Origin of the sequence: Limnothrix sp. FACHB-1083, assembly GCF_014696485.1 — a bacterium.
GTDB lineage: Bacteria > Cyanobacteriota > Cyanobacteriia > CACIAM-69d > CACIAM-69d > CACIAM-69d.
In genome coordinates, this window is the sequence record NZ_JACJQD010000001.1 from 461,371 (window position 1) to 519,041 (window position 57,671).

Annotated in this window: 42 protein-coding genes (2 of these 42 only partly in view); 20 read left to right on the top strand and 22 right to left on the bottom strand. The window is 55.4% G+C overall.

Translation table 11 applies throughout. The annotated features are described in order from the left end of the window. Window positions 1–472: the 3' portion of a hypothetical protein gene (locus H6F46_RS01750; RefSeq protein WP_199291322.1), read on the top strand. 1,499 nt of this gene lie to the left of the window's left edge; only the last 472 of its 1,971 coding nucleotides appear in the window; its start codon lies off the left edge, out of view; the stop codon is at window positions 470–472. Window positions 473–489: 17 nt separating this feature from the next. Here H6F46_RS01750 and H6F46_RS01755 read toward each other — a convergent pair whose 3' ends face one another. From H6F46_RS01755 to H6F46_RS01800, 10 genes are all read right to left on the bottom strand, one after another. Then, on the bottom strand, window positions 490–1,200 hold the full coding sequence (locus H6F46_RS01755; protein ID WP_099534796.1) for a response regulator transcription factor: 711 nt from the start codon (window positions 1,198–1,200) through the stop codon (window positions 490–492). A gap of 12 nt (window positions 1,201–1,212) precedes the next feature. Then, window positions 1,213–2,814: a HAMP domain-containing sensor histidine kinase gene (locus H6F46_RS01760; RefSeq protein WP_190355898.1), complete on the bottom strand. Its 1,602-nt coding sequence runs from the start codon at window positions 2,812–2,814 to the stop codon at window positions 1,213–1,215. A 306-nt stretch (window positions 2,815–3,120) separates the two neighbouring features. Then, entirely contained in the window at window positions 3,121–4,326 is a 1,206-nt protein-coding gene (locus tag H6F46_RS01765; RefSeq protein WP_099534788.1) for an argininosuccinate synthase, read from the bottom strand. A 377-nt stretch (window positions 4,327–4,703) separates the two neighbouring features. Further along, complete coding sequence (locus tag H6F46_RS01770; RefSeq protein ID WP_099534787.1) at window positions 4,704–5,012, bottom strand: DUF3181 family protein; 309 nt, start codon at window positions 5,010–5,012, stop codon at window positions 4,704–4,706. Between the two features lie 36 nt (window positions 5,013–5,048). Next, on the bottom strand, window positions 5,049–7,187 hold the full coding sequence (locus H6F46_RS01775; protein WP_190355899.1) for a molybdopterin oxidoreductase family protein: 2,139 nt from the start codon (window positions 7,185–7,187) through the stop codon (window positions 5,049–5,051). A 234-nt stretch (window positions 7,188–7,421) separates the two neighbouring features. After that, on the bottom strand, window positions 7,422–8,264 hold the full coding sequence (locus tag H6F46_RS01780) for an ABC transporter ATP-binding protein (protein ID WP_099534785.1): 843 nt from the start codon (window positions 8,262–8,264) through the stop codon (window positions 7,422–7,424). An 84-nt stretch (window positions 8,265–8,348) separates the two neighbouring features. Next, the gene (locus H6F46_RS01785; RefSeq protein WP_190355900.1) at window positions 8,349–10,364 is read right to left on the bottom strand and encodes a nitrate ABC transporter ATP-binding protein; all 2,016 of its coding nucleotides are present in this window, start codon (window positions 10,362–10,364) and stop codon (window positions 8,349–8,351) included. A gap of 54 nt (window positions 10,365–10,418) precedes the next feature. Further along, a complete protein-coding gene (gene ntrB / locus H6F46_RS01790; RefSeq protein ID WP_099534783.1) occupies window positions 10,419–11,258 on the bottom strand; it encodes a nitrate ABC transporter permease in 840 nt (279 codons plus the stop codon). A 348-nt stretch (window positions 11,259–11,606) separates the two neighbouring features. Further along, a complete protein-coding gene (locus H6F46_RS01795) occupies window positions 11,607–12,947 on the bottom strand; it encodes a CmpA/NrtA family ABC transporter substrate-binding protein (protein ID WP_190355901.1) in 1,341 nt (446 codons plus the stop codon). 84 nt (window positions 12,948–13,031) lie between these two features. Further along, complete coding sequence (locus tag H6F46_RS01800; protein WP_190355902.1) at window positions 13,032–14,588, bottom strand: ferredoxin--nitrite reductase; 1,557 nt, start codon at window positions 14,586–14,588, stop codon at window positions 13,032–13,034. Window positions 14,589–14,775: 187 nt separating this feature from the next. Between H6F46_RS01800 and H6F46_RS01805 the strand changes: the two genes are divergently transcribed. Next, entirely contained in the window at window positions 14,776–14,922 is a 147-nt protein-coding gene (locus H6F46_RS01805; RefSeq protein WP_158234521.1) for a hypothetical protein, read from the top strand. Between the two features lie 43 nt (window positions 14,923–14,965). Here the strand turns inward: H6F46_RS01805 and H6F46_RS01810 are convergent, their stop codons facing one another. From H6F46_RS01810 to H6F46_RS01820, 3 genes are all read right to left on the bottom strand, one after another. After that, window positions 14,966–16,594 carry an iron uptake porin gene (locus tag H6F46_RS01810; RefSeq protein WP_190355903.1) on the bottom strand — a complete coding sequence of 543 codons (1,629 nt, stop codon included), beginning with the start codon at window positions 16,592–16,594 and terminating at the stop codon, window positions 14,966–14,968. Between the two features lie 168 nt (window positions 16,595–16,762). Next, a complete protein-coding gene (locus H6F46_RS01815; RefSeq protein ID WP_190355904.1) occupies window positions 16,763–18,391 on the bottom strand; it encodes an iron uptake porin in 1,629 nt (542 codons plus the stop codon). Window positions 18,392–18,604: 213 nt separating this feature from the next. Further along, window positions 18,605–20,218: an iron uptake porin gene (locus H6F46_RS01820; RefSeq protein WP_190355905.1), complete on the bottom strand. Its 1,614-nt coding sequence runs from the start codon at window positions 20,216–20,218 to the stop codon at window positions 18,605–18,607. A 678-nt stretch (window positions 20,219–20,896) separates the two neighbouring features. On the opposite strand from H6F46_RS01820, the gene H6F46_RS01825 reads away from it, so the two are divergent. From H6F46_RS01825 to H6F46_RS01845, 5 genes are all read left to right on the top strand, one after another. Then, complete coding sequence (locus tag H6F46_RS01825; RefSeq protein ID WP_099534778.1) at window positions 20,897–22,723, top strand: ABC transporter ATP-binding protein; 1,827 nt, start codon at window positions 20,897–20,899, stop codon at window positions 22,721–22,723. Window positions 22,724–22,870: 147 nt separating this feature from the next. Next, the gene (locus H6F46_RS01830) at window positions 22,871–23,266 is read left to right on the top strand and encodes a hypothetical protein (RefSeq protein ID WP_190355906.1); all 396 of its coding nucleotides are present in this window, start codon (window positions 22,871–22,873) and stop codon (window positions 23,264–23,266) included. A 19-nt stretch (window positions 23,267–23,285) separates the two neighbouring features. Further along, on the top strand, window positions 23,286–23,744 hold the full coding sequence (locus H6F46_RS01835; protein ID WP_190355907.1) for a DUF29 domain-containing protein: 459 nt from the start codon (window positions 23,286–23,288) through the stop codon (window positions 23,742–23,744). Further along, a complete protein-coding gene (locus H6F46_RS01840; RefSeq protein ID WP_190355908.1) occupies window positions 23,741–25,798 on the top strand; it encodes a tetratricopeptide repeat protein in 2,058 nt (685 codons plus the stop codon). The genes H6F46_RS01835 and H6F46_RS01840 overlap by 4 nt, the downstream gene beginning before the upstream one ends. A gap of 161 nt (window positions 25,799–25,959) precedes the next feature. After that, on the top strand, window positions 25,960–26,298 hold the full coding sequence (locus H6F46_RS01845) for a XisI protein (RefSeq protein ID WP_190355909.1): 339 nt from the start codon (window positions 25,960–25,962) through the stop codon (window positions 26,296–26,298). A gap of 356 nt (window positions 26,299–26,654) precedes the next feature. On the opposite strand, the gene H6F46_RS01850 is transcribed toward H6F46_RS01845, so the two are convergent. Next, entirely contained in the window at window positions 26,655–27,413 is a 759-nt protein-coding gene (locus H6F46_RS01850) for a Uma2 family endonuclease (RefSeq protein WP_190355910.1), read from the bottom strand. A gap of 358 nt (window positions 27,414–27,771) precedes the next feature. Between H6F46_RS01850 and H6F46_RS01855 the strand changes: the two genes are divergently transcribed. From H6F46_RS01855 to H6F46_RS01900, 10 genes are all read left to right on the top strand, one after another. Next, the gene (locus H6F46_RS01855) at window positions 27,772–29,376 is read left to right on the top strand and encodes an NAD(P)H-quinone oxidoreductase subunit 4 (RefSeq protein WP_190355911.1); all 1,605 of its coding nucleotides are present in this window, start codon (window positions 27,772–27,774) and stop codon (window positions 29,374–29,376) included. A 297-nt stretch (window positions 29,377–29,673) separates the two neighbouring features. Further along, entirely contained in the window at window positions 29,674–30,177 is a 504-nt protein-coding gene (gene tsaE, locus H6F46_RS01860) for a tRNA (adenosine(37)-N6)-threonylcarbamoyltransferase complex ATPase subunit type 1 TsaE (RefSeq protein WP_190355912.1), read from the top strand. A gap of 122 nt (window positions 30,178–30,299) precedes the next feature. Next, complete coding sequence (locus H6F46_RS01865; RefSeq protein WP_190355913.1) at window positions 30,300–31,691, top strand: GGDEF domain-containing protein; 1,392 nt, start codon at window positions 30,300–30,302, stop codon at window positions 31,689–31,691. Window positions 31,692–31,975: 284 nt separating this feature from the next. Next, complete coding sequence (locus H6F46_RS01870; RefSeq protein WP_190404967.1) at window positions 31,976–33,091, top strand: hypothetical protein; 1,116 nt, start codon at window positions 31,976–31,978, stop codon at window positions 33,089–33,091. A 237-nt stretch (window positions 33,092–33,328) separates the two neighbouring features. After that, window positions 33,329–34,741 (top strand): O-antigen ligase, encoded by a 1,413-nt coding sequence (locus tag H6F46_RS01875; RefSeq protein ID WP_099533766.1) that lies wholly within the window; start codon window positions 33,329–33,331, stop codon window positions 34,739–34,741. Window positions 34,742–35,228: 487 nt separating this feature from the next. Further along, window positions 35,229–36,110, top strand: a complete 882-nt coding sequence (locus H6F46_RS01880; protein WP_190355915.1) for a DUF6492 family protein — start codon at window positions 35,229–35,231, stop codon at window positions 36,108–36,110. Window positions 36,111–36,408: 298 nt separating this feature from the next. Next, the gene (locus H6F46_RS01885) at window positions 36,409–37,536 is read left to right on the top strand and encodes a Gfo/Idh/MocA family protein (RefSeq protein ID WP_190355916.1); all 1,128 of its coding nucleotides are present in this window, start codon (window positions 36,409–36,411) and stop codon (window positions 37,534–37,536) included. A gap of 120 nt (window positions 37,537–37,656) precedes the next feature. Further along, the gene (locus H6F46_RS01890) at window positions 37,657–38,568 is read left to right on the top strand and encodes a glycosyltransferase family 2 protein (protein ID WP_099533774.1); all 912 of its coding nucleotides are present in this window, start codon (window positions 37,657–37,659) and stop codon (window positions 38,566–38,568) included. 201 nt (window positions 38,569–38,769) lie between these two features. Next, window positions 38,770–39,369: a MerR family DNA-binding protein gene (locus H6F46_RS01895; RefSeq protein ID WP_190355917.1), complete on the top strand. Its 600-nt coding sequence runs from the start codon at window positions 38,770–38,772 to the stop codon at window positions 39,367–39,369. 69 nt (window positions 39,370–39,438) lie between these two features. Continuing rightward, window positions 39,439–40,113: a hypothetical protein gene (locus H6F46_RS01900; RefSeq protein ID WP_190355918.1), complete on the top strand. Its 675-nt coding sequence runs from the start codon at window positions 39,439–39,441 to the stop codon at window positions 40,111–40,113. On the opposite strand, the gene H6F46_RS01905 is transcribed toward H6F46_RS01900, so the two are convergent. From H6F46_RS01905 to H6F46_RS01930, 6 genes are all read right to left on the bottom strand, one after another. Then, the gene (locus H6F46_RS01905; protein ID WP_190355919.1) at window positions 40,052–41,521 is read right to left on the bottom strand and encodes a DUF697 domain-containing protein; all 1,470 of its coding nucleotides are present in this window, start codon (window positions 41,519–41,521) and stop codon (window positions 40,052–40,054) included. The two genes, H6F46_RS01900 and H6F46_RS01905, sit on opposite strands and share 62 nt — an antisense overlap. A 235-nt stretch (window positions 41,522–41,756) precedes the next feature. Further along, a complete protein-coding gene (locus H6F46_RS01910) occupies window positions 41,757–42,743 on the bottom strand; it encodes a phosphatidate cytidylyltransferase (protein ID WP_190355920.1) in 987 nt (328 codons plus the stop codon). 198 nt (window positions 42,744–42,941) lie between these two features. Then, entirely contained in the window at window positions 42,942–43,889 is a 948-nt protein-coding gene (locus H6F46_RS01915; RefSeq protein WP_190355921.1) for an NAD(+) kinase, read from the bottom strand. Between the two features lie 320 nt (window positions 43,890–44,209). After that, entirely contained in the window at window positions 44,210–45,688 is a 1,479-nt protein-coding gene (locus H6F46_RS01920; RefSeq protein ID WP_190355922.1) for an alpha-amylase, read from the bottom strand. Between the two features lie 193 nt (window positions 45,689–45,881). Continuing rightward, entirely contained in the window at window positions 45,882–48,368 is a 2,487-nt protein-coding gene (locus H6F46_RS01925; RefSeq protein WP_190355923.1) for an ATP-binding protein, read from the bottom strand. A gap of 1,087 nt (window positions 48,369–49,455) precedes the next feature. Further along, window positions 49,456–50,178, bottom strand: a complete 723-nt coding sequence (locus tag H6F46_RS01930) for a response regulator transcription factor (protein ID WP_190355924.1) — start codon at window positions 50,176–50,178, stop codon at window positions 49,456–49,458. Window positions 50,179–51,024: 846 nt separating this feature from the next. Here H6F46_RS01930 and H6F46_RS01935 point away from each other — a divergent pair. Then, window positions 51,025–51,645, top strand: coding sequence for a CPP1-like family protein (locus H6F46_RS01935; protein WP_099533156.1), 621 nt, complete (start codon window positions 51,025–51,027; stop codon window positions 51,643–51,645). 233 nt (window positions 51,646–51,878) lie between these two features. Here H6F46_RS01935 and H6F46_RS01940 read toward each other — a convergent pair whose 3' ends face one another. Both H6F46_RS01940 and H6F46_RS01945 read right to left on the bottom strand, forming a co-directional pair. Beyond that, window positions 51,879–53,453, bottom strand: a complete 1,575-nt coding sequence (locus tag H6F46_RS01940; RefSeq protein WP_190355925.1) for a trypsin-like peptidase domain-containing protein — start codon at window positions 53,451–53,453, stop codon at window positions 51,879–51,881. A gap of 204 nt (window positions 53,454–53,657) precedes the next feature. Next, on the bottom strand, window positions 53,658–55,466 hold the full coding sequence (locus H6F46_RS01945; RefSeq protein WP_190355926.1) for a tetratricopeptide repeat protein: 1,809 nt from the start codon (window positions 55,464–55,466) through the stop codon (window positions 53,658–53,660). A gap of 375 nt (window positions 55,467–55,841) precedes the next feature. Between H6F46_RS01945 and rpiA the strand changes: the two genes are divergently transcribed. Together rpiA and H6F46_RS01955 are read left to right on the top strand one after the other, a co-directional pair. Next, on the top strand, window positions 55,842–56,552 hold the full coding sequence (gene rpiA / locus H6F46_RS01950) for a ribose-5-phosphate isomerase RpiA (protein WP_190355927.1): 711 nt from the start codon (window positions 55,842–55,844) through the stop codon (window positions 56,550–56,552). Window positions 56,553–57,000: 448 nt separating this feature from the next. After that, a protein-coding gene (locus H6F46_RS01955) for a cyanophycinase (protein ID WP_099533151.1) crosses the window boundary here: on the top strand, window positions 57,001–57,671 show its 5' portion. It continues 187 nt past the right edge of the window; only the first 671 of its 858 coding nucleotides appear in the window; it begins with the start codon at window positions 57,001–57,003; the stop codon falls past the right edge of the window.

Below are 57,671 nucleotides of genomic sequence, written 5' to 3' on the forward strand. Positions count from 1 at the left end.
CGAAACTTGGATTGCCATTTACCCGATCGGGCTGACGCTGCCCCAGGTAAACAACAGCGAAACCACCAAGCTACAAAAGCGCTATCCCACGGATCAACTGTGGGTGGCTCGCCCCGATCGCCCTGCCGGAACCCTCACGGGCTGGGCCATGGAAGTTGGGGAACCGGGAACTAATCAGAATTTCGCTACGTTTCGGGCGGCGGTGTTGGGGCGATCGCACTGGGTTGTGAACCAAAACACGGTCACTTTCACCGGTTCCCAAGGCAATCAACTGGCCGTGACCCAACGGGGGCCCGATCGCCCCGTTGTGAGACGCAACGGAGAAAAGCTCGATTGGGGCCAGTTTGCGGCCTATCGATCGCGCAACCCAGCCCGCCCCGATCGACCGCTGATCACCCAAGATTGGGAAGGGGGAACCCTCCGCGTGATCGTTGGCGAGCAAACCTGGACAGGCTCCGCTCCCGATCGCTAGATCAAGCAATCGCTCAATCAGGGCGACTCGCGCAAAACATAACCAACCCCCCGCAAGGTGTGGATCAGGCGAGGGCGCTGGGCCATTTCTAATTTGATCCGTAAGGCTCGGATATAGACTTCCACGATGTTAGATTCGCCGCCAAAGTTATTGCCCCAAACGGATTCCAACAGTCGATCGCGCGAAATCACCTGACGCGGATGGCGCAACAAAAACTCGAGTAAATCAAACTCCTTGGCCGTTAAGTCCACCCGATCGCCCCCGCGTTGCACCTCCCTGGTTAGCGGATTCAGGGTCAAATCTGCCAGGGTGATTTGATCGGGTTCGTGGGGCGAAACTCGCCGCAAATGGGCCCGCACCCGCGCCAACAGCTCCGCAATGCTGAAGGGCTTCACCACATAATCATCCGCACCCGCATTCAAGCCCGTGACCCGATCGAGAATTTCATCCCGGGCCGTCAGCAGAATAATGGGGGCCTGTAAGCCCGTTTCTCGCAACCGCAAACAAAGATCCAAGCCCGACAGCCCTGGCAACATCCAATCCAAAATCAACAGATCCGGCGACGGGTGCGATCGGGCGGCGTTTAGCCCCTCCAGTCCTGTGGTTGCCACGGTTACCCCGTAGCCCTCCAGTTCCAATTCTCCTGCCACAAATCGCGCCAAATTGGCATCATCTTCCACCACCAGAATTCGGGCTGTGGGGGGATTGAGCTTCAAGGGTGAAACCATAATGGTCATCAATCACGGATTGATCAATTGATCAACGGATGAATCGGATGCAGAGGACATGTGCCAGCGAGGAAGTCTGATCGTGAAGGTGCTGCCCAGGCCCGGTTGCGATTGCAGATCGATGCGGCCGCCCATCCCTTCCACGGCTCCCTTGGCGATCGCCAGGCCCAAACCCGTGCCATCGCGCGATCGGGTCATTTCATCTTCACCCCGATAGAAGCGCTCAAAAACCCGGGCTTGTTGATCCGGAGGAATGCCCATCCCGCGATCGCGCACTTCAATGGCGGCCCAGCCCGCCTGATGGCTCAGTTGCAGGGTCACGGGCTGCTCGGGGGCGGAATATTTCACGGCATTGTCCAGCAAATTCCGAATGGCGCGGGTCAGGCGATCGCGGTCAGCCAAAACCACCACGTCCTCCGCCACCAAATGCAAATGGATGGGCCGATCGCAGGCCAGCCGTTGCCAGTCCGTCACCTCTGACAGCAGGGTATTAAGGACGATCGGCGCTTGCCGCAAGTGGAGTTGCCGATTGTCAATGCGGGCCAGATCTAACAAATCCTGCAACATGCGCACGGTGCGATCGGTCTCCGCTTCCGCCGTGGTCAAGGCTTGCAACTGATAGTCGTTCAGGTTGGTGCTGCGCCGCAGGAGGCTTTGCAAATAACCCAGCACCACCGTGAGCGGGGTGCGCAGTTCATGGGAAACATTGCCCACAAATTGTCGTTGTTGTTCCCAAGAACGCGACAGCCGCGCCAACATCTCATTAAAGGCTTGGGCTAGGCCCCGGACTTCATCGGGGGCCCCTTGCAACTCCAGGCGGGCCCCGGCCAAGTCATCGGCAGAAACGGCGCTGGCCACTTGGCTCATGGTGGCCAAGGGCAGGAGGGCTAAGCGAATTCGCCGCCCGATCGCCCCCAGTGCAACCACCATGGCTAAACCATTCACCAACCACAGCAGCCGCAAACTGCCATGGAGCTTGTGCCAATCATGGCTCACATTCTGGGCAAAGTAGACCCGCCCGATCGCCCGGCCCCGTACCGTCAAGGGCTGCTCGCATAAAACCCAAACTCGGCCATCGCGGTGAACAATGGTCAACCGCTGGGCGGCGGCAGGTAAAGACTGCACCAAATTGCGGACGATCTGATAGTTCTGATCATCTTTGGGTTGGGCCAGCAAGCGCCCTTGATCATCGGTGACCCAAGCTAACAGCCCCGCCATGGCCACCTTGTCGATGGTGGTGGGTAATCCTTTGGCCAGCCCCTCGTGCTGATCGTAGAGGGCCAACTCCTCGGGAAAGCGCTGGGAAATATAACTGAGGGTTTGCTTGTGGGCAGTGGCGAGGGTCTGTTCCATTTGCCAGGTGGACCAAAGGGCCGCCGTGCTCAGGCTCAAGACCGCGATCGCCCCTAATTCAAGGGTGAGTCGCCCCTGCAACGATGACCACCGCCAGCCCGATCGGCCCAATGGCCCCGATCGATCGCCCGGGGCGGGTTGCGGGGCGATCGCGTCAGTCCCTCGCTCGGGCAGAGTTGGGGTTGCGGTTTGGGGCGATCGCTGGGAGGGCTTAGACCTCCAATGGGCAATCCTTCCCCGAAGCACTTGAGTGAACAGCATGGGAACCTTGGCCTCAGGGTCGCTTTCCCAGTCTAAACCCGTTCCAACAGGCCGATCGGGACTTGCTGAAACGGGTTAGGGCCTGTCATGGGTTTCATCGTAGGGGCGGGGTCTCCACGCCCAGCCCCTGTGATCCCGGTTCCAGGGCTGGGCGGGGTTGTGGCGATCGCTCGGGTTAGGGTTGGGAGACCCAACCCCTACGGCAATGGAAATGACGACAGGCCATCAAGCCCCTTGCCCCCTACGATCTTCAGGGCGGAATCAGAGTTTCAGACCATAGGGTCTCAGGCAATTCGCCGACCAGTCCTAGCCTTGGCGCAGTTTTTCTGACCAAACCCGCGTCGGCAGACCCCAAACATAGATGAAGCCCTCGGCGGCCTTGTGGTCAAATTCATCATCAGACCCGTAGGTAGCCAGTTCCGGCGTGTAAAGACTCTGCTCGGACTTGCGACCGACGATCGCCGCATTGCCCTTGAACAGCTTGATCCGCACCGTGCCGGTTACCCGCTTTTGGGTTTCGTTGATGAATCCGTCCAGCGCCGCCTTCAAGGGGCTGTACCAGAGGCCGTTGTAGATCAATTGGCTGTAGGTTTCTTCAATGCCGCGCTTGTAGTGGCTCACATCAGCGGTCAGGGTCAGGCTCTCCAGATCCCGGTGGGCGGCGATCAGCACCGACAGGGCCGGCACTTCGTAGATTTCGCGGGACTTAATTCCCACCAAGCGGTTTTCCACCATGTCGATCCGGCCGATGCCGTGGTTGCCGACGCGGGTGTTGAGTTCCTCAATCAGGGCGATCGAGTCCAAGGTGCGGCCGTCCAGGGTGACCGGCGTGCCCGCTTCAAAGCCAATTTCCACGTAGTCCGGCTCATCCGGCGTGTCGGCGATCGCCTTGGTCATCAGGTAAATTTCTTCCGGCGGCTCCGTCCAGGGATCCTCGAGGGGGCCCGCTTCAATGCTGCGGCCCAGCAGGTTGCGATCGATGCTGAAGGGCGACTTTTTCTTCACGGGCGCGGGAATCCCGAACTTTTCTCCGTAGGCGATCGTTTCTTCGCGGCTGAAGCCCCACTCGCGAGCGGGAGCCAACACCTTAATGGTGGGGTCGAGGGCCGCGATCGCCACATCAAACCGCACTTGGTCGTTGCCCTTGCCTGTGCAACCGTGGGCTACCGCGTCTGCGCCATATTCCGCCGCCGCCTCCACGAGCGCCTTGGCAATCAGCGGGCGCGCCAGGGCCGTTGAAAGGGGATAGCGGTTTTCGTAAAGGGCATTGGCCCGCAGGGCCGGGAACGCATAATCCTGCACGAACTCGGCCCGCAGATCCGCCACCAGCGAAGTACTGGCTCCGGAGTCGAGGGCTTTTTGCTTGATGGGGCCCAGTTCGTCGCCTTGCCCTAAGTCGGCGGCCAGGGTAATGACTTCTTCAACGCCCCATTCCTGCATCAGGTAGGGAATGCAAACGGAGGTATCCACACCGCCGGAGTAGGCGAGGACAACTTTCTTGGCGCGACCCATGTATTTTGCTCAAGCTGCGAGAAAACAACCCCATATTGTAGGCACGGCCCGGGCGATCGCAACGGTCAGTTAGCGTACCAACTTTGAGGACTTCTTGACTTTGGAGTGACTTGGGAATGATTTTGGAGGGATTTTGCAGGGTTGGCATCGATGGCTGGGCGATGGGGCCGTAACCAAAAATGGCTCATTGGTTTTTTAATGAGTCCCCCCAATTAGCGCCCTGATTCGCCCTCCTAGTAGCGCGACAGGCTTAATACATTGGGTCAAAATTGCGGAGCCAGTCGTGGTAACAAGGGGCTTAAGCCCCTTGCTGCTTAACGATCAGGTGACGGTAACAGCTATGTAATTTAACCCAGCGAATTAAGGTAGCCATGCTACTAGAGCTTGGCTTGGTAGTCATCGATCGCCTGATAAAGCCGCTCCACCTCCCGATCGGGAATGAAATCCAACAGGGGAATCGATCGCTTGCCGGCCCCAATTTCGATCGCCATTTCCCCTAACAAAGCGGTCAGCTTGGCACGGCTGAAGGTGCGATCGAGCAAGAGGGGATAGATTTTTTCAGCGAGGGCACTGTGCAAATGGGCATGGGCCAAATCGAGATGCCATTTGGCAATGTCCAGATAGGCCACATCGCCAATCTCTGCGGCCAAGGTTTCGATCGCTTCATTACTGACAGATTTCGACATTTCAGCACCTGCGGTTGAGTTGGATCACTTGCAGACTTAATTATCCAGATTGCTGGGCGGTGAGGCCAGCTTTTGCAACTGAACAGCACATGCCTTCAGTTCCGGTTCAAAGGAGTCGGGACAAGCTTCCGGGTGGGTGAGGGCGTTGGCTTCGGCCCCGTCACCCCACAGGGATCCCCAATGCATGGGCACAAACACGGTTCCCGGCGCGATCGCCCGGGTCACCTTGGCCGGAAACCGCCCATCGCCCCGGCGCGACTTCACCGCCACCCAGTCGCCCTCCTGGATGCCCAGGGGTTCCGCATCCTTGGGGTGAATTTCGATGAAGGGATTCGGGTGCAGCTTTTTGATTTTTTCAATCCGACCGGTGCGGGTTTGGGTGTGCCAATGGCCATAGAGCCGGCCTACGGTCAACACGAGGGGATAGGCCGCATCGGGTGGTTCCGCCAGCCCGCGCGAGTGAACCGCCAGAAATTGAGCCCGCCGATCGGGAGTATGGAATTGTCCATCGGTATACAACCGCTTGGTGGGGGCTGGCTGCAAAGGGTCGATCGCCCCATCCGCCGGAAAAGGCCATTGTTGGGGGCCAGCGGTTCTGAGCCGATCATGACTCAAACCGGTCATGTCGCAAGGGCGGCCTCGGGTCAATTGCACAAATTCGCCATAGACCTCCGCTGAGGATTGGAACCAAAACTGCTCCCGGAAGCCGAGCCGCCGGCCCACCTCCGCAAAGATGGCCCAATCTTCCTTGGCTTCTCCCGGAGGGGGCTGAAACGCCTGAGAAAGGGTCACCATCCGCTCAGAATTGGTCATCGTGCCGGTTTTTTCGCTCCATTGGGTGGCGGGCAGCAGCAAATGAGCAAAGGCACTGGTTTCCGTGGGGTAATAGGCTTCTTGATAGATCGTGAAGGGCGATCGACTCAGGGCGGCTTTGGTGCGGTTCAGGTCGGGAAAACTAACGGCGGGATTGGTGGCCGCAATCCACAATAGGCCCACCGCTCCCGCCTCCAGCCCTTCCACAATTTCCCAGGCGGCCCGGCCCGGTGTTGGGGAAATGCGACCCGGGGGCAGGTTCCAAAAAGCCTCTACTTCGGCCCGGTGCTGGGGATTGGTCACGGAGCGATAGCCCGGCAGCAACCGCGACAAACCGCCGGCCTCGCGGCCGCCCATGGCGTTGGGCTGGCCGGTCAGGGAAAAGGGCCCCGCGCCCGGTTTGCCCATTTGCCCCGTCAGCAGGTGCAGGTTAATGATGCTGCGGACTTTAGCTGTGCCTTCGGAGGATTGGTTAATGCCCATGGACCAAAGGGACAAGACCCGATCGCTCTGGGCCCAAATTCGCGCCGCCGCCTCGATCGACTCCACCGAAATGCCGCATTGCTCGGCCACGCGATCGGGCGGGTAATGTTGCAGCAAATCTTCGTAGGCTGCGAAGCCGCCCGTGTGGGCTTCGATATAGGCGCGATCGATCTGATCCCACTTCAGCAGCAGGTGGGCCATGCCGTTCAGTAAGTCGATGTCAGTGCCGGGGCGAATGGGCAAATGGAGATCGGCCACCTGGCCCGTTTCGGTGCAGCGGGGATCCACCACCACCAATCGCACCCGATCGGGGTTGGCCTTGTGGTGTTTGCGGAACCGGTTAAAGACGATCGGGTGACATTCGGCCGTGTTAGTCCCGATCGCGAACAGGCAATCCGTCAGCTCCAAATCGTCATAGCTACAGGGGGGCCCATCGGCCCCGAAACTGCGTAAGTAGCCCGAGACGGCCGAAGACATGCAAAGCCGCGAATTGGCATCAAAATTGTTGGTTCCCAGGCAACCCTTGATCAGTTTTTGGGCCGTGTAGTAATCCTCCGTGACAAACTGCCCGGAGCCATACATACAAAGGCCGTCGGGCCCTTGGTTGGCCAAAACGGTTTGGATGCGATGCACGATCGCCTCAAAGGCCTCGTCCCAACTAATCCGCTGAAAGTCCTGATCCAAAGCGGATCGCCACATGGGATACAGCAGCCGATCGCGGTCGATCGACTCCAAAATCGTTGCCCCTTTTACGCAAACCATGCCTTGGCTGGAAGGATGGGCCCGATCGCCCCGCACCTTCAGCCCCGCCGGCCCTTGCACCACTTCCAAACCACACCCCACGCCGCAGTAGGGACAAACGGTTCTGACAGATTCCATGGATTAATTAAAACAACCTCTAAGTTGCGAATACGTTTACGTTGTGAAAATAAGTCAAGCCGCAGCTAGGCAACGATCCCAGCGGGCCATGAGTCAAAAAAATGCCCCTAGCGGGGCGTTGAACTGAATGTTGAACTGAGCATTGAGCTGAGGAGAGAGGCCCATAAGGCCAATTAAGCGCCGATCGCGTAGGAGCCGATCGCGTAAGAACCGATCAGGGGCCAACCCTCAGCCCTATTCCGCCGCGTCATCGTGGGCATAGCGGTTATAGAGGAAGTCGAGTGCATAGTTGCGCAGCTCGTAGTATTTGGGATCTTCCAAAAGTCGGGCCCGATCGCGCGGTCGGGGGAACGGAATATCCATCACCTCCCCAATCTTGGCGGCGGGGCCGTTGGTCATCATCACCAATCGATCGGACAGGTAGAGCGCCTCATCAATGTCGTGGGTGATCATCAACACCGTGACCTGATTTTCCCGCCAAATTTGCAGCAACTCGTCTTGCAACTCTTCACGGGTGATGGGATCCAACGCCCCAAAGGGTTCATCCAAAATCAACACCTTGGGGCAAATGGCCAGGGCCCGGGCGATCGACACCCGCTGTTTCATCCCCCCGGAAATTTCCGCCGGCCGCTTGTGAATCGCCTCAGTCAACCCCACCATCTCCAAATATTTCAGGGCCAATTGCCGCTGTGCTTCCTTGGGTTGGGTGGTGTAAACGGCTTTCACCGCCAACAACACATTTTCCAAAACGGTTTTCCAGGGCAGCAGGGCATAGTTTTGGAACACCACCATCCGATCGGGGCCGGGCCGAGTGATTCGCTGCTGCTCTAGGCGCACTTCACCGGCCGTCGGTTCCGCAAAGCCCGAAACCATGTTCAACAGGGTGGACTTGCCGCAACCCGAGTGACCAATCACCGAAACAAATTCACCTTCGGCTACCCGCAAGTTGACCCCATCCAGCACGGGGTATGGCCCCTTGGGCGTTTGATAGACCTTGGAAACTTGGTCAATCACCAAAAAATCGGGTTCCGCTGCGACAACCATGGGCGGGACGGTTTGAGAAGAGAGGGTTTGCATAGGATTGCCAGGGCTGAGGAAGGGGTCGATCGAGTCAGAGGATGAAGAGTTGGGGCGATCGGCATCGGGCCACAGGCGGGCCCCTTAACTAGGGGAAACGGAGCAGCTAAAGATTTCATCGACCCGAATTTCGGCCACACGGATATTGCGTTTAATCGCCAGGTTGTCGAGGTAGTCGATCGGGCGATCGGGGTCAAAGGTTTGGCCGTCAAACAGGACGATCGGCTTGCGGTCTAATTCCACCTCCGGCAGTCCCAAATTGCGAGCCGCAGTCAGATAGGTGGCCGTCGGGTTCACCCGTTCCATCACCTCCACCCAATTGCGGGGGAAGGGCGTAATTTCCCAACGGGCCATCTGGGCCAGGGTCCAAAGGGACTGTACCGCGTCAGGACAGGCCGATCGGCTCACAAAGAACTGATGGAAGGTGTAAAGCGCTTGGGCCTCAGAGCCATCACCCCGATCGAGCGGCGACAGGAACCCGGGCGAAATCATCTCCACCGGCAGCCCCACATAGTCGGGGCGGGCCAAAATTTCCAACACCTCAGCCCGGTTGCGATGATCATCGCAATATTCACAGGCCTCCAGCAGGGCCGTCAGCAGGGCCGCATGGGTATTGGGATAGGCCTGGGCCCAATCTTCCCGCACCCCCAGCACTTTTTCCACATGACCCGGGAACAGGTCAAGATCCGTGGCCATGATTTGACCAATGCCCTCTTGCACGGCTCGGGAGTTCCAAGGCTCTCCAACGCAATAGCCATCAATGTTGCCCGCCTTCAGGTTCGAGACCATCTGCGGCGGCGGCACGGTGGCCAAGCTGATATCCCAATCGGGGTCAATGCCGCCGGAGGCGAACCAATGCCGCAGCAACAGGTTGTGCATGGAAGCCGGATGCACCATGGCAAAGGTGTGAACCTTGTCCGGATCCCGTTCAATCAGACTCTTGAAGGTGGTCAGGTCATTCACACCCTGTTCGATCAGGCGTTTGCCCCAGGTGATGGCGTTGCCGTTGCGGGACAGCACCATGGAGGCTTGGATCGGCACGGGTTCGCTTTCGCTGCTGCCCAGGGTCATGGCCAAGGGCATTCCGGTCACCATTTGGGCCGCGTCGAGCTGGCCGCTGGCGACCCCATGGGCGATTGATTTCCAATTGGGTTTGCGCTGAAGGGTGACCTGCTCTAGGCCGTGCTTGGCAAAGAATCCCTTTTCCCGGGCGATCGCCAGGGGCGCACAGTCGGTGAGGGGAATGAAACCCAGCTCCAAATTGACCTTTTCCAGGCCATTGCCGGCCGCCACCGCAGGGGCCGCAACTTTCCGTTTCTTGGAACGTTTTTGTTGATTGAGGAAGTAAACGATTTCGTTGCGCAGGCTGTAGTAGCTGGGATGGTTCACCACGTCCATGCGGCTGCGGGGACGGGGAATATCCACCTCCAGAATTTGCCCCACATGGGCGGCGGGGCCAGTGGTTAGCATCACCACCCGATCGCTCAGGAGCAAGGCCTCGTCCACATCGTGGGTCACCATCACACAGGTGACATGGCTCTCTTCGCAAATCCGCATCAGTTGCTCTTGGAGGCCGCCTCGGGTCAGGGCATCCAAGGCCCCGAAGGGTTCATCGAGCAACAACACTTGGGGACGGGTGGCCAGGGCCCGGGCGATCGCCACCCGCTGTTTCATGCCGCCGGACAGTTCGCCGGGAAGCTTATCGGCCGCGTGGGCCAACCCCACGAGCTGAATGTTTTCTTCCACGATCGCCCGCCGCTCTTCCTTGGGCAGGTTCTTGAGCACCGTGTTGACGGCCAGGGCGATGTTGTCGCGGACGGTTTTCCAGGGCAACAGGGAGTAGTTTTGGAACACCACCATCCGATCGGGCCCCGGGGCTTCGATTTGGCGACCGTTCAAGATGGCCCCGCCACTGGTGGGCCGATCGAGGCCCGCAATGATGTTCAGCAGGGTGGACTTGCCGCAGCCAGAGTGACCAATCAGGGAAATAAATTCCCCTTGCTTGATCTCAAAGTTGATGTTTTGGAGCGCAATGTAGCGATCGCCCCCCGGCAGCGGAAAGATTTTGTCAACGTGATCGATTTCCAGAAAAGGAGTCATGGTGTTGTGCGATCGAGGAGTGAGTTATCCAAAGCTATGCCCAAACTTCGCCCGTTAGCGGCGTTCCGGCGGCACGGCAATGCTGCCCAAAAAAGCCACGAATCGATCGAGCAACAGCCCCACCAAGCCCACAAAAATCAACGCCAGGATAATTTCACTGGTCAGGGAACTGTTATAGGCATCCCAGATGAAGAACCCAATGCCAACACCGCCCACCAGCATTTCCGCCGCCACAATGGCCAACCAGGACAGCCCAACGCCAATCCGCAGACCCGTGAAAACATAGGGAACCGTGGCCGGAAACAGCACGTTCAGGAAATATTCCACTCGCCCCAAACGCAGCACCCGGGCTACGTTTTTGTAGTCTTGGGGCACTTGCTGCACACCGGTTACCGTGTTCAGCAAAACCGGCCAAACTGCTGTAATGAAAATTACAAACAGCGCCGCCGATTGGTTGTTTTTCAAGGCTTCCAAGGAAATGGGCAGCCAAGCCAATGGCGGGATGGTTCGTAGTAGTTGAAAGACCGGATCCAGTGCGTCATAGATCAGCGGGTTACTGCCGATCACAATGCCCACTAAAACCCCAATAATTGCCGCCGCTGAAAAGCCGATCGCCACCCGCTGCAAGCTGGCCATTAAATGCCAAAAAATGCCCACGTCGGTGCTGTTGGGATCCGTGCGATCGAACGCACCCACAATCAATTCCTGGGTGTCGCCAAACACTTCCAGGGGCCCCGGCAAAGGTGCTCCGGGAATTGAGCAAATTGCCTGCCAAGCCACCAAGCAAATGAGCGTTCCCACAATGGCCGCAATCACTTTGCGGGCATTTTTCTTAGATAACGGCACAAAGCGAATAATCGAATCAACGAGCGAACTAGAACTACTTGCAGCCATGGTGGTCAAACCTGAGTGTGATGAAATCCTCAATCGATCGTTGAGCATTCGATGGGCATTCGATGGGCATTCAAGTTGTCAGCCTGAGTCGATCGTTGCGCTTGCTCACAGATGGCTGAAACCCTCCAACAACGGCTCATTCTCGATGAGATTATCAAGCCTGATCAAATGATTTGATTCAGGCGACTGACCCAGGAATTTTGATCGGGCAATCTCGATCGGGCAGTCGCAGTCTAATCTCGATCGAGAGAAACCGTTGCTGGTGGCTTCAGCCCTCCCTTCAATATGGCAATCATTCCTGAATGAAAGGTTTTGATTGCCTGACAACATTCGATTCAGAACCCAGCCCTAGGCTTTCAGGGCCTTGATCTTCAGACCATCGAGATAGGCCTTGGGATTTTCCGGATCAAACTTCACCCCATCAAAGAAGGTTTCCACCCCGCGCGACGTATCCTTGGGAATTTCCGCCTCGGGCACACCCAGCGCCTTAGCTGCCTCGCGCCAAATGTCTTCCCGGTTGACCTGATCCACCAAAGCTTTCGTGTCGGTGTTTTCCGGCAAGTAACCCCAGCGAATGTCTTCCGTGACAAACCACAGATCATGGCTCTTGAAGGGATAGGAGGCGAAGTCTGCCCAGAACTTCATGGCCAGCGGGAATTTTTCTTCCTTACGCCCATCACCAAAGTCGATCGTGCCTTGGGAGCGACCCAAGATATCTTCCGCCTTGATCTTCAGCCACTCGCGCTTGCTGATGATGTCGCACATTTCGGCAATGTTTTCGGGCTTGTCGCACCACATTTGTGCTTCCAGCACTGCCATGGTCAGGGCTTTGGCGGCGTTCGGGTTCTTTTCCACCCAATCGGCACGCATCGCAAAGGCCTTTTCCGGGTGATCTTTCCACAGTTCACCGGTCACTAAGGCCGAGAAACCCAGCTTTTGGGATACCGTTTGGGCATTCCAAGGCTCACCCACGCAGAAGGCTTCCATGGTTCCGGTCTTGATGTTGGCCACCATTTGCGGCGGCGGAACCACAATCACCGACACATCCTTGTTGGGATCAATGCCACCGGCTGCCAACCAGTAGCGCATCCATAAATCGTGTGTTCCTCCGGGGAAGGTGACGGCCACTTTCACATCTTTGCCACCGGACTTTGCTTTAGCCAGAGCTGCTTTGAAAGGTTGGTTGTCAAGACCGATTTTTTGACCAAGATAGTCTTTGCTGAGGGAAATAGCCTGACCGTTGGTATTTAAACGGGCCAAGATGTTCATCGGCACGGGTTTTTTCGTGACCTTGCCGGTGGTCATCAGGTAAGGAATTGGGGAAAGAATATGCGCACCATCAATCCCGTTCCCGGCTGATCCCAATTCCAGGTTGTCGCGAGTGGCGGCCCAAGAGGCTTGCTTGACCACTTCCACATCGGGCATTCCGTATTTGGCGAAGAGGCCCTTTTCCTTGGCGATGATCAATGGGGCCGCGTCGGTGAGGGCAATGAAACCGAGCTTGGCTTTGGTTACTTCCGGCGGGGCGATCGAGGCGGCCGGCGAAGGGCTGCCCCCGGCGGAGTCGCCACCGGCCGGGCTGCTGGCGGCCTGGTTGCCACCTCCGGCAGCACAACCATGGATCGCAACGGTGGCTCCGGCAGCAGTGGCGGCGGTGAACAAAAACTTGCGGCGAGAAAAGCTGCTCATGGTTGCTGAGTTTGAAGGTAAAGAAGGGGAGTCAACGATCGGGAAGGATCGAGTGGTGTGTTGGGAGCTAAGGGCCGGGTTGGGTTACGCCTCGGCCAGGGCGGGAGATTTGCGCTCGGCTTGGAAATGCTCCACCAGCAAGTCCACCAGCACATCGTTCAGGTCTTCGCAGGGAATGCCTTTCATGACCCGATCGCCCAAGTGGGCCTCCTTGCCCACCTTGCCGCCGAGGAAAATGTCCACGGCCTCAACGGTTTTGCCGTCCTTGCGGGCCTTGCTGCCCATCAAGCCGATGTCAGCCACTTGGGGCTGGCCACAGGAGTTGGGGCAGCCGGTCCAGTGAATTCGCACTGGCCGAGGCAGCTTGACCCGATCGGTGACGGCTTGGGCCACGGCCAGGGCACGCTGTTTGGTTTCAATCAGCGCAAAGTTGCAAAACTGCGACCCCGTGCAGGAGACCAGTTCCCGCACGAGGGGGGCCGGGGCGATCGAGAAGGTTTTCAAAAGCGGCTCTTGGGTAAAAACCGCTAACCGGGAATCGGGAATGTTGGGAATGATCACGTTTTGCTCAACGGTGAAGCGCAGTTCGCCGCTGCCGTAGATATCCGCCAACCGCGCCAGATCAAACATTTGGCGCGCATTCAGCCGGCCCACAGGAATGTGTAACCCGGCGTAGTTGAGGCCAACTTGCTTTTGGGCGTGGATGCCGATGTGGTCGCGTTTGTCCCAGCAATACTCATCCTGCTCGGCGGCAGCAATCAAGGGAAATCCCAGTTGCTTTTCCACGGCGGCGCGGAATTTTTCAATTCCCCACTCGTCAATCAGCCACATCAACCGAGATTTTTGGCGGTTGGCGCGGGGGCCGTGATCCCGATAGACCACCAGGATTGCTTCACAGAGGGACACCACATCGCGCGGATCCACCCAGGCATTGAGGGGAATGGCGGGGGCCACGCGGCTGGCGGAAAAGAACCCGCCCACCACAACGTTGAACCCGAGTTTGTCGTCTTTGTAGGCGGGGATGAAGGCGATGTCGTTAATTTCGGCGTGAACCGAGTTGTCGCGGCTGCCGTCGATCGCAATGTTGAATTTGCGGGGCAGGTTGGTGAAGCTGGGGTTGCCATCACCGTTGTTGGTGATCATGTCCTGCACTTTGCGCACCAGCCCCCGGGTATCGATCAACTCGTCGGCATCAATGCCGGCCACGGGGGAACCGGTGATGTTGCGCACGTTGTCCATGCCCGATTGGATGCTGGTGAGGCCGGCGCGATCGAGCTGCTGGAAAATTTCAGGAATGTCATCCAACCGAATCCCGCGTAGTTGCAGGTTTTGGCGAGTGGTGATGTCGGCGCTGCCATCGTCGCCGTAGCGCTCAACGATGCTGGCAAGGACGCGCAGTTGGCCACTGGTGCAAATGCCGTGGGGCAACCGCATCCGCAACATGAACTTTCCGGGAGTGACCGGGCGAAAGAACACCCCTAGCCACTTCAAACGGTGATTCAAGTCGTCTTCGGGGAGGTTTTCCCAGCCCAAGCGGGCAAAGGTGGCGAGTTCGTGTTTAACTTGCAGTCCGTCTTTTTCGGCTTTGAATTTCTCAAACTTGGTGAGTTTGGAACTTGCCGGGGCGATCGCTTGAGCCATAGTTACCAGCGAGGGGGTCAATGCCGGTGGGTAAAAACTTCTGACCGCTGGCCGAGGCCAGGGAGTATTCGGTCAGAAGTTGTAGTTGCTAGAGCTGAGAATGGGCAAATGCTAGCGATCGCGCCTCAGGGCTTTTGTAATCCAAGTTACAAAAAACTTTACAGAATCCGTTTTAAGCATGAATTTCATGCAATTTCTGCATTTAAGCACCCGTGAGCCGCTCGATTCCGCCCCGATCGCCCCGATCGCCCAGTCAGCCACCCCAAAAACAGCCGATCGCCTCGGCCCAAAACTGAACCAGGCGATCGGCTCCCAACACCGGCAAAACCCTTAGAAAAAACCTCAGAACGCAGAGCTTAGAACGCAGAGCTTAGAACTTAGAACGCAAAGGTAGTGCGCACCACGCCCACCACCTGCATACCGTTGTCCTCATCATGTTCCGGGTTCACAATCACGATCACGCCCGGCGTGATAGCGATGTTATCCGTCAACCGGTGGCGGTAAATGGCTTCCACATGCAACGACGTGTCCCGATCCTCGCGGCTGGCCAAGTCGTTTTGGGTGGCCTTCGGCGGCATCCCGAAGATAATCCCGCCCACATTGCCCTCCTTGAACAAGTCCGGGAAAGCCATCGTGACAGCCCAAGTCCAGATATCCGCATTGGCCCCCCGATCGCCCCCTGATTTGGCCTCGGCATCCGTATAAGCTACCCAACCGGACAGGGTGAAACGGGGACTGAACTGCACCGCACCGATCAACCCGTAGGAATTGGCCGCAGTATCCACCCGATCGAACGGCCGTTGGGCAAAGGCGCTGCCGATGTTGTCCGTAATGTTCACATCCGCTTCATCGAAGTAGGTGTGGGTGAAGGTGAAGCCAATGCTGGTGCTGGGGGTGGGTTGATAGAGCAATTGCCCCAAAATGCCATAGCTGCCATTGAACAGCCCCGCCTCATCATCCGGGCTGCTGGCCCGAGGCGCACGGTAGGCCACATCGGCCGACCAATGTTGATTAAAACGATGCTGAATTCCCACACCGGGGCCGCGCAACCCGCGATAGATCGAGCTATAGCGCCCAAATCGGGACAGGGCCCCGGAACTGTCACTCCGCAGGTATACGTTCAGGGGATCCGTGATCCCATCCGTGCCGTGGCCATTGGCAATTAACCAGGCCCGCGTTTGATCGCCCAAGGGAAAGCGGTAGTACAAATCCCCCAACCGGAGCTGGCCGCCGCTGTTGCCGTCAAACCCCAGGCGGGTCATGCTGGTTCCCGTCAAATCGCCGTCGATCGGGATGATGTTGTTGCTTTGCAGCCGCACCCGCAACTCGTCCTTACCCGTGAAGCTGGTGTTGAAATTCAGCCGTACCCAATAGGCAAAGGTGGCGTTGTAGTCCAAATCGCCGCCGCCCGCTTTTTCGTCGCCCCACACATCGGCCAGGGCAAACATCGCCTCCGACTGGAGCTTGGTGGCCGGCGAAAAGCGATTGGCTTCCAGTTCTGCCGTGCGGGCTTCCAGGGCATCCACCCGCCCCCGCAGACCGGCCAACTCCGCCGCGAATTCCTCTTGCAGTTTTTGCAATTTCCGCAGGTCTTCCTTGGCAGCGAGCGGATCGGTGGCGGACTTGATTAGCTCATTAACCCGATCGAGGCAGGCATTCAACCCGGCGGCGAACTCATAGCGACTGAGGGGCCGGTTGCCCTTAAATGTGCCATCGGGATAACCAGCAATGCAGCCATAGCGCTCCACTAAGGATTGCAGCGCCTGAAATGCCCAATCGGTGGGCTGCACATCCGAGAGTTGCGAAACGGCGGTGACCTGGGCCAGGTCATCCGTGCCTAAGGAATCCGTGCCCAGCAGGTCGGCTTCAGTGGCCACCGTGGGGTGATCGTCCAAGGTCAGCAGGGGAATTTCCGAGGCGATCGCCCCCGTGGGTATTCCCAAAATCAAGGTCAAAAGAGGCAACAGAGCGGAGCTAGAGAGTAGTGGCAGAAAACGATGGGTCATGGGTTAGTCCTCAATAATTGCCAAGCGGTTGCGGGGAGATTGACTGAGCCGCAGTGAGCCGCAGTGAGCTGTTGCCCAGAAAAAGCTGGCTCCCCGCCAATGATTCACCTCTGCTACTTTCAAAAAACCGGATCAGGTATTTACGCTGAATGGCCAAACCGGATTTAGTTAGAAAGAGAACACGGTGCGCACCACACCCACCACTTGGGTCTCGTTATCGTTGTTGTGCTCCGGGTTAAAAATCGCAATCACACCGGGCGTAATGGCAATGTTGTCCGTGAGCTGGTGGTAATAGAGCGCCTCCACATGGAACGAGGTATCGCGATCCTCGCGGCTGTCCACATCGTTTTGGGTGGCCTTCGGCGGCATCCCGAAAATAATCCCGCCCAGGTTGCCTTCCTTAAACAGATCCGGAAAAGCCATCGTGACGGCCCAATTCCAAATGTCGGCATTGGCTCCCCGATCGTTGCCCGATTTGGCTTTGGCATCGGTGTAGCCCACCCAGCCGGACAGGTTGAAACGCGGACTAAATTGCACCGAGCCGATCAACCCATAGGAGTTGGCCAACGTATCAACCCGATTAAAGGGCCGTTGGGCAAAGGCACTGCCCACGCCGTCCGTGATGTTCACGTCGGCTTCGTCAAAGTAGGTGTGGGCGAAGGTGAACCCAATGCCAGCGCTTTTGCTGGGCTGATATAGGATTTGGCCCAAAATGCCGTAGCTGCCGTTGAACAGGCCCGCTTCATCATCCGGGTTGCTGCCCTGGGGCGCACGGTAGGCCAGATCCACCGACCACCGATCGCTAAAGTCATGTTCGATCGCAACCCCGGGGCCGCGCACACTGCGGTAGATCGAACTAAAGCGACCAAACCGCGATAGGGAACCGGCACTGTCACTGCGCAGAAACGAATTCAACGGATCGGCAATGCCGTCAGTTCCCTGACCGCTGGCAATCAGCCACATGTGGGTTTTGTGCCCGATCGGGAAGCGATAGTGCAAATCGTCCAATCGAAACCGATTGTTGCTGTTGCCATCAAAAGACAGGCGGGTCATGCTGGTTCCCGTCACGGCCCCATCGATCGGGATGATGTTGTTGCTTTGTAGCCGCACCCGCAACTCGTCTTTACCGGTAAAGCTGGTGTTGAAGTTCAGCCGCGCCCGGTAAGAAAACGTCGTGTTGTAATCCAAGTCACCGTCGCCGGCCCGCCCATTGCCAAATACGTCATCCAAGGCAAAAATCACTTCGCCTTTCAGCTTGGTGGTGGTCGAAAACTGGTTCGTTTCCAGTTCCGAAGCGCGGGCTTCCAATGAATCCACCCGACCGCGCAGGGCTGCCAGTTCCGCTGCAAATTCCTCTTGCAGTTTTTGCAATTTCCGCAGATCCTCCTTGGTCGCAAGCGGATCGGTGGCGGACTTGATTAGCTCATTGATCCGATCGAGGCAGGCATTCAACCCGGCAGCAAATTCATAGCGACTGAGGGGCCGGTTGCCCTTGAACGTGCCATCGGGATAACCAGCAATGCAGCCATAGCGCTCCACCAAGGATTGCAGGGCCTGAAATGCCCAATCGGTGGGTTGCACATCCGAGAGTTGCGAAACGGCGGTGACTTGGGCCAGGTCATCCGTGCCTAAGGGATCCGTGCCCAGCAGGTCGGCTTCGGTGGCCACCGTCGGGAGATCGTCCAAGGTCAGCAGGGGAATTTCCGAGGCGATCGCCCCCGTGGGTATTCCCAAAATCAGGGCTAAAAAAGGCAAAAGAACGGAGCTAGAGAGTAGTGGCAGACAACGATGGGTCATGGGTCAGTCCTTAAATAATTCCCAAGCTGGCAGGAGCATCATAGGCCGGTCTTTTAGGAAAAACCGTAGGCTTTGACCTACAAAAAAATCCCCAACTTGACGCTGGGGATCAGAGGTTTGGTATTTGGTGTGAGAAATAATCGGTGGGGCGATCGCCCCAAAAACGCAAATCAACTGCTCTGGAATTGAGCTGGGGTCAACTGCCCGATCGCCCTAGAAGGAGAATGTCGTGCGCACCACGCCCACCACCTGGGTATCGTTATCGTTGTCATGCTCCGGGTTAAAAATCGCAATCACACCGGGCGTAATGGCAATGTTGTCCGTGAGTTGGTGACGATAGAGCGCCTCCACGTGGAACGAGGTATCGCGATCCTCGCGGCTGTCCACATCGTTTTGGGTGGTCTTCGGCGGCATCCCGAAAATAATCCCGCCCAGGTTGCCTTCCTTGAACAGATCCGGAAAAGCCATCGTGACGGCCCAATTCCAAATGTCGGCATTGGCTCCCCGATCGTTGCCCGATTTGGCTTTGGCATCGGTGTAGCCCACCCAGCCGGACAGGTTGAAACGCGGACTAAACTGCACCGAACCGATCAACCCATAGGAGTTAGCCAACGTATCAACCCGATTAAAGGGCCGTTGGGCAAAGGCACTGCCCACACCGTCCGTGATATTCACGTCGGCTTCGTCAAAGTAGGTATGGGCAAAGGTGAAGCCAATGCCAGCGTTTTTGCTGGGCTGATACATGATTTGGCCCAAAATGCCGTAGCTGCCGTTGAACAGGCCCGCTTCATCATCCGGGTTGCTGCCCTGGGGCGCACGGTAGGCCAGATCCGCCGACCATTGGTCACTGAACTTATGCTCGATCGCAACCCCGGGGCCGCGCACACTGCGGTAGATCGAACTAAAGCGACCAAACCGCGACAGGGAACCGGAGCTGTCACTGCGCAGGAACGCATTCAACGGATCGGCAATGCCGTCAGTTCCTTGGCCGTTGGCAATCAGCCACATGCGGGTATTGTTGCTCAGTGGGAAGCGATAGTACATATCGTCCAACCGAAACTGATTGCTGCTGTTGCCATCAAAAGCCAAGCGGGTCATGCTGGTTCCCGTCACGGCCCCATCAATCGGGATCAGATTGTTGCTTTGCAACCGCACCCGCAGCTCGTCTTTACCGGTAAAGCTGGCGTTGAAGTTCAGCCGTGCTCGGTAAGAAAACGTCGTGTTGTAATCTAAGTCACCGTCGCCGGCCTTTTCATCCCCAAACACATCGGCCAAGGCAAAAATCACTTCGCCTCGCAGCTTGGTAGTGGTCGAAAACTGGTTGGCTTCCAGTTCCGAAGCGCGGGCTTCCAATGAATCAACCCGACCGCGCAGGGCTGCCAACTCCGCTGCAAATTCCTCTTGCAGTTTTTGCAATTTCCGCAGGTCTTCCTTGGTCGCGAGCGGATCGGTGGCCGCTTTAATCAAGTCATTGATGCGATCAAGGCAGGCATTCAACCCCGCTGCGAACTCATAGCGACTGAGGGGCCGGTTGCCCTTGAACGTGCCATCGGGATAACCGGCAATGCAGCCATAGCGCTCCACCAAGGATTGCAGCGCCTGAAACGCCCAATCGGTGGGCTGCACGTCCGAGAGTTGTGAAACGGAGGTGACCTGGGCCATATCATCACCCCCCAGCAACTCGGCCTGGGTGGCCAAGCTAGGTTGCTCGCTCAGGGTGGCGAGGGGATCTTCCGAAGCGATCGCCCGGTGGGGCATCACCAAACTCAAAGCCAGAGCCGACAACAGGCCAGAACTGACCAACAGGGGGCGGAAAAAATTACTCATCACGAAACTCCTCAAAACTCCTCACACACTTGCACTTGGGCAATCAAGCTCAGGCCGGCCGCCCAAGCAGTGGACTCTAGGGCGGTGGTTTGCCAAAGGCTCGAGTGGCTGCCCATCGGAATTACTAATAGAAACCACAATTCAGAATCAATCTCAATTTTATTGAGAATTGATTCAACAAAGTCTTGGCTTTTCGTGCGTAGCAGCCATGCCAGAAGCACGACTAACAAAGTTTGAAACAGCGGAAGCTCAGCTTAGCGGAATGGCGATCATGACCACAGTTGCAAATTAATTGCATTAAAAGAGAACTTACAGGTTTTTGTATAAATTGTCAATAAGCCTTTTTTGATATCAATAAAGCAAGGGACAGTCAAGCAAAAATACGAGGCAATCAAACAGGGGGCAAACCAAGACCGCACTGCATCAAGGTTGTGAAGGCAAATCTGCAAAGCAAATCTTCAAAGCAAATGAGTTGCGGGCGCTTGAGTCGGCTCAGACTGATTTCCAAGGCAGCGAGATCAGGTGACTGCGGAGTCGGGTGTTAATGCGAGATAATGGGGGAGACTCTGTACTGAAATTGCCGTCAAGCCACCCCGATCGATTGTCTGCCCGCCTTTGCAAACAGGCCCGGCCGCCAATCCGTCAGGGCGGCTTGATTTGTGTCTCTACCGGTTGGCTATGACTGCGAATCTTGCTGCTGCGCAAACCCCGTCCGATCGCCGCTCTGAAACTGACTGGCGGCTTTTTTTGCGACTGGTGCCCTACGCCCGTCGCAGCGGCAAGCTGCTGATTGTGTCGCTGATTTTGTTGCTGCCCTTGTCCTTGGGCAATGCGTTGCAGCCAATTTTGGTGGGTCAAGCCATCTCGCTGATTCGGGGCGAGGCCAGCGCTTGGGATTTTCTGGAAGCGATGCCCCTGCGATCGGGTCTGAACACCGTGGGGCTGTTGGTGTTGGTGACGGTGGCGGTGCGGCTGGCGCTCCAAGGGCTTCAGGGCTACTTGGTGCAGGAAGTGGGCCAACGGATCACGGCGGATATTCGCAATGATTTATTCGATCATGTGACCGCGCTGGCCATGCGCTTTTTCGATCGCACGCCAGTGGGTCGGTTGATTACCCGCCTAACCAGCGATGTGGATGCCTTAGGTGAGGTTTTTTCCACGGGCGCGATCGGGATTGTGAGCGATCTGTTGTCGATCGTGGTGTTGGTAGCCACCATGTTGACCCTGCAATGGCAATTGGCCTTATTGCTGTTGCTGATGTTGATCCCGATCGCGGGGGCCATTGTTTATTTTCAAGGGGAATTTCGGAAAGCCAACTATCGAGCCCGCGAGCGGTTATCGGATTTGAATTCGATGCTGCAAGAGAATCTGGTGGGCGTGAATGTGGTGCAATTGTTCCGTCGAGAACGCTACAACGCCAAACAGTTTCGGAAAACCAACCAAGACTATATTCACGAAGTCGATCGCACCATCTTTTTTGACTCGGCCGTTTCAGCCACCTTGGAGTGGATTTCCCTGGTCGCGATCGCCGGGGTGCTTTGGTATGGCGGCGCATTGGTGGCAGGCAAAACGATCGAGTTTGGAACCTTGGCGGCTTTCATTCTCTTTGCCCAACGGATGTTTGATCCCTTGCGAGAATTTGCCGAAAAATTCACCGCCATTCAAGCGGGATTCACCGCCATTGAACGAATTAACGGAATCTTCTCGGAGCCGATCGAAATCCAAGACCCGCCCAAGGTTGATCGCGCCCAATTTGCCAGCCTGAAAACCCGTGGTGAAATTCGCTTTGAGCATGTTTCCTTTGGCTACAAATCCGATGAAATTGTGCTCCACGACCTAGACTTCACCATCCATCCCGGCGAAAAAGTGGCCTTCGTGGGGCCCACGGGCGCGGGCAAATCTTCAATCATCCGGCTACTCAGCCGTTTGTATGAAGTCACCGAAGGGCGAATTTTGCTGGATGGCGTGGACATTCGCGACATGGCCCAGGCTGATTTGCGTCGAGAATTAGGAATTATTTTGCAAGATGGATTTCTCTTTTCCGGCGATGTAAAAAGCAACATTACCCTCGGGGAAAATTACAGCCTGACCGAGGTGCAAGCCGCCGCCGAACGAGTCAGCATTGATGAATTTATCCGGCAATTACCCCAAGGATATGATTCGGAATTGCGTGAGCGCGGCACCAATTTATCGGGCGGTCAAAAGCAGCTTTTGGCCTTTGCGCGGGTGGCCATTCGAGAACCCAAAGTACTGATTTTGGATGAAGCTACGTCCAGTTTGGATGTGGCAACGGAAGCGGTTATTCAAGCAGCGGTCGATCGAATGATGCGCGATCGCACGGCGATTATTATTGCCCACCGGCTCTCGACCATTCGCAATGTCGATCGCATCTTTGCTCTCAAACGGGGTCGTTTGGCGGAATCTGGAACCCACGATCAATTGATGGCTTTGGATGGTCTTTATGCCAGCCTTTATCGATTGCAAATGCTGGGGGCAGATGTTTAGCAATGGCTTGATTTTGCTGGGCGATCGGTGATTTTGTGCGATCGCCCGGCCCCAAACCCCCAACAACCCCTGCGTAATCCCTGCCACCGAGCTAATCGACGTTGTAAAACAGAGACAGATTAGACCAATCCCACGGGAGTTTAAGTGATGGAACCGTTGGCAATGGGCGCAGCGGCGATCGGGGTGTTGATGTTGAAAAAATCGGCAGAAACCACCAGCGAACTGTTAACCAAGGAAGTTCTAGAGCCGATCTTGCCCCAAATCCGCACGGCGGTGGGTGCTTTGGCAGCTCCGGTGCGCGATCGGGTGGCGGCCCTGGGCGATCGGGTGGCGGCGCGGCTCCCGGCGGCTAATCTGGAAAATCCGTTTGAGGATCTGACGTTGTTGGAGGCGATCGTGGTAGAAGAAACGGCCGATCCGGCGGTGCAAGACCTGGTGAATCAGGTGGCTCCGATCATGCCCGCGATCACGATCGAAAACTGGAAAGGCATCAACGTCAAAGGCGGTCAGAATACGATCTCGGGCAACACCTTGAACTTTTGAATCGGTGAGGGCGATGGAGATGGGCGATCGAGCCATTACCTACGACAGCGACTTCTATGGTTGGGTGCAGCAACAAACGGCGCTGATTCGCCAGGGCCAATGGAGCGAGCTGGACGCGCACAACTTATTGGAGGAGTTAGAAAGCTTGGGGCGATCAGAAAAGCGGGCGTTGATTAGCCAAGTGGCGCGGCTCTGTGCCCATCTGCTGAAGTGGCGCTATCAACCGGCCAAGCGCAGTCGATCGTGGGTGTTGAGCATTCGCAGCGCCCGCCAGGAAATTGCGGCGATTTTGCGCGATAACCCCAGTTTGCGAGCCAAGCTGACGGAGGTGTTTGCGGATGGGTACGATCGCGGCCGGTTGATGGCCCTCGAAGAAACGGGCCTGGCCGATCGCGACATTCCCGAAGTTGCGCCCTTTGACTGGCAAACGGCGATCGACCAGGCGATCGACCTGAACTCCCCCACCGATGCCCCATGAGTGAACCATCACCCCCATCTGTGAATCGATACGGCATCAATGTTGAGGGCGGCCAGAACGTAATTTCTGGCAATACGTTCAACCTGTCGTTGCCACCATTGGAGCCGACGATCGACGGGCCGCCCAATAATTTGAAGGTTTACGGTTTGCCGCGCGATCGCTTTGTGGGGCGGGATGCGGAGTTGGCGCGGCTGCATGGGTTGTTGCAGACCCAAACCCAAGTGGCGATCGCGGGGGTGAGCGGTCTGGGCGGTGTGGGCAAGAGCGAGCTGGCCTTGCAATATGCGCGGGAGCATCTGGGCGACTATCCCGGCGGGGTGGTGTGGCTGCGGGCGGCGGCGGCCTGTGGGGAGTTGGTGGCCTTTGCTCAGGCTCGTTGGTTTGCCCAGGTGGACTTTACACAGTTGGACAGGCCAGAAAAGCAGGCGGCCTTTTGCCAAGCCCATTGGCCCAAAACCGCTGAGGATCCGCCGGGTCGGGTGTTGTTGATTTTGGATGATGTGACGGATTTTGCGGCCCAGGTGAAGGGGTTTCCGGTGGTGGGCGATCGGTTTCGGGTGCTGTTCACCAGTCGGGAGCGGTGGCTAGATCAACGATCGCGCCTGGATTTGGGGGTGCTGGAACCGGCGGCGGCTTTGACGTTGTTGAGCAACTTAGCCGGGGCAAGTCGGATCGCGGCGGAACAGGCGACGGCGGAGAAACTGTGCGAGTGGCTAGGCTATTTGCCCTTGGGATTGGAATTGGTGGGCAGTTATTTGGCGGCTGATCCAGAGTTGTCGTTGGCCAAAATGCAGCAGCGGTTGGAGCAGAAACGGTTGGCGGCCAAGGCGCTGACCCAAGTGCCGGCCACCACGACGGCCGAACGGGGAGTGGCGGCGGCCTTTGAGTTGAGTTGGCAAGCCCTGAGCCAGGAAGCGCAACGGCTAGCGGTGTTGTTGGGCTGTTTTGGGGCGGCTCCGGTGCTGTGGGCTTGGGTGCAGGGCTGTTTGCCCAATGACGATGAGGAAGAGTTGGAGGCAGCGCGGGCGGAATTGGTGCGGCTGAGTTTGTTGGAGCGGCTGGGCAATGGGCAATATGGACTGCATCCGCTGATTCGGGAGTTTTTCGCCCACAAATCCACTGATCAACCCGATGCGCTTGTTCTCAAAACAGCAGTGGTTGAGGAATTGCTGAAGGCAACGAAGTCAATCAGCCAGACGATGACGATTGACCAAGTGCAGGCCCTAGAGAACGTCATTCCCCATGCCCGCGCCGTTGCCGAGTGGACTGACCGCGCTGAGTTAGCCCGCCCACTAGCTCGGTTAAACAGTGATTTGTTCTTTTTCTACTATGCCCAAGGGCTATTTGGCTTGGCAGAGACTTGGGCCATGCGATCTCTGGCAATCTGCGAGCAAGTGCTGGGAGCCGACCATCCCCACACCGCCGCCAGCCTCAACAACTTGGCATACCTCTACGAATCCCAGGAACGGTATGAGGCCGCGGCCCCTCTCTATCAGCGATCGCTGGCAATCTGTGAGCGAGTGCTGGGAGCCGACCATCCCGACACCGCCCGTAACCTCAACAACTTGGCAGCACTCTATCGATCCCAGGGCCAGTACAAGACAGCGGAACCCCTCTATCAGCGATCACTGGCAATCTGTGAGCGAGTGCTGGGAGTCGACCATCCCGACACCGCCTCCAGCTTCAACAACTTGGCACACCTCTACTTGTCCCAGGGACGGTACGAGGCAGCAGCCCCCCTCTACCAGCGATCGCTGAAAATCTGGGAGCAAGTGCTGGGAGCTGATCATCCCCTGACAGCCACCAGCCTCAACAACTTGGCAAGCCTCTACTATTCTCAGGAGCGCTACGCCGAAGCAGAACCTTTCTTCCGGCGTTGCTTGGAAATTTTTCTAGAAAAACTTGGTCAAGACCATCCCAAAACCCAAACCGTTCAGGAAAATTTCCGCATCTTCGTGCAAACCGTCATCGAAGCCGATCGCGCCGCCGACCTCTCCAACCACCCCCTCACCCAATCCCTCCTGCAACAACTCACCACCCCACCCAATCCGTAGGGGCGCATCGCCATGCGCCCTCCGATACGCGAGATCTCCGCAAACCAATTCGGTTCAAACGATCAACCCGGTTGGAGGGCGTACAGCGGTACGCCCCTACCCGACCTCGCCGCCGCCCGCCCGATCGCCCCCATAAATCCAGACACCCCAGAGATCGTTTTATGGACACCTCAGCGTACCTAAACATTCTCGAAGCCACCGTACAGGACTACCACGACTGGGCAAACCGAGCCGCCAGCGACACTGATGAAAACTGCCTGATTATCGATCGCGATCGGGGCTACTGCCTGTGGCTATACATCGGTTGGAAAAACCGCAAACGCATCGAAAAAACCATGATTTTTGCTCGCCTCAAAAACGGCAAAATCTGGATCGAAACCGACGAAACCACCGACGGCATTGCCACCGACCTGATGCGAGCTGGCATTCCCAACACCGATATCGTCCTTGGTTTCCTTGCCCCCGAAGAGCGCCCCCTCTCCGAATTCGCGGTGGCATGAAGCAAGCAACATCGCACCGCCGAACTCTCCGACCACCCCCTCACCCAATCCCTCCTGCAACAACTCACCACCCCACCCAACCCGTAGGGGCGCATCGCCATGCGCCCTCCGATACGCGAGATCTCCGCAAACCAATTCGGTTCCAGCGATCAATCCTAGCGGAGGGCTTACAGCGGTACACCCCTACCCATGCGGGAAAATCGATTCTTGTGGGGCCACATCGCCATGCGCCCTCTGATATGCGAGATCTCCGCAAACCAATTCAGTTCAAGAGATCGCCCCTAGTAGAGGACGTACAGCGGCCATTGGCTGCAACTTTCTGCACCCTTCCGTGTCGGCCGCTCCTTCGCTGGAAACTACCCTTCAGCCTGCCATTGCTGAAGTAACCAAGCGCTGACCTGGCCGTGGTCGGCCTCGCGCGATCGCCGCAGAGCTTCTTCAAGAATGTCCAAACTCAGGCCCGGCAACACGATCGATTCTTGGATCCGCCGACTGCCGCGCTCAATAATTTCAAACCCGAGGATCAGCGCCTCCGCCACATTCACCACCCAATATTCCCGCACGCCCAAATCTTCATAGAGCAAGCGTTTGCGCCCACAGTCATCGGGCAAGGTGCTATCAGAAATTTCGATCGCCAAGTCCGGTGGCGGCAACTGATCCAAGTCCACAATCTTGGTTTCCCAGTCCAGCGATCCCACCCGATCGCCCACATAAACCGATAGATCCGGTTGAGCTTCCCGTAGCCCAGCTTTCCGATAGGTGCAGTTGTCGTGGCCATCGATTGGCAAATTCCGCAAAGCCGCGTACAGGCCAAGGGCCGCAATGATAATGAAATGGTCACGGGAGTGGGGGTTTCCGACGGGAGACATTTCGAGCCTCATCATTCCGTCGTGATAATAACCTTTTGTTTTCTCACTGGCTTGGGCGATCGCTTGCTGATATATCTCCCAATCTGCCTTTTGCCAGTCATCGGGTGAGTCTTCGGCAATCACATCGCCCCCTTCAACCAGTTCGGATGCCGGTGTGGCGGCCAATGACTGAGGCTGATCAGATGCAGCAGCCCCAGCGGCAGTCCTAGCAATTGTTGTGGAGCGGTTGGGCCGGATGGCAACCATGGCGGGCAAGTGGGGGCGATCGACTGCTTGGATTTTAGCAATCTCTCCGTTCGGCCAGGATCAGACAGGATTGGTTCTCCGAGTCCGCCGCCATTCAGCCTGAGCGATTGATCCAGTTCGGTGAAAAAATTCCCCACCCTTGCCCCGCCCATTCGATCGTTGGATCTGCGATCGGCGGAGCGATCCCCTTGGGCGATCGATTGCAGACATGAACTTAACTTTTTGAAACAAATCGTAATCATTAGAAAAAACGATTGGTCACTGTATGTAAAGTTTATTAAACTAAAACCAGGTGAGTAATTATCCCTACCTACTCCTCATCGAGTTCATACCCGACCTTTGCAGCCGGGTGGAGTCAATGGACGCAACATTTCCCTGGTTAAGTTTGATTACGCTGCTGCCTTTGGTGGCGGCACTGCCAATTCCCTTCCTGCCCGATCGCGACGGAAAAACGATCCGTTGGTATGCGCTGGCAGTGGGCATTGTGGAGTTGGCCCTGATTTCCTACACCTGCTTCGGGCAGTTTGATTTCACCAACACTGAGTTTCAACTGGCGGAAACCTACGCTTGGTTGCCGCAAATTGGCTTGAACTGGTCTTTGGCGATCGATGGCATCTCCATGCCGCTGGTGGCCCTGACCGGTTTGGTCACCACCCTGGCGATCGGTGCTTCCTGGAATGTCACCAAGAAACCCCGCCTGTTCTACACCCTGCTGCTGGCCATGTACAGCGCTCAGCTTGGGGTGTTTGTTTCCAAAGACCTACTCCTGTTCTTCTTGATGTGGGAACTGGAGTTAGTACCGGTCTACCTGCTGATTTCGATTTGGGGTGGTGCGAAGCGTCGTTACGCTGCCACTAAGTTCATTCTCTACACGGCTCTTGCTTCCCTGTTCATCCTGGTGGCGGCGTTGGCCATGGCCTTCTCGGGCGGCCCGGTCACCTTTGATATGGATGCTTTGGGGCTGAAGAACTACTCCCTGACGGCGGAACTCCTGCTTTATGCGGCTTTCTCGATCGCTTTCTTGGTGAAGCTGCCTGCCTTCCCGGGTCACACCTGGTTGCCCGATGCCCACGGTGAAGCGCCCACGCCCGTTTCCATGCTGCTGGCTGGTGTGCTGCTGAAGATGGCGGGCTATGGCTTGATTCGGATGAACATGGAGATGCTGCCGAACGCGCACATCTACTTTGCGCCGGTTTTGGCGATCCTGGGTGTGGTGAACATCATCTACGGTGCGCTGAACGCCTTTGCCCAGCGGAATTTGAAGCGACGGATTGCCTACTCGTCAATGTCCCACATGGGCTTTGTGTTGCTGGGGATTGCTTCTTTCACCGATGTGGGTCTGAGCGGCGCGGTGCTGCAAATGGTGTCCCACGGGTTGATTGCGGCGGCGATGTTCTTCCTGACGGGCGTTACCTACGAGCGCACTCACACCCTCTCGATCGACGACATGGGTGGCATTGGGCAAAAGATGCCCCGCACCTTTGCGTTGTTTGTGGCGACGACCATGGCTTCTTTGGCCCTGCCCGGCATGAGCGGCTTTGTGGGTGAGCTGACGGTGTTCCTTGGCTTAACCACCAGTGAGGTCTATAGCGCTCCGTTCCGGGCCACGGTGGTGGTGTTGGCGGCGGTGGGCGTGATTCTCTCGGCGGTTTACTTGCTGTCGATGCTGCGGGAAATTTTCTACGGCAAGGAGAATACGGCTCTGACTGAAGTGAATTGGTCGGATCTGAAGCTGCGGGAACTGGCGATCGCCCTGGTGTTGTTGGCCCCGATCGTGGGTGTGGGTATCTATCCCAAGCTAGCGACCCAAACCTATGAAATGAAGTCTACGGAAGTGGCTAGCCGAGTGCGGAGCAGCTTCGCGATCGTGGCAAAGGCCCAGGATTCCCGATTCTACTCAGCGGTGCTGAATGCTCCGAAGCTGGCGGATACGGAGTTGGCGGCATCGGTACGCACCAACTAAGGATCGCTAGCTAAGGGTCTCTAGCGAAGGCTATCAATGTTGCCCCTGAAGGGGTGACGAACCCCTGACAAATCTCGATGAGATGATTCCATAATCCCGATTTTTCCCTGGTGGAGAATCGGGATTTTGTTTTGATCACCAATCAGCAGCCGTGCGATTCTGAGTTGATGGAATTCCACGGTGATAATTTTACGGATACTTACAAATACCGTTGACTTACCCCTTGATTAATCCCTTGACTAATCCTTGGGGTTTCCTGGTAACGGTTTTCTTTGGCAACCCGGCGACTTTGGTGCAATGACTCTGGAATTCTTTTTGGCAGATGCGACTGCGACCCAAGCCCTGGGCCGGGCGATCGGGCAGATCTTGCGGCCCGGTGCGGTGATCCTGCTGGATGGAGAGTTGGGAGCCGGTAAAACAACGCTGGTGCAAGGTTTGGCGGCGGGGCTGGGCATTGCGGAGCCGGTGGTGAGTCCCACCTTTGTGCTGGTGAATGAGTATTTGGAGGGTGCGATTCCGCTGTATCACTTTGACCTCTATCGGTTGAGTCCAGAAGAGGTGGAGCCGCTGGCCCTGGAGCAATATTGGGAAGGGGGCGAGGTGGCTGCGGGAATTGTGGCGATCGAGTGGTCGGAGCGGTTGCCGGAACAGCCGATCGATTACCTCCAAGTGGCCTTGCGATCGGGCATGACGGGCCGTCAGGTGTTGATTGAGGTGGTGGGTGAAGTGCCGGGCTGGAACCCTCGACATCTTGAAGATCTTTGCGCAAATTTGGGCGGACTCACGCTGAATCAGGAATGATGGAGGGTGGGCGCTGGTCTGTGGCGAGGTGAACTGTGAGTGAATGCGATTTCCTCATCTCCGATGCTCCTGTGGCGTTCCCGTCCTGGATAACTTGATCAACTCAGTGGGTAAGCCAACCGGTGACGCGTTTCTCTAGTCCGCCGATCAACTGGAATCGATCGCTGCCAACCAAAGTCGGTGCGGCAGTGTTTTTAAGTGTTTTGGGGGGCTGGTTTCTGTGGGCGAGTTGGGAGCCGTTTCCCTTGGCCAAGGTGGCGAGCTGGGCCTTGGCTGTCAGTCTTTTAACGGGGATGACTGCGGCTTGGATTTGTAGTCGGGCCTTGGACTCCATCCGCCTTGCTTGGGTGCTGTTGAGCTGTTTGGATCAGGAGTCTTCCTTTACGGGGGGTTTGGCGGCGAAGGTCAGCGCCCTGACGCAATTGGACGATCAGGATGATTGTGCGCAGTTTGTGCGGCTCACCAGTCGCTTGCTGGTGCGGTATGGCGATCGATTGCAGTTTTTGGAGCGACAACGATTAGCCCTGGAAAGTTGGCTCCATGAACATCGCGATCGACTGATTTTGATGGAAGCGGAACAGGAAAAATTGCAAGTGGCCCTCGCCCAGGCCCAAGACCGAATTCGACAGTTGGAAGGCGTTGATCTGGAAACGGGTTTGGCGAATCATCATCGCTTTTATGAAGCGTTGCAGCACACTTGGCAACAGGCGCTGCGATCGGAACAGGTGCTATCGATTGTGGCCTGCGAGGTGGATCATTTGGCGGATTGGGTAAATCTCCAAGGCGAGGCCTTTGGTCAACAAACGATCCACAATCTGGCAACCGTCCTAAAACAACAGGTGCAGCGCAGTTCCGATGTGGTTGGCCGCGATCGGGGCGATCGATTCTTGATTCTGCTGCCCAACACCGACTCGATCGGCGCTTTGGCCGTCGCGGAATCGATTCGCCATCAGTTCAATCGCTGCACGACTCAGCAGGCCATGACTCCCACGGCTCACCATTGGCCAAGCCACTACGATGAGGCCCCGGCTTCTCCTTGGGCTGCCGGTTCATCTTTGCATCTGGATATGGATTTTCCCCCAACGCGCGATCGGCCCCGAAGCAACTCCAACACCGCCAATGACCGGGTTCATGCTGGGCAAGAGGCATCCAGACCGATCAATACCAACATTAATGTTGGCAATGTCGGCAATGTTGGCAATGTTGGCATCGATGCCAGCGCAGATTTAGCCGATGCGTTCTTGGTCACTGGTTCTGAGGCTGCAATGGCTGCTGAAGTGGCCCCTGAAGTCTCTTCCGAAGTCCCTGCCGGAACGCCAATGGATCGCTCCCCGTCCGCCCAGGAGCCGATCCCAATCGCTGGCGGAGAAGTGACCCTATCCTTAGGCATTGGCACGTTAGTGCCTGACCTCCAGCAACTGCCCGATGCGGCCGTGCGATCGGCTTTGCGGGCCCTTGAACGGGCCCGTCGGCATGGGGGGAATTGCGTTGAGATGGACGGGCTGGAATATTAACCCGGTTGTTGGTTGTGTTGGCTGATTGTATTGGCTGGTTTTGTTGCCTGGTTGTATTAGCTGGTTTCGTTCGTTGATTCTGTCTGCTGATTTTTTGCGGGGTTGGTTGGTCTCGGTCTGGCTCTGTTGATCCCTTGGTATAGATTGGGGTAATCGATGGATTGGAGTAATCAGCAGTTAAGTTATGGCTACGATCGCATAGTTCAGATGGTGTGTTAGCAGTGAATCGCAATTGGTGGATCGCAGGCACGGTCGCGTTTAGCTTAGGTCTTGGCATTGGGGTTGTGACCGATCGCCAATGGCAAAAGGCCCTCGGTCTCGGAGCCATTGCCCTGTCCGGTGCAGCGGCGATCACCGCCTTAACGCCCGATCGCTCCCGATCGCAGTCCGAACCCTGGGATCCTCGACTCAGGGAAAGCATCTCCCCCGAATATGCCAACTGGTTACCCAGCGATCGCCGCCCACCAACCATCAACCCGCCCCTCAGCAGCGACCTCGCCAGCGCCTTGCGTGTGGAGGTCGATCGCCTCGAACGAGAACTAGAACAATCCCTCACCCGTAAGCAGCAACTCGAAGCCGTGATTGGTGTTCTGCGCAAGGAAAAAGAAGCAATTCAGTCCCAAATTGATGAAGGCAGCGGCCGAACGCAGAAGGTCTATCGCGTTTTGGCTGATTTGGAAACCCAGCGCCAGCAACTCGAAGACAAAATTGTTCAGCATCAAACTCAATTAGCCAATCTTGACAGTCGCAAGGCAAGCATGGAGCGCGACCTTGCTCAGGTCGATCGACTGCGCGCCGAAACAATTGCCCTAGAACAAGAGGCCCAAGAACGCCAAGCCAACCTCAGCAACCTCCGCCAGCGAGAACAAACCCTCCTTAACAACTGCACCAGCCTTGAGGCCCAAGCGGCCGAACTCAGCGAGCGCACGGCCACCCTCACGCGATCGCTCGCTGACACCATGCGAGAACAGCAGAGCGTAGAAATGACCCTGCAACAGCAGCAAGCGGCCCTCGAACAAATTCGCACCCAAGCCGATGCCCATCACCGGCGGCGCTACGAACTTCGCCAACAGATCGAAACCCTGCAACAGCAATACGACGGACTGCCCTCCACCGTCGCTAAACTACAGGCAGAGCACGATCGACTCGTGGCCCTCTGTCGCGATCGGCAAGTGGAATTAAACCAAATTCACGAAAATATGGCCCAAGCTCGTGCTCAGCAGCAAGCAATCCAAGCCGAGTTACAGCGCGATCGCCAAGCACTCCTACGGGTCAACCACAAAAAACAACAGGAAACCAACTCCTTGCGGCTGTGGCTCAGTTTTCTTCTCAAAGACCTGTCTGCTAACGAGCCACCAGCACCCAAGCACCGCCGCGCCCCCCGCAAACCCAACGCCTAGTGGCAAGTCAGGTAAACTCGCTTAAAAATTGGACTATAACTGCTGAACTCACGGCTCAAACCGGCGAACCCATGAACCAAACTTGAGCTTGGCATTGAATTAATGTTGTTAATATTGATCTGGCATTGATCTTAAATTGTTCTATTTTTGAGTTCATTTTGAATTTATTTTGATTGTTTACGAATATTGTTCCAGATTCGCTGCCAACCCCCTTGACTAGTATTTGATCAAAAAGAAATGAGCATTTTTTTGATTACAAAGGAAGCAACAGCAAAACTCAAAGAGGTTTATAACCGCAATCCTCTCTTTCTCTTAGAACACATTTTTGTTGTTTTCTTTCTCATTCGCTACTCCCTTGGCATTCTGGAGGTTATTTTAACCAATGGAGCCAGCGAAGGTGATGGGCAAGATATCTTATCTTTTAATTATAAACCGAGCGTGGCGCTCTATTTTTTGAACTACATCGTCACCAATATTTTATTGATTATGCGATGGAAAAAAGTCATTGTGATGCTAATGGCAGCTCCCACAGTGGTTTTTCTCATTGCCATGTTTCCCATTTCGTTTCTCTGGTCGATCGAGCCGTCTAAGACCCTTAACGCCTCGATCGCCATGATTGGCACCTTTCAATTTGGTCTTTATCTCGCCACTCGCTATTCCCTTAGGGATCAAGTGCGCATCTTGGGAGTTATGTTTGGCATTTCCCAAGTGCTCTGTTTCGTCTTTGGTGTTGCCCTCCGCAAATATGGCGTGATGGGCGCAGTTCATGCCGGCAAATGGCGTGGCATCTATTCCCACAAAAATCAACTGGGTAAAATGATGGCCCTCGCTTCCGGGGTCTTTGTGCTGCTTGGTATTTCCGAAACCTATCGACGATATCGCTATTTAGCTTGGTCTGGCCTCCTCACTGCCTTTGTTCTTATTCAACTCTCTGGCTCCAAAAGTCCCTTTATTAATATTGGATTGCTGATTGGCATGAGCGCATTTGGCCAGATTTTTCGCCTACCACACAAATGGATGGTTCGCTGCCTAATTTGGTCAGCCGTCATTGGAATTAATTTATTTTTTTATTGGGATGACATCGTAATCAATATCCTGGGCGCGTTAGGTAAGGATGCTAGCCTAACAGGTAGAACAGATGTTTGGGAATTTGTGATCGATCGAATCAAAGATCGACCAATCCTGGGTTATGGCTTTGGCACATTCTGGAATGGCTTGGATGGGAAATCAGCCTATGTTGTTCGCGCAGTTCGGTGGCCCGTTCCTGATGCGCATAATGGATTTTTGGAAATATGTATTGATTTAGGTCTTGTGGGCTTAGCAGTTTACGTTTGGGTTGTTTTTCAAACAATTGTCAAAACCATAGCGCTCATGCGTGCCACCAAAAATAACGAATATATTTGGGTTCTGATGTTCTTTACCTACAGCACTGTTGCTAATCTTTCGGAAAGCTCCTTGCTGTTTCGTAACTCTTTGCCAAGTGTCATTTTTGCCGCTGTCTCCTTCACAGTGGCAGCAAACTATTATCAACAATTTAAAGTCAACCCTCCAAATTTTTCCACTCAGATTCCGGAACAACCCTTGCCCGAGACCGCTGAGTTCTTGTCGGATGAGTCAAGAGTTGGAATTGAGTATAAGTCCAATTCTTGACTACGAGAAAAATTGAAAGTACTTTAAGAAAATTCAAAATACTTACTTGTAAGCAAATTCTTTAAGAAAAACTCATTTTCTGCAAATTACAAATTCTTCTTGATCAAAAATAAAAATTCCTCGAAAATTCTCAAAAAATTCTACAAAGCTAAATACAAATCAATTTCGGCAATGCAGTATAATAATAGCGAAAATCTTTGGACTACAGTGGGTGCTTGAAACATAGCCTGAGCAGTTGCTTGAACATTACTTCAGGCTTACAAAGCTTCAAGCTTAAAAATAGAACAATTCATCTCATGATTGAGAAACTTTTTCTTGATTCACTTTTTCCTGATTCCAATAAAATCAATAAGAATAATTGTTCAGTGCCTTGCTTTCAACTGTCCTGTTTTTATTTTCAACTGTCCTGTTTTTAAAAGAACCCTTTGAGTCAGTATTTCGCTTGAAGATGCTCAAAAATCGATAACCTAGCTCTACCAGTCATCCCATGCAAATCGATAATTCTCAAAATCTGTCTTCCTTTGCAATCATTACGCCAAGCTATGATCAAGATTTCCAACGCTGTCAACTTCTCTGCAAAAGTATATCGCGATTTGTTCAACCACCTTTCAAGCATTACATTGTTGTAGAAAAGCGCGATCTAAAACTGTTTTCACAACTCAAAAATCAACATACAGAAATTATTGTTGTTCAAGATTTGCTCCCTTTTTGGCTTTTTAGGTTACCCAAAATCCGAAAAACCTGGTTCAGCCTAAAAGGAGTTCCAGTGCGTAGCTGGATTATGCAGCAAATTTCCAAAATTGCACTTTCTAGAGTCATTGATGAAGAAATTTCAGTATTTTTGGACTCGGATGAAATGTTTATCCGAGACTTTGGCATTTCGAACCTGGTCAAAAATAACCAAGTTCGATTCTATGCTGAGCCAGAGGGCAATCCGATCGGAATGGATACGCCGCATCAACATTGGCATCAATCGGCCAGCCGGTTATTGGGTTTAACGGCAACACCCATGCCAGCTCCCGACTACATTGCTGATGTGATCACGTGGAAACGAGAAAATGTAACAGCGATGTGTCGTCACATTGAACGAATTTATCATCAATCATGGTTCGAGGCAGTTTCAAAAACCTGGCATTTTTCTGAATACACACTCTATGGAACCTATATTGACCGGGTGCTTCAAGACCGAAGCGGTCATTACTGGGATCCAACCAAAATTCTCAATTCCTATTACGATCCCAATGTGATGACCGAAGAAGAGTTGCGCAACTTTGTTAACTCAACTCGACCTGAGCATGTTGCCATCATGATTTCTGCTAAGGCTAAAATAGCAGTTGATCGATACGCGAGCTTGTTAGAGCTTGAATAGACTGGTTGCTAGGGGTGTGCATGTGTAGTCGATCGCTCTTCATGATGGATGGAGGGTAACTGTTGAGCGAGTCGAAGAAGCCAGCATACGATCAAAAACCCTCGGGCTACTTTCAATGATCCGGTTCCTGGCCACAAATCTTGGTAAAGGATGAAAATTTGGCCAGGTTTGTGGGGGCCCGCTGCCCAAGGAGTTGGCCAATAGTGATGTTCTTGATCCTGAGACCGCCAAAACTGGCTGACTATTTGGGGCATCCCCCTTGTTCTGTTTTTGATCAATATAGACGGGCAATAGTTCCATGAATGTTGCATTGATCGGCTGTGGATTTGTTGCTGATTATTATGTGCGAACCCTCGAAAATCATCCTTCATTAAAAATTCTGGGCGTAATGGATCGAGATTCAGCACGCACAGAGCATTTTTCTCAATTTCATAAACTTCCTAAGTACCCCAGTTTGGAAGCGGTATTGGCAGATGAGCGCGTGCAAATTGTCATCAACCTAACCAATCCTCGCAGTCACTACGAAGTTTCCAAAGCAGCTTTGTTGGCGGGCAAACATGTTTACTCAGAAAAACCGCTGGGGATGACTTTTGAAGAGGCCAAAGAACTGGTTGAACTAGCGGAATCTAAGCAACTGGAAATTTCCGGTGCGCCTTGCAGCCTTTTGGGTGAAACGGCACAGACAATTTGGAAAGCTTTGCGCGAGCAAGCGGTTGGCCAAGTCAGCGTGGTTTATGCGGAAATGGACGATGGGTTTGTGCCTGCGATGGCTTACCAAACCTGGCTGAGTGAATCGGGAATACCTTGGCCCTACAAAGATGAATTTGAAGTGGGTTGCACGTTGGAACATGCGGGCTATTACTTAACTTGGTTACCTGCTTTCTTTGGGTCGGCTGTTAGCGTCACTGCCTTTGCGGATTGTACGATTCCCAATAAGGGTGTTGATCATCTAGATCCACCCAATACGCCGGATTTTTCAGTTGCCTGTATTAAGTTTGCCTCGGGGGTTGTGGCTCGCTTGACCTGTAGCATCGTGGCTTCCCACGATCACGAATTACGAATTTTTGGAGATCAGGGGGTGATGTATACGGAAGATTGTTGGTTTTATCGATCGCCCGTTTATATTAAACGTCGTCTACGAATTCGTCGCAAAACGATCGAGGGGCCGCTCGCGCAACGTTACCCATTGGTGGGGCCAGTCACCAAGCGGCAAAAGTATCGGGGCGCTCAACAAATGGATTTTGCGCGGGGAATTGCCGACTTAGCCGAGGCAATTGAAAATAAGCGATCGCCCAGGTTGTCAGGACGCTATTCATTGCATGTGAATGAAATGGTCTTGGCCATTCACTACGCAACAGCTCAAGGATGTACCTATCAAATGCGAACCAATTGTCCGGTGGTGGAACCGTTGCCTTGGGCGCTTTGATCGTGAGGCTCTGATTCAACGAGTCATCATCACAAAATGAGGGATCACGGGCGGTTTAGGGGCGATTGGTGAGTGCGACTGATTGAGTGTGGCTAATTGAAGGTGATCAATTAAATTTTCATGAAAGTTTCCATCTGTGTTGCCACCTATAAACGACAAGATTTACTGCATCAACTGATCTTGAGCTTGCAGGCACTCAAGTTTGAGCAAATTGCAACTCCTGAAATTGAAATCATTGTGGTTGACAATGATGCAAATGGGTCGGCGCGTGAAACCTTGTCCACTTGGCAAGAAAGCTCCCGCTGGCCAATTCGCTACGATGTTGAAATGCGATCGGGTGTGACCTATGCCAGAAATCGCACCATTCAAAATGCGGCTGAAGATAGTGACTTTATTGCCATCATTGATGATGATGAACAAGCTTGCCCCTCTTGGCTAGAAGCGCTTTTGACTGCGCAAGCGCAATTTCAAGCAGATATTGTGGGCGGGCCAATCTTGCCCGTGTTTCAATCCAATCAAGTGCCTAACTGGATTCATCAGGGACAATTCTTTGCGCCTCCCGCCTATAAAACAGGTCAGAACTTGCATGTGGCTTTCACGAACAATGTGTTGCTCCCTGCGCCGTATCTGAAGCAAATGCCCTGTGTTTTTGATGAGCGATTTGCGGTGGGAGGTGGAGAAGATACGCACCTATTTATGCGGCTCCATCAAGCGGGCTTAAAAATTGTTTGGTCAGCAGAGGCGATCGCCTATGAATCGATTCCGGCCAGTCGAACCACGTTTCAATGGTTGTTACGGCGTAACTATTGGGGTTGGAGCATTTACAGCTTGGTTGAAAAAGAACTCTACCCACAGCCCAAGATATTTCTAGTTCGGCTCTGCAAAGGGCTTGCGTTAATGATTTTGGGAATTCTGGCGCTAATTCCTGGATTGCTGCGAGGAAAGCATCATTTATATCGAGCTTGTATCCGAACGGCGCAGGGAGCGGGCACAATTATGGGATTACTGGGACGCAGAACCACTTGGGTTTAGCGATCATCTAAGTTCAGCTTAATAAAGTTCAGTGAGGGATTGTTGATGCTGCTAAAACCTGGGAGCTAACTCAGGATTTCAATCAAAGCTTAATATGTAAATCCCTCAATGTAGATATCCTCAAAGTTGAATGCATGATTGATAAATATTGATAAGCTTAGGTGAACGAAGTCCGATGAATAAAAAATTTCTGAGGTTCCAGTGTCTTGGGAATTTGCAAAGCGTGCTGAAACACCAGCCCAAAATCTGTTGAAAATTGGAGAGGTGCGATCGCGCAGTGGTTGCTCCATTCAAACGATTCGCTACTACGAAAGTTTGGGACTGATCCAAGCGATCGATCGAACGGCTGGCGGGTTTCGGTTGTTTGCACCGTCCACGCTCGATCGCCTGGCCTTTGTGAAGCAGGCCCAATCTTTGGGCATGAGTTTGCAAGACATCAGTGAGCTGCTGACGGTTTATGACAGTGGCAATGCTCCCTGCTCAACAGTGAAGCATAAGCTGCGAGACAAGTTGGCAGATCTAGATCGTCGCATTCAATCGCTTCAGCGGCTGCGAGATGAGTTGCAATCCCTGTTGGCGGTGGCGGATGACTTGGAACAATCCCCGGGCAATATTTGTCCGATTGTGGAGCGAGCAAGTCAGCTTCATCAGGCGATGGAGGGTGCTGCTTTGGAGGCGGATACTGCGGCTACTCAGGGTTCAACGATCGCCCAGTCATCAATCGCCCAGTCAACCCCGCCGCCGTCTGCTGCTGCCGGTTGCTGTGCGAATCGATCGCCAAACCCTGGCACTGAACCTTGAAGCCGATCGCGCCCTCTAAAATCTTCAGAATTGCCCGTTGCAAGCTGCCGCCAGAATGGCGCAAAAGTCATGCCCAGTCTTACTCGTGTTGCTAACCGTGCTGCTATTGGTTGGGCCGTTGGTTTAGGGCTGGGGTTGGGGTTGCCGGTGGCAATTGCGCCCGAGGCGATCGCCCGGGAAGGGCCGCCCAAGGCCGATCCGGTGCAGGTGTCCGTGTCGCCAGCCGTGGAAACTTCGGCTTCGGAGGCTGCGGCGGCAGCCGTCACCAGCGGCAGCGATGCACTGTCCGATCAACCCTTGGGGGATCCGGTGGCTGTGGAACTGGAGCCAACCCGAATCTTTCGGCGGACGGGCTGCTTTGGCGATCAACCCATGGCCACCGATCAGGAAATTCGCCAACAGGGCCTGACTCCGCCTAGCCTCTGGCTCACGCGGGATTTGCTGGGGGGCAAAATTGTCGATCGCTGGACGATTCATCGAGGCGATGAGCAGTTACCGCCTTGGGTGGAAGTGACGTTTAATTTGCAACCTTGGAATAATTTGGAATACCCACGCCAATATGCCTACCTGAATGAATTTGGGCGGGTGGCAAGGGAATATGGCTTTAATGTGCGAGTTTGCAATGGCTCGGGCGATGCATTGGCAGCCCAATTTTGTGATTGGTCACAAATGCGAGCGGGGGTCACTTGTCCGATTTATCTGCCGGGGGGATTTTCGGCGCGGGCACGATCGCGACTGTTTTAGCGGGGTCGGTGGGTTTGGAATCAAGGCCGCCCAGGCCAATGCGCGATCGCCACTCGTCTCGCAGTTGGTGCAGGACGGTTCCCGGCTCCACAAAATCCAGCAAGTCCTTGGCGAGGGTGTCGGGGCCGTCATCTCCCCAAGTGCAGCCCGCTTCGAGAGAGCTGCGGGTGGTTTTGGCGATCGCTAAGCTACCAAAGGCCGCCGCCGCCGCCTGCACCAGGGCCGCTCCCAGGTAGCCGCTGAAGCCGTCGCTGCCCGCTTGGAGCGATCGCCCGTCATTCCCGCCCAAAAAACCGCCCCCCACTTCTCCAAGCAACATGGCTCCCAAGCTGACTAAGCCCGTTTTCCAAAACGACTGCCAAGCCGATCGCACCAGGGGCAAGCCATAGAGCCGCGACAGCGATCGCACCAAAAACCAATCCACCAACACCGCCGCGATCGCATCCAACAGCACAAAGGGACTGAGGGCCACGATTACGGCCTTCACTTGAATGAATCGCCAAGTTTGGGCCTCCGCATCGTCGCGCAGGTGGGTGAGGGTTTTTTGGGCGATGGTTTGCTGGGCAGTGCGGGCCTGCATCAGGGCATTCAGGGCCAGCAGGGCTTCTCCTTCCCGATCGATGGTGGCCAAAATGGCCGATCGCAAGGCCTCAATCTCCGGTGGGGGCGACTCCCAACCATAGGTCACCCGGCCATCGGGCCATTCTTCCCGCACTTGAATCGGGGCCGGTTCCGCCGCCGCCAGCACAATTTCATCCACGGGCAAGAACGGATCCCAGCGACGTTCAGCAGGATTGTTGGGCCGGTGGGTGGGTGGGGGCTGACCGGCCGCTTCCAACTGCATGAGCGATCGCAGCCGCTCCACAATCGCCGGCCGCTCCGTTTCGGGAAACAAATCAATTTTGTTGAAGACCAAAATCAAGGGCTTATGGGCCTGGCGCAAGGTTCGCAAGGCCGCATATTCCACCTGGGTTAAGTCGCCAGCGGTGATGAATAGGATCAAGTCCGATCGCTCGGCCACTTCCCGCGAGAGTTCGGCGCGGCTTTCTCCGTCGATTTCATCCAGCCCCGGTGTGTCAATGAATTCCACCTCGATCGGGCGATCGCGCCCGGGAGGATGCCACCGCACCGATCGGGGCAAGCGCGTCAGGCCATTCAGGGGCCCCGTTTCCAGCAGGTGTTCCCCCAATAGGGCATTCAAAACGGCGGATTTGCCCCGGCTAACCAAGCCAAAGGCCGCAATCCGCACCACGAATCGATCGAGCTTGTCGAGGGCCCCCGCCAACCGATCCAAATCCGGCTGAATCAGGGCATTCCACCGTTGTGAATCGCGAGTACCCAACTGCTCGATCGCCCGTCGCAAGCTCGATCGGACGCGCTCAAATTGTTCCGACTGGGGCGCGTTCAAGGCTGTGAACTCATCCAAATCAAACTAGTCGCCCCCATTGTAGAAGCGAGGCGATCGTCTCGTTGCATTGGCTCCCGAAAATCTAGCTAGCAGGCGAAGATCGGGGCATTCCTGCCATAAGCACCACGGCCATAGGGCAACTCCTTAGGAAATAGGAGTTTAAGGAATTTAAGGAATCGGAGTTTTTAGAAAGTCATGGGATTGGAACGATTCAGCAGCGAATTAGCTAACACAACTAATTCAACTGGGAAACGAACGGGAGCAATAGGGTCGTGAAGTAATACACCAGGGGAGCCGTGAAAATGTAGCTGTCGGCGCGATCAAGAATGCCGCCATGGCCCGGAATCAAATTCCCGGAATCTTTGACCCCCGCGTCTCGCTTCATCAGGGACTCAATCAAATCCCCCAGCAGACTGGAAACACCCACCAGCAGCCCCAACAAAGGCCCCGTGATGAACCACAGGGGCCAATGGCAATAGGCCGCACCCAGAGTTCCCACCAGTGCGCTGCCCAGCGTGCCGGCCAAAGAGCCTTCTACGGTTTTCTTGGGGCTGATGTCCGAGAGGCGGGTTTTGCCCACCCATTTGCCCATGATGTAGGCCCCAATATCGGCCGCCCAAATGCAGCAAAAGGCCAAAATCGTCACCATCAAGGCTTCGGGCCAGGCAGCCGGGTTCCAAGATTCGGGCCAGAACCCATTCAGCGGCAACCGGGCCACGGCTCCATCGTCCAAGGCCAGCCCCGCCCCGACCCGCAGCCGCACCCAATAGCTGGGCAAATAGCCACAGTAAAACAGGCCCATCACCGAGCTGGACAGATCGGCGATCGAGGCCATCTTGGGCATAAACAGCAAATAGAAACAAACCAGGGTGCTGGCGATCGGGACGATCGCATCGGCCACGGACGGCATCCAGGCCGAGGCGGCCACAATTGCCAAACAAGCAATGGTGACGGTTTTCACGGCGGGAACTGCCCCTTTGGCCTGCACCAGGGCGAAATATTCACCCAAACCCAGGTAGACCAACAGGCCAAACCCCGCCGTGAAATACCAGCCACCCAACACCAGCATGGTGAGGGCGATCGAGATTCCCACCACGGCACTGAAAATCCGCCGCCAGGGCCACCCTGCTAATCGATCGCCCCAACTGCGGCCGGCATTGCCCTGGGCCGCTTTTGGCAAAGCAGACTTGATTGCAGCGGAACTTGATTCACTCAAAGACATGGGACGCAACCAGCACGAGGACAGCAAGGGCGAGCGCAGCGACCAAGAACTGCGACACAGGGTTAAGGAAACGGGGAACCGAGGTTAAGTTGGCCTTAATTAAGGATAAGGCAGTGCGCCTCGGTGTTGTGTGCCGTAGCCAACTAGGGCGATCGCTCTAAAGCCGTCCCTATTTCAGGTTTAGGCTGGGTGCTGGGCCTAATTGCGGCTGGCATGGCCATAGTCAATGCGGGCCCCGGCCCAAAGCAATTTCTCGCGCAGGGTACGGTAGTAGGAATAGTTTTCCCGCAGGATCACAAACTTGGCCACGCAGTCTGCCATTCGCACATCAATCCGCTGGCCGGGCCAAAGGGAAGCCCCAAAAACACCATCCGTCCAAACTTTGGTGGCCAGCTCGTAATCCCCCAAGGGCCAAATGCTGACCACACAGCGGGGAGGCAACACGATCGGGCGGCTAGACAAACTGAGGGGGCAAATGGGGGTAACGGTGATGGCATCCAGGCCAGAATGGAGAATGGGCCCGTTGGCGGAAACGGTATAGCAGGTGGAACCGGTGGGAGTGGCCACAATTAGCCCGTCGCCGTGGTAGCGATCGACGATTTCGCCATCAATTTCCACTTCCAGCATGGTGGTCATCAGGCGATCGTTGGAAATGGGCTTCACGCAAATTTCGTTCAGGGCCAGGAAGGTTTCCCCCACCGGTTCCGTCCCCTTGTAGCTGCCATCTTCCATCGCGGCGAGGGTTTTCCCTTCAAAAACCTGCCCTTGCAACATCATCCGTTGTTGAACGGCGAAGCGATCGCTCTGGAGCCGTTCCCACACCGCTTGGGAGTTTTCAAACAGCTCAAAGGGTTCCGTTAAAAACCCCAAGTGCCCTCCCACGTTCACGGCCAAAATGGGCACTTGTTCCGGGGCCAGGTGCCGAGCAGCGGCCAACACCGTGCCATCCCCCCCCAAGACAATCGCCAGATCGATCGGCTGGGTGACCGAGGCCAAAAACACCGGGTAGGGATTGTCCTTGGGGCCGCTGGGTCCCACGAGCGATCGCGTGCCTAGGGCATCCAGTTCCCGTGAGCAACGCTCTGCCCAGCCTTGGCTGCGAGAGTCTCCGGCTTTATAGATGATGATGACTTGTTTCAGATTCATGGCAAAGGGGGAATGATTCGGTGCAGGTCAGGGCGATCGGCCAAGAGAACGCAGAACAAGACGAGAACTTGGCCCTTGCACCATGTCTCTCTTGCACCATTTCTTTTTGTAGCGTTTCTGGCCAATGCAGAATGCTCGAATCGCACCACCATGCCACCGCAATTCAACCGTTGCGATCGGTCCTCATGATTTGGCTGCTTGATAGTTTGGGATTCGCTGATCTAGCTGGCTTGCCGATCTAGTTTGGCCGATCTAGTTTGGTTGGCCGATCCAGTGGGTTTGCTGATTCGGCGGCTGGATGCAACCATTCCCGAGCGGGATTAAGCCTGCTGAATCCACACCGACACCGATCCCCCGGCACAGCGGAACTCACCCCAGCCCCACTCGTTGGTGTAAACCAGCTCCTTCACATGATCCGTTAGGTCATAGAACGTGGCGTTTGATCGCCCCGTTTCCATCCAAAGGCTGCTGGGGCCGCCGTTGCTCAACACCACCGCCATGCTCAGGGGATGAGTGGCATCGCCTAACCGAGTCCAGCCGATCGTGTTGCTGCCGGAGAAGTAGTCATACTGCGGCCCCCAACCAAAGCGCCGACGGGCATACAGAAACTTATCCAACAGCCAATTGTGTTTGGACAGCGAAACGGTGTGTTGATGGCCATCCCGTCCCCGATCGGTATATTCCGCACCGTAATAGTCCCCGTAGAACACACAGGGATAGCCCTCCCGCCGCAGCAAAATGATCGCGTAGGCAAGGGGTTTAAACCAAGCTTCCACAGGCGATTCCAGGGCTTGCAGGGGTTGGCTGTCGTGGTTGTCCACAAAGGTGACGGCCAAGGTGGGCTGCTGTTGCATCAGGGTGTGATCGAGAATGGTGCGCAGGTCATAGGCGCTGCCCGATCGACTGGCCTGGTGGAAGTTGTAGTGCAACGGCACGTCAAACAGCGACATCCGCCCCTCCGTGGCCGCCAAATACCGATGCAGGGCCTCCACGTCGTTTTCCCAATATTCCCCCACCGCAAACAGCTTTCGATGGGGACAGTGACGGCGCACCGCATCGAGCCACTCATTGAAAAAGCTCGATCGAATGTACTTCACCGCATCCAGCCGAAAGCCATCCGTGCCCAGGGTGTCTTGGATCCATTTGCCCCAATGCACTAGTTCTTGGCGCACTTCCGGGTGATTCGTATCCAAATCGCAAGCCATCAAAAAGTCATAGTGGCTATAGCGATGGCTCACTTCCGACTCGAAAATTTTGGGACTGAGGCGATAAACGGCGTGATCGTCCGGATCGTCGGCATTGTGGTTCACCGAATCAAAACAGCGGGCATCCCACTTCATGGCCGAGTAGCGATCGCCCCGACCGAGAAAGGTGAACTTCGACCAAATGCTAATTTCCCGGGCTTCCCCCAGTTCCCAATTGCGGTTATCACTGGCAACGGGCGTGGCCCACACCGTTTCCGTGGCATCGCCCCCATTTTTGTGATTAAACGCCGTGTCCAAATAAACCTGCAAACCCGCTGCCCGCGAGGCTTTCACGGCCGCGATCAGCTCTTCCTTTGTGCCATATTTGGTGCGAATGGTGCCTTTTTGGTCAAACTCGCCTAAATCAAACAGGTCATAGGTGCCGTAGCCCACATCAGAGCTGCTGGTGCCCTTATAAACCGGCGGTAACCAAAGGGCCGTGATGCCTTTTGCGGCCAACTCCCGAGCTTGATCCTGCACCTGACCCCAAAGGGAGCCATCGGCGGGGCAGTACCACTCGAAGTACTGCATGATGACACCGTTTGTTTCTACCATGACCGTTTTCTCCGCTTCCTGGGCTGGCCCTTATCCATGACTGTAGGCCGATCGCCCAGAACTCAGCCCGGTAGTTTGCACAAACTTAAACTCTTTCAGAAAGGGGGCTATTGAACGGATTGGTCGCGATGGCGTTGAGGGGGATGGTGGTGGGTTGGGTGTCGGCAAGCGGTTACGAGAAAGTGCCAGCAACCTAGCTGACGGCAGCCACAGCCTGGGAGAGGGCCGGGCTGGGAATGTCTTGATGAATCGGGATTTCGATGTGAAATGCCGTGCCACGCCCCACCTGCGAATCAAACCAGAGCCGGCCTCGATGGGTTTGATGAATGACTTGGTGACTGATTGAAAGCCCCAAACCTGTACCTTTGCCCACGGGTTTTGAAGTCACAAAGGAATTGAAAACCTGCCCCTGCAAATGGTCAGGAATGCCACTGCCGTTATCGGCGATCGTGATCCGAATCAGCCGTCCTTCACAGAGGCGCGTTTGAATCCGAATAATGCCAGGATTTTCCCGAATTTCATCAAAAGTCCAACCGGATTGAGATTCCTCGATCGCGTCGATCGCATTGCTCAAAAGGTTCATGAATACCTGATTCAGAGGCCCTAAGCAGCATTCCACCAAGGGCAAATCCGCATATTCTCGCAATACTTGAATTTCTGGCCGCTCGCTGGAAGCCTTAATGCGATGGTTCAAGATAATTAAGGTGCTGTCAAGGCCCTCATGGATATTGGTGACCTGAAAATCGTTGTCATTAGCTCGCGAGAAGGATCGGAGCGATCGCACGATATCTCGTACACGCTCGGATCCCAACCGCATCGATCGCACCATTTGGGTCAAATCATCTAACAGAAAATCAGGATCAACTTCCTCCAACACCTCTTGCAACTCTTCTGGCACTTCAGGAAAGTAATGTTGATAGCTGCGAATAATGCGGCCCAAATCCTGAACATAATGGCCCAGGTGTTCCACATTGCCGGAAATAAAGCTAATGGGATTATTAATTTCGTGGGCTACCCCTGCCAACATTTGCCCAACCGCCGCCATTTTTTCGCTTTGAATCACCTGAAGTTGGGTATCTTTCAGTTGATTCAGGGTGTTTTGCAAAGAGCTAAGCGAGGTTTCCAATTGCCGATACATGGATTGGAAAGCATCTTGCAAAATATCAATCTCATCGAGTCCCAGGGTGGGATCGATCGAAGCAGCAGGCTTGGTTGCTAAGGCTGCGGTGGGGTCGATCGCCCCCACCTTGTCCGCTCCTGCGCCGGGAAAGGGCGGCGCGGCGCTGGCTAAGGTAGCCATCGGGGCGATCAATTCGGGCGATCGCGCCGACTCCGGCCCCTTGGGATTACTGGGGATGCCACCTGCCGGGGGCGATGTTTCCTCTTCATTGGTAATTCCGCTGGAAAGCAGCGCCATTTGGCTGCTGTGAACCAGTTCCCGGCAGCCATCAATCATCGGCTTCAAGCGCTGATTCAACCGGTGTACGAAAAACCAAATGCTGCCCAGCAGCACCAAACTAGCCACCAAGCTGGTTCCCAAGGCCGTTTGGAAAATGGGGGCAAACAGTCGGCGGCGCGGCACTACTGCCACCATCATCCAGTCCGTTCCCGCGATCGGGCGATAGGCCAAAAACTCAGCGGGAGTTGTCCGAAAACCCAACCGAGATTGGCGAATTTTGGGCCAAATTCGTTCCAAGGAGGGAATTTTCTGGTAGCTCGATAGGCCCGTGGCCCGCTGCGGATCCGGTGGATAGGCCAGCAGTTCCCCCTCATAACTCAGCAGCACGAAATAGCCGTCCTGTCCCAGCACCGGCCGCGCCAGACGTTCACTGAGATTGGTGATGTCAATATCAACTACCGTGGATCCCACCTTGTGGCGATCGCGACTGCGCACCGGACTCAGCAGCGTCACCAGCACCTGTTGATTCCAGCGGTAGGGCTTGAGCCACCGTGGCTCTGCCGCACTTGCCTCCTTGGGAGACACCAGGCGAGCTTCCGAAGGGGTCAGCCGCTCCGTCAGGGATTCGGCGCGATCGAGTTGGGCCAAGCGATCGGGGGTTGAAGGCGTGGCTGTGGGCGATGGAGTGGAAGGGGGAATGCCATCGCGGATCAACACATAGGGCGGAGCCAGCCGCTTATGGATCATGCTTGGCTCCGAAAAAGCGGTTTTCGGTTCCGACACCGTGGATCGGGGGCTAGTGGGCGTGGGCTGCGATCGCCCCAGTTCCGAAACCCGGTTTACCAACCGCTGCGGCACGACCGAATAATACGGATCGAACTGCTCCCGGCTCTTCAGTAGGGCAAACGGTTCCTGTTGCAACCCCAAGCCCGCCACCAGAGGCGGCCGGTTTTTCAAAAATTCCAAAATAATCTGTTCACAGCTTTGGGCGATCGCCGCCTCATCCTGGCCCAGTCGGCTGACCTCATAGACAGCAACCCCGAACCCATCCGCAAATTCTTCCACCTGCTTCAGATCGCTTTCGAGGCCTTGCACCTCAATCCTCAGGGTTTTTTGAATCTCATCAACCGTCTGATCCTTCAGCAGGTTGTAAGTAATCCCGGTCATGATGCCCAGCGTTGACAAAATGCCCAGCATCGTCCACAAGAGCATCTGAGCACCAATGGAAGAAAGCCTCGTGGCCTTCAGAATCAGTAGCAGTTCAAAGACGCGATGTCTCATGTGGTCAAGAGGGGGTGAAGACGCGATGCTGATTGGTCAATGGCATGACCATCACTGCAAAACTAGGTAATCTCGGGGTGCGATGGCATTACAATGCCTCGGCTCTCTCGACAACTACATATTTCCTATATCTCAATCGAACTTTGCAGATTCGGGAAACTTCAGAACTTTCTGACCCATTTCATCCTAATGACCTCATCCCAATGACGGACTTTTGATGAAATTTCGGCTAAATTTATCCCAAAAAATGCATCTTTGGCGACAATTAGCGACAAAACAGACCATTGGCAACTGAATAATAAACCCAATGATTTAGGTTTTTTCTCGATTGCCATTGTGAAGGGTGACGCAATGATGGTCAGGACAGAAATTGCCTAATGCTAATTCGCTAGGCCTTTCTGCAAATCGACTAAAACCAAAAAGAATTATTGAGAAATGACTGCGTTTTTGAATCATTTCTTAAATTAATCATTTTTGAAATTAGTCTTTTTTGAAATTATTGGTTCACTCTGAATTTACTCCTAAATTTACTCCTCATCAAACTTCCTCAAGATTGACAAATTGATCCCAAGGACTGGTGCAATTGACTGTTGCCTGAAAACCACCAAGTTAGGGCATTAGCTAAACGGTCTGGAATGCACCCATGGGGAGTAGAAAGGCCAATTTGATTTATCCAAAATTCCCCTTAGCTTAGGAGATCACCTGGCCTGATCTTGTATTCAAGACTACCGTATTCCGATGATGATGCTTGGGATTCGCGCCCCAGGTTTCACAAGGTCTTGCGCAAAGGATGCCTGAAAAGCCAGAGTTGGCAGCGAGAAAACGGACTACCTTTGCTGAGTCAACTTCGCTGATTCAACATTGACGATTGGTTTTTGAAGTCCCGATCGACCGCCCGATCGACCGCCCCAACATTTCCCCCTGAACGCCCTCGGGAATCCTAAGGGGATGGGCGAAACAGCCAAATCGGCGACCTTGTGGGTGGCATCGATCGACGAAGACAAGGGACTTAAGCCCCTTGCCCTAATGGCTACTAGCCCCTTGGCAAGTGCCCCAAGTTACTGCTCAGGCATCCTCTTAGAGCATCCTATTGAGCCGGTGGTGCAGCATCGGGAGGATTAAATCGATAACCAACTCCGCGCACCGTTTGGATAATTTGGGTTTTCGCGCCTGCACTTTCCATCTTTTTGCGAATTTGACCAATGTGGACATCAACAACCCGCTGGTCGCCCACATAGTCGTAATCCCAAACTCTTTGCAAAAGTTCTTGGCGATTCCAGACCCGTCCTGGATGATTGGCCAAAAAATGCAAAATATTGAACTCTAAGGCCGTTAGGGTAATTAATTGATCATCAAGGGTGACTTCGTGGCGTTCCGGATCGATGATTAAGCTGCCAAAATTAAGGGAAGGTTGCGGTAAATCACGCGGAGAATTGCCCCGCCCCCGCTTGAGAATGGCACTAACGCGCACCCCTAATTCCATCAAGCTAAAGGGTTTTGTCAGGTAATCATCTGCCCCTTGGCGAAACCCTTTAATTTTATCGGCTTCATCGGAACGACTGGTGAGCATCAAAACGTAGACACCCGTTTTGGCTTGCATTTCCCGACACAGTTCGTACCCCGTTGCATCCGGTAGATTGACATCCAAAATCACCAGATCGGGTTGAAACTTTTCAAAGAGCGCTAAGGCCGTCTTCCCGTCAGGAGCCGACTCCATTTGATATTGCTGCTTGCTTAAGAAGCGATGGATCAACTTTCGGATCGCTGGATCGTCATCCACAACCAGCAGCTTTGGAGGCGTGTCAGTCATCGCTTTGAAGCCAAGATAATCGGCAGAGAAATATTATGGGGCCATTGGGGGTGCGACGGTCATCGCGGGGTGGAGATTTGGGTAGCTGTGATGAACCCAAATAAATAGGGGCTGCTCAATTGTGCCCCTTTCACTCAATCAGGTGCAAATCGTTGTCCAACGATCCAACTAAAATTTGTCCAAATTTGTCCAAATAGGATGATTGTCCAAATCATTTGCGGGGCTGATTGGGGTTGCACGCCAGTTTATTGACCCTTTCTACGGGGATCAGGGATCAACCGGATGTGACCAAACGCATTTCTAGCTTATTTGGGCGCTTGATTGCTTGTGGGGGAGTGTTTAGGAAAGTTTTGGACAGTGGGCTGCATGTTATTGCGCGTATTCTATCAAACCGGCACTATTTCACTAACGGTTGTGGCGATTCGCTTTTGACCAACGGATGATTGGCAGATGATTGGCAATTGACGGGCCATCATCCCAAACCCTTGGGAGCTGACTGGCGCAAGGTTTTGGCCCAAGGATCCGACTGGTCTGGCGCAGTGGGTCGATTCTTATAGATCCGGATAGATCCGGACAGATCCCGTAGATCCGGCTGCAGATTCGGCTGATCTGGCGCAAGGCTTGGGGGGGGAGGGACTGGCTCAATGATGAGGACTTGTTGCCAATCCGAGCTGCTCAGGTGCCGGTTGCTTAGAATTTAGACTAGATTTAAATAGTGTTTTCACGGTATTAGGGCGATCGCCAAGTGCCGCGATCATGCAGTGATCACTAAAACAGTACTGAACAGATAGCGTCGAAGGCGCTGTTTCACTCGATCGCCGCCAAGAGACTAGCCCCACCCAACGCATGAGCAACCCGAACCCCTACGAACAGCTTGGCGTGACCGAGGATGCGTCTTTTGATGAGATTCAATCGGCGCGCAATCGGCTCCTCAAGGAACATGAAACAGACCGCCAACGGATGGAAGCGGTTGAAATGGCCTATGACGCAGTGTTGATGGATCGGCTGCGGCTGCGGCAGGAGGGACGAATTAAAGTCCCCGATCGAATCCGGTTTGCGGAACAGGACGATCGCCCCGCACCGGCCGCCCCCCAGCCCAGTCAGCCGCCGCAACTGCCCAATTGGTTAGCGGGGTCGATCGATCAGCCCACCCGTACCGATTGGATCCAGGCCGGCGGCACGTTTTCGGTGCTGTTGGTGCTGGGGTTGTTGAACCCTGGTGGTGATGGTGCGCTGCTGCAATTGGTGCTGGCGATCGGGGCAGGGGCCAGCTTGTTTTTCCTCAATCGCAAGGAACGGCGCTTTGGCCGAGCGGTGTTGCTGACGCTGCTGGGGCTGATTGGTGGTCTGATTTTGGGTTCGTTGATCACGGGTCTGATTCCGCCTGTGGTTGGCCTGCGCACGGAGCAGTTGGTGGCGGTGGTGACGCTGATTACCCTTTGGCTCACCAGTTGCTTGCTGCGATGAGCAGGGCGATCGTCATTGCAGACAAGGGCCAAGACTTAGCCTTCAAGAGCAAAATTCCAGGGCAAAATCCTAGGACAAAATTCCAGGCAAACGGCAACAATCAAGAACTAAAGCTTGAAAGTTAGAACCAAGCCTTGAAAGCCCAAAATGCCCAGCGATCAGAGATAACCGTTGATCGCTGGGCATTTGCCGTTTAGAGGGGTTGGTTTCTGGTTAGCTCACGGAACGCTCCCCTAGTTGCTAACCTCGCGCACCGTGAGTTGATAGCGTCCTCGCCCTTGGGGATCGTAGGCATTGACGATGATCCGGTAGGTTCCGGTGCTGGGCAACTGCACCACGAGAGCGGCGTTGGTGTTGGTGTCGCTGATGTCGTCGGCATCGGCCAGTTTTTCATCTTGGGGATCCGCCACCATGAGGTAGGGATCAAAGTCATTGCTCTCCAGCAGGATTTCAATTCGTTGGCCGGCCCGCCCATTGAATCGATATTCCTGGTAGGGGCTGTTGTCGGATTGCAGACGGGGCGAACTGGCGGTTAGACTGCCGGCATCTTGCAGGATGAGGGAGCCGGCCTGTGTACCGGGCTGCGTGCCGGGCTGCGTGCCGGGGTTGGTGGCGGCGGGGCCACCCGATCGCGCCCGCAGGGTATAGCGTCCTTGTTGGTTGGTGGCGGCGGTGTTCACAAACACGGTGTACAGGCCGCTGCTGGGCAGGGTGGCGGTGACGCGGGCGTTGGTTTGGCCGCCGCTGTCGTCGTCCTGGGCTAGCTCTTCTCCTTCGGGATTGAGCACGATCAGGTAAGCATCAAAGTCGCCGCTGGCCAGGTCGATCGTGACTTGGTTGCCCGCTTCGCCCGTGAAGGTGTAGATGTCGTAGAGGGTTTGGTCTTGGCTCAAAACCCGATCGCCCTCGGCCAGTTCGCCGGCCAGGGGCTGATTATTCAGAGCCAGGGTGGTGACGGGGATGGAGGGGCGCAAATCTCCCGATCGCGCCTTGGCCAGGAAGTCCAACACGCGATCGGTGGAGATGGCGAAGCCAATGCCGATGTTGCCACCGCCGTCGCGATCGACATAGATTGAAGTGTTGACCCCAATCAGTTGCCCTTTGCTGTTCAGGAGTGGGCCGCCGGAGTTACCGGGGTTGATGGCCGCGTCGGTTTGAATTAGCCCTTCAATGTTGTCCAGGCGGCTGACAATGCCCACGGTGAAGGTGTTTTGGAATTTGCCAAAGGGATTCCCGATCGCAAAGGCCCGCTGCCCCACTTCCACGGAACCGGGCGGCGCAATGGGCACCACCGGCAACCCACTCGCCCCCCGCAACTTCAGCATGGCGAGGTCTAGGCTGCCTTCCGCAAATCCCAGAATATCCGCCTCAAATTTTTGACCATCGGCCAACACCACAGTCACGGGGCTGGCGGCATCATCCACCACATGGGCGTTGGTCAGAATCAGGCCATCGGCGCTGACGATGCTGCCGCTGCCGGTGCTGCTGCTGGTTTCGATCGACACAACGGCAGGGCTGGCGGTGCGATAAACCCGCACGTTCACCTCTTCATCACTGTTGCCTTGGGCCCGGTGACCGGGAACCACGGGGCGCAACGGCTCGATCGACTCGTTCGCCAGCCCTAGCCGTCCTGCGTCGGGGGGCATTTGCCGCGCTGCGACGGGACTGGCTGCCCAGCCAATGGAGCCGATCGAGAGGAGGATCATTCCTCCCAGCCCCCAGAGGGCATGGGGAAGCCGATATGGCGGCATAGGCTGCGATCGCTGATTGATACTCATGGCCCCAAACCCTTCTGCAACGATGGTCACAACGTGGTCACAACAAAACCGCCAGCGCCGGGCCCCACTGGTGGGTGCGCTGGCGTTGGCATTGTACTTTTCTTGAACTTAGCAGACCGATCGGGAGATACCGATGCGATCGCAGACAAATCCTGTCTTGGTTTCTGTCTTAGCGGCTCGCTGGGTTGGCGGTTGGAAGCTGAAGAACGTGAGGTTAATCAACCGAAAATTCACTCAGGAACGGGGCCCCAAGGGGGCTAGTCCCGATCGCCATTGGTCGATCGCCTGAGCCAAGGCGGGCCGCACCTGCTGCCAAACGCCCGCCCAATCTCGGGGTTGGAGCTGACGAAACAACCGAGCCGTGGGATACCAAGGGCAATCAGTGCGATCGAGCATCCAGCGCCAATTGGGCATCTGTGGCAACAAAATCCAGGTGGGCAAGCCCAGGCCGCCTGCCAAGTGGGTGACAGAGGTGTCAACACAAATCACCAAGTCCATTTGGGCCGCGAGGGCGGCGGTGTCGGCAAAATCCCGGAGTCGATCGTGCCAGGCCTGGACTTGCGGAAATTGGGCGATCGCCCCGGCATCATGCCCCACTTGCAAGCTATGCAGTTGCACCTCCGGGCAATTCAGATGCTCCACAAATTGGGCTAGGGGAATCGATCGATTGTGATAGTCCCGGCGGCCGTCGCGATTGGCTTGGTAGCCACTGGCCCAGGCAATGCCCACATGAAGTCGATCGCGCCGAAAGGTAAAGTCCTGCTCTGGTCGCCAGTCTGTGGCCTGGGCTGACAGGTAAGGCATCGATCGGGGAATGGCCGCCAAGCTGGGCGTGAACACCTTGGGCAGGCTCAGGAAGGAAATTTGCCAATCGAAGGCCGGCAGGGCCGCCCCTTGAACCACCACTTGCGCCACCTCTGGCAGGGCCGCCAAAATTCGGGCCGTGGGCTGCGGTGACTCCACCACCACCCTCGCGCCCCGAGCCGCCAACAGGGGCAAATATCGCGCCAAGTGCAAAATATCGCCCAAACCACACTGGGCATAGACCAAGATGGTTTGCCCCGCGATCGGCTCCCCATTCCAGGCCGGTTGCTGGAAGGGCCGCTGGGGCAAAACGTTGGGCCAGCGCCATTCAAATTCCGCAAAGCCCCGTTCATAGTCGCCTTGGTGTAACCAAAGGTTGGCCCGTCCCCAGTGAACATCCGCTTCATCGGGTTGATGGCGGAGGGCGGCTTCGTAGCAGTCGGCGGCGGCGGCCAATTCCGCCAGCTCAAAGTGGCAATTCCCGATCGCCCCCAGGGCCCGCGCCTGCACACCGGAATCGGGCGGAGCCAGGGTCAGTCCCCGTTGGTGGGCGGCGATCGCCTCCCGAAATTCTTGGCGATAAAAACAAACCCGTCCCAACTGGAACCACGCACCGGGATAGTGAGGATCCAATGCCAACGATCGCTGAACCGCCGCATAGGCCAGCTCAGGATCGTCCCCAGCTTCGCGATCGAGCGCAATCCAACTTTGCAGCAGGTGGGCCAGGGCGCAATCGGGGTTGCGTTGCAAGGCCTGCTCGATCGCCGCCGCCGCTTCCGGCCACCGACATTGCTGGCAAAGACTTTGGGCCAGGTAAAGATGTAAGTCCGGTAGCTCAGGGTTAGCCTGAATGGCTTGCTGATAGTGCTCGGTGGCCGTTGCCCAATCCTGTTGTTGCAGGGCAATGATGCCCCGATTAGCCCAAACTTCTGCCCAATCGGGTCGATAGTGCAAGGCCCAGCCATAGGCGCGATCGGCCGCAGCCCACTGCCCTTGCCCCTGCAAACCATTGCCCAACCAGCGGTAAGGCTCTGGCCGATCGGGAATCAGCCGAATGGCCCGACGGGCCTGCTCGATCGCCCCTTGGGCCTGGCCCTGTTGCCAAGCCGCCTCGGCCGCCGCCAAAGCCTGGTCAAACTCCGTCACCAGCATTTTCAAGGCGATCGGGGGTGCAGTCTTGGGGGTGATTGCTGCGATCGTTTCTTCCTGTCTGGGGGCTGTGGTTTCGCCTGCTTGCATGGATCTCCTCGCATCTCCTCGCATCCGCCCGCGTTTGGCTGCTGATAACCGGGCTGGCTCAATCTAGTGGGGTAAATCGGGCTGGGTAAATCTAGTGGGGTAAATCTAGTGGGGTAAATCGGGCTGACCGAACTTGATCGCTGGGATTTTCTTGATCGCTGCAATTGGCTTGATGGAATCTGAATTGATCGAATTTGGCTGATGGCACGACACCTGCTCCAGGTCACGGTTTAGGGCCTGGGTTTCCGGATCCCGCTGCAATCTCGGCCGCCGGAACTCGCGATCGGGTCAGCCATCCGGTGTTTAATTGAACCCGGTTTGCATAACCCGATCCCCCTGAGATCAATCTTTCAAAACTTCACAGGAGTTTGACCCATGAGCCAGCTCGATCCCGCAACCATCATGAAGCAACAAGTGGCCCGGGCCGCCGTGGCCCGCGTCAAGTCGGGAACCGTCGTGGGGTTGGGCAGCGGCTCAACGGCGGCCTTTGCGATCGAATATTTGGGCGATCGGCTCAAGTCCGGTGAACTCACCGACATCATCGGCGTGCCCACGTCGTTCCAGTCGGAAGTGCTGGCCAAGCAATTTGGCATTCCCTTGGCCACGCCCAACGATGTGGATCGGATTGATGTGGCGATCGACGGGGCCGACGAAGTGGATCCGCAAAAGAACCTGATCAAGGGCGGCGGCGCGGCCCACACCCGGGAAAAAATTGTGGACTGCTTGGCAGCGGAGTTTATTGTGGTGGTGGATGCCAGCAAATTGGTCGATCGGCTGGGAACCACCTTCCTGTTGCCCGTGGAAGTGTTGCCCATGGCTCTGGAACCGGTGAAGCGGGCGATCGTCGCCCTGGGTGGTGAGCCGCAATTGCGGATGGCCGTCAAAAAAGCCGGCCCCGTGGTGACGGATCAGGGCAACTTGGTTCTGGATGTGAAGTTCCCCAGCGGCATTGACGATCCCGCTACCTTGGAAAAAGCCCTGAATAACATTCCCGGAGTCCTGGAAAACGGCCTGTTTGTGGGAACCACAGACTGCGTGCTGATTGGGGAAATTGTGGACGGGGAACCGCAAGTCCGCCAAATGTAGGATGAATGCCGTCTGGGCTAGATCGGGGTGGGTAATGCCCACCCTGCTAGTGAGTCAAGGTCTAACTGAATGCCCGACTCAGTAACTGGCTGAATGTCTGCCCCATCGCTAACCAATTCATAGAAATTCATTAGCCGCTGAACAACACTCGAACGATTGAAGGGCCCGCGATCGCCATCATGGTCAATTCTGTCGGTCAAAATCTTTGCCAATTGCAGGATAGAAAGATGATTAAATATCTGTGCGATCGCTAATTACTCCTAAGTTGGGTCTTGTGCGCGATCCTTGCCCGAATGTCTACCTGTTTCGGTCATTCGGCAGAATGACAATCCAGTCAAAATTGAGCGCAGAGTGAAGCGCAGGGTTGAGTGCCAATGCCATCTGCAACCACTCAACGCAAGAGATCATGGCTCCTCAATTTGGCTCTCCCCCTCGCACGTTTAAGCCCATGGTGCAAGCTCACACGCGAATGTTGGATCGTTCAGTTCCCCAAGCCGTAAAAGCCGCAGTCATGGTCATTGGCGGCGCAGAAGACAAGATTCACGGTCGTGAAATTCTGCACGCCTTCTTTCAGCGATCGGGCGGAACCGGTGCCAGAATCGCCATCATTCCGAGTGCTTCGCGGGAGCCATCGGTGATTGGCAGCAAGTACCGCATGATTTTCGAGAGCATGGGAGCCGAGTCGATCGAAATTCTTGATGTGCGCGATCGCGACCAAGGCTCCAACGAAAGCTATCTGGAATATGTCTACAGTTGTACGGGCGTGTTCATGACCGGCGGCGATCAGTTGCGGCTGTGTGGCCTGCTGGCGGAAACGCGGCTGATGGAAAGCATTCTGGAGCGGGTGCGGCGACGGGAAATTTCCCTGGCCGGAACCAGTGCCGGGGCGGCGGTGATGGGCCACCACATGATCGCGGGCGGTGGCTCAGGCGAGTCCCCCAATCGATCGCTGGTGGATATGGCCACGGGGTTTGGTGTGTTGCCCCATGTGATTGTGGATCAGCACTTCCACAACCGAAATCGGATGGCGCGGCTCTTGAGCGCTGTGTCCTTGCACCCCGATCGCCTGGGCATTGGTATTGATGAAGATACCTGTGCCTGTTTTGAGGATGACGGTTC

Excerpts from the sequence above, each read along its gene's own strand:
- H6F46_RS01945 (WP_190355926.1), bottom strand. The coding sequence starts at position 55,466 with ATGCAAGCAGGCGAAACCACAGCCCCCAGACAGGAAGAAACGATCGCA.
- H6F46_RS01925 (WP_190355923.1), bottom strand. The coding sequence starts at position 48,368 with ATGAGACATCGCGTCTTTGAACTGCTACTGATTCTGAAGGCCACGAGG.
- H6F46_RS01775 (WP_190355899.1), bottom strand. The coding sequence starts at position 7,187 with ATGGAATCTGTCAGAACCGTTTGTCCCTACTGCGGCGTGGGGTGTGGT.
- H6F46_RS01930 (WP_190355924.1), bottom strand. The coding sequence starts at position 50,178 with ATGACTGACACGCCTCCAAAGCTGCTGGTTGTGGATGACGATCCAGCG.
- H6F46_RS01770 (WP_099534787.1), bottom strand. The coding sequence starts at position 5,012 with ATGTCGAAATCTGTCAGTAATGAAGCGATCGAAACCTTGGCCGCAGAG.
- ntrB (WP_099534783.1), bottom strand. The coding sequence starts at position 11,258 with ATGGCTGCAAGTAGTTCTAGTTCGCTCGTTGATTCGATTATTCGCTTT.
- H6F46_RS01885 (WP_190355916.1), top strand. The coding sequence starts at position 36,409 with ATGAATGTTGCATTGATCGGCTGTGGATTTGTTGCTGATTATTATGTG.
- H6F46_RS01755 (WP_099534796.1), bottom strand. The coding sequence starts at position 1,200 with ATGGTTTCACCCTTGAAGCTCAATCCCCCCACAGCCCGAATTCTGGTG.
- H6F46_RS01815 (WP_190355904.1), bottom strand. The coding sequence starts at position 18,391 with ATGACCCATCGTTGTCTGCCACTACTCTCTAGCTCCGTTCTTTTGCCT.
- H6F46_RS01915 (WP_190355921.1), bottom strand. The coding sequence starts at position 43,889 with ATGAATCTGAAACAAGTCATCATCATCTATAAAGCCGGAGACTCTCGC.
- H6F46_RS01800 (WP_190355902.1), bottom strand. The coding sequence starts at position 14,588 with ATGGCTCAAGCGATCGCCCCGGCAAGTTCCAAACTCACCAAGTTTGAG.
- H6F46_RS01910 (WP_190355920.1), bottom strand. The coding sequence starts at position 42,743 with ATGTCTTTGAGTGAATCAAGTTCCGCTGCAATCAAGTCTGCTTTGCCA.
- H6F46_RS01855 (WP_190355911.1), top strand. The coding sequence starts at position 27,772 with ATGGACGCAACATTTCCCTGGTTAAGTTTGATTACGCTGCTGCCTTTG.
- H6F46_RS01935 (WP_099533156.1), top strand. The coding sequence starts at position 51,025 with ATGAGCAACCCGAACCCCTACGAACAGCTTGGCGTGACCGAGGATGCG.
- H6F46_RS01810 (WP_190355903.1), bottom strand. The coding sequence starts at position 16,594 with ATGACCCATCGTTTTCTGCCACTACTCTCTAGCTCCGCTCTGTTGCCT.
- H6F46_RS01845 (WP_190355909.1), top strand. The coding sequence starts at position 25,960 with ATGGACACCTCAGCGTACCTAAACATTCTCGAAGCCACCGTACAGGAC.
- H6F46_RS01875 (WP_099533766.1), top strand. The coding sequence starts at position 33,329 with ATGAGCATTTTTTTGATTACAAAGGAAGCAACAGCAAAACTCAAAGAG.
- H6F46_RS01880 (WP_190355915.1), top strand. The coding sequence starts at position 35,229 with ATGCAAATCGATAATTCTCAAAATCTGTCTTCCTTTGCAATCATTACG.
- H6F46_RS01900 (WP_190355918.1), top strand. The coding sequence starts at position 39,439 with ATGCCCAGTCTTACTCGTGTTGCTAACCGTGCTGCTATTGGTTGGGCC.
- tsaE (WP_190355912.1), top strand. The coding sequence starts at position 29,674 with ATGACTCTGGAATTCTTTTTGGCAGATGCGACTGCGACCCAAGCCCTG.
- H6F46_RS01765 (WP_099534788.1), bottom strand. The coding sequence starts at position 4,326 with ATGGGTCGCGCCAAGAAAGTTGTCCTCGCCTACTCCGGCGGTGTGGAT.
- H6F46_RS01780 (WP_099534785.1), bottom strand. The coding sequence starts at position 8,264 with ATGCAAACCCTCTCTTCTCAAACCGTCCCGCCCATGGTTGTCGCAGCG.
- H6F46_RS01795 (WP_190355901.1), bottom strand. The coding sequence starts at position 12,947 with ATGAGCAGCTTTTCTCGCCGCAAGTTTTTGTTCACCGCCGCCACTGCT.
- H6F46_RS01850 (WP_190355910.1), bottom strand. The coding sequence starts at position 27,413 with ATGGTTGCCATCCGGCCCAACCGCTCCACAACAATTGCTAGGACTGCC.
- H6F46_RS01840 (WP_190355908.1), top strand. The coding sequence starts at position 23,741 with ATGAGTGAACCATCACCCCCATCTGTGAATCGATACGGCATCAATGTT.
- H6F46_RS01760 (WP_190355898.1), bottom strand. The coding sequence starts at position 2,814 with ATGCTGTTCACTCAAGTGCTTCGGGGAAGGATTGCCCATTGGAGGTCT.
- H6F46_RS01820 (WP_190355905.1), bottom strand. The coding sequence starts at position 20,218 with ATGAGTAATTTTTTCCGCCCCCTGTTGGTCAGTTCTGGCCTGTTGTCG.
- H6F46_RS01890 (WP_099533774.1), top strand. The coding sequence starts at position 37,657 with ATGAAAGTTTCCATCTGTGTTGCCACCTATAAACGACAAGATTTACTG.
- H6F46_RS01785 (WP_190355900.1), bottom strand. The coding sequence starts at position 10,364 with ATGACTCCTTTTCTGGAAATCGATCACGTTGACAAAATCTTTCCGCTG.
- H6F46_RS01920 (WP_190355922.1), bottom strand. The coding sequence starts at position 45,688 with ATGGTAGAAACAAACGGTGTCATCATGCAGTACTTCGAGTGGTACTGC.
- H6F46_RS01805 (WP_158234521.1), top strand. The coding sequence starts at position 14,776 with ATGCAATTTCTGCATTTAAGCACCCGTGAGCCGCTCGATTCCGCCCCG.
- H6F46_RS01825 (WP_099534778.1), top strand. The coding sequence starts at position 20,897 with ATGACTGCGAATCTTGCTGCTGCGCAAACCCCGTCCGATCGCCGCTCT.
- rpiA (WP_190355927.1), top strand. The coding sequence starts at position 55,842 with ATGAGCCAGCTCGATCCCGCAACCATCATGAAGCAACAAGTGGCCCGG.
- H6F46_RS01830 (WP_190355906.1), top strand. The coding sequence starts at position 22,871 with ATGGAACCGTTGGCAATGGGCGCAGCGGCGATCGGGGTGTTGATGTTG.
- H6F46_RS01835 (WP_190355907.1), top strand. The coding sequence starts at position 23,286 with ATGGGCGATCGAGCCATTACCTACGACAGCGACTTCTATGGTTGGGTG.